The sequence below is a fragment of the Aliidiomarina indica genome (assembly GCF_015354615.1).
GTDB lineage: Bacteria > Pseudomonadota > Gammaproteobacteria > Enterobacterales > Alteromonadaceae > Aliidiomarina > Aliidiomarina indica.
Genome location: NZ_JACAVQ010000001.1, coordinates 230,686 through 288,356, shown reverse-complemented (window position 1 = coordinate 288,356; position 57,671 = coordinate 230,686). Strand labels below are relative to the sequence as shown.

The 57,671-nt window shown below is 49.4% G+C and carries 54 protein-coding genes (2 of these 54 only partly in view); 23 read left to right on the top strand and 31 right to left on the bottom strand.

Annotated elements, in window-relative coordinates; genetic code table 11:
• The 7 genes from HXZ99_RS01320 to HXZ99_RS01290 all read right to left on the bottom strand — a co-directional run.
• Window positions 1–811, bottom strand: partial view of a sensor domain-containing phosphodiesterase gene (locus HXZ99_RS01320; protein WP_194755471.1) — the 5' end (the start) only. The gene continues 1,445 nt to the left of window position 1, outside the view; 811 of the gene's 2,256 nt are visible here — the first part of the coding sequence; the start codon lies at window positions 809–811; its stop codon lies off the left edge, out of view.
• 98 nt (window positions 812–909) lie between these two features.
• A complete protein-coding gene (locus HXZ99_RS01315; RefSeq protein ID WP_194755470.1) occupies window positions 910–3,582 on the bottom strand; it encodes a cation-translocating P-type ATPase in 2,673 nt (890 codons plus the stop codon).
• An 8-nt stretch (window positions 3,583–3,590) separates the two neighbouring features.
• Window positions 3,591–4,946 carry an MBL fold metallo-hydrolase RNA specificity domain-containing protein gene (locus tag HXZ99_RS01310; RefSeq protein ID WP_194755469.1) on the bottom strand — a complete coding sequence of 452 codons (1,356 nt, stop codon included), beginning with the start codon at window positions 4,944–4,946 and terminating at the stop codon, window positions 3,591–3,593.
• 48 nt (window positions 4,947–4,994) lie between these two features.
• The gene (locus HXZ99_RS01305) at window positions 4,995–6,689 is read right to left on the bottom strand and encodes an amino acid ABC transporter ATP-binding/permease protein (protein WP_194755468.1); all 1,695 of its coding nucleotides are present in this window, start codon (window positions 6,687–6,689) and stop codon (window positions 4,995–4,997) included.
• Complete coding sequence (locus HXZ99_RS01300; protein ID WP_194755467.1) at window positions 6,686–8,383, bottom strand: ABC transporter ATP-binding protein/permease; 1,698 nt, start codon at window positions 8,381–8,383, stop codon at window positions 6,686–6,688. Before HXZ99_RS01300 ends, HXZ99_RS01305 begins: the two co-directional genes overlap by 4 nt.
• Window positions 8,384–8,394: 11 nt before the next feature.
• Entirely contained in the window at window positions 8,395–9,402 is a 1,008-nt protein-coding gene (gene cydB / locus HXZ99_RS01295; protein WP_194755466.1) for a cytochrome d ubiquinol oxidase subunit II, read from the bottom strand.
• On the bottom strand, window positions 9,399–10,802 hold the full coding sequence (locus HXZ99_RS01290) for a cytochrome ubiquinol oxidase subunit I (RefSeq protein WP_194755465.1): 1,404 nt from the start codon (window positions 10,800–10,802) through the stop codon (window positions 9,399–9,401). The genes cydB and HXZ99_RS01290 overlap by 4 nt, the downstream gene beginning before the upstream one ends.
• A gap of 236 nt (window positions 10,803–11,038) precedes the next feature.
• Between HXZ99_RS01290 and HXZ99_RS01285 the strand changes: the two genes are divergently transcribed.
• Together HXZ99_RS01285 and HXZ99_RS01280 are read left to right on the top strand one after the other, a co-directional pair.
• The gene (locus tag HXZ99_RS01285) at window positions 11,039–11,923 is read left to right on the top strand and encodes an MBL fold metallo-hydrolase (protein WP_194755464.1); all 885 of its coding nucleotides are present in this window, start codon (window positions 11,039–11,041) and stop codon (window positions 11,921–11,923) included.
• A gap of 99 nt (window positions 11,924–12,022) precedes the next feature.
• On the top strand, window positions 12,023–12,856 hold the full coding sequence (locus tag HXZ99_RS01280) for a TlpA disulfide reductase family protein (protein ID WP_194755463.1): 834 nt from the start codon (window positions 12,023–12,025) through the stop codon (window positions 12,854–12,856).
• 23 nt (window positions 12,857–12,879) lie between these two features.
• Here the strand turns inward: HXZ99_RS01280 and HXZ99_RS01275 are convergent, their stop codons facing one another.
• The 5 genes from HXZ99_RS01275 to HXZ99_RS01255 form a co-directional block, all read right to left on the bottom strand.
• Entirely contained in the window at window positions 12,880–14,046 is a 1,167-nt protein-coding gene (locus tag HXZ99_RS01275) for a vWA domain-containing protein (RefSeq protein ID WP_194755462.1), read from the bottom strand.
• Window positions 14,047–14,895 carry an AAA family ATPase gene (locus tag HXZ99_RS01270; protein WP_194755461.1) on the bottom strand — a complete coding sequence of 283 codons (849 nt, stop codon included), beginning with the start codon at window positions 14,893–14,895 and terminating at the stop codon, window positions 14,047–14,049. It lies immediately after the preceding gene.
• Between the two features lie 98 nt (window positions 14,896–14,993).
• Complete coding sequence (locus tag HXZ99_RS01265; RefSeq protein WP_194755460.1) at window positions 14,994–15,194, bottom strand: DUF3185 family protein; 201 nt, start codon at window positions 15,192–15,194, stop codon at window positions 14,994–14,996.
• 113 nt (window positions 15,195–15,307) lie between these two features.
• Window positions 15,308–16,375: a patatin-like phospholipase family protein gene (locus HXZ99_RS01260; protein WP_194755459.1), complete on the bottom strand. Its 1,068-nt coding sequence runs from the start codon at window positions 16,373–16,375 to the stop codon at window positions 15,308–15,310.
• A 19-nt stretch (window positions 16,376–16,394) separates the two neighbouring features.
• Window positions 16,395–16,721 (bottom strand): DUF3392 domain-containing protein, encoded by a 327-nt coding sequence (locus HXZ99_RS01255; RefSeq protein WP_194755458.1) that lies wholly within the window; start codon window positions 16,719–16,721, stop codon window positions 16,395–16,397.
• 162 nt (window positions 16,722–16,883) lie between these two features.
• Between HXZ99_RS01255 and xthA the strand changes: the two genes are divergently transcribed.
• The gene (gene xthA, locus HXZ99_RS01250) at window positions 16,884–17,696 is read left to right on the top strand and encodes an exodeoxyribonuclease III (protein WP_194755457.1); all 813 of its coding nucleotides are present in this window, start codon (window positions 16,884–16,886) and stop codon (window positions 17,694–17,696) included.
• 17 nt (window positions 17,697–17,713) lie between these two features.
• Here xthA and yfbV read toward each other — a convergent pair whose 3' ends face one another.
• A complete protein-coding gene (gene yfbV / locus HXZ99_RS01245) occupies window positions 17,714–18,139 on the bottom strand; it encodes a terminus macrodomain insulation protein YfbV (protein ID WP_194755456.1) in 426 nt (141 codons plus the stop codon).
• A 255-nt stretch (window positions 18,140–18,394) separates the two neighbouring features.
• Here yfbV and HXZ99_RS01240 point away from each other — a divergent pair, with 255 nt between their 5' ends.
• From HXZ99_RS01240 to HXZ99_RS01225, 4 genes are read left to right on the top strand one after another with little or no spacing between them, the layout of a single operon-like run.
• Window positions 18,395–18,745: a Spx/MgsR family RNA polymerase-binding regulatory protein gene (locus HXZ99_RS01240; protein ID WP_194755455.1), complete on the top strand. Its 351-nt coding sequence runs from the start codon at window positions 18,395–18,397 to the stop codon at window positions 18,743–18,745.
• Entirely contained in the window at window positions 18,738–19,898 is a 1,161-nt protein-coding gene (dapE, locus tag HXZ99_RS01235; protein ID WP_331458460.1) for a succinyl-diaminopimelate desuccinylase, read from the top strand. Before HXZ99_RS01240 ends, dapE begins: the two co-directional genes overlap by 8 nt.
• A 1-nt stretch (window position 19,899) precedes the next feature.
• Complete coding sequence (locus HXZ99_RS01230) at window positions 19,900–20,631, top strand: M15 family metallopeptidase (protein ID WP_194755453.1); 732 nt, start codon at window positions 19,900–19,902, stop codon at window positions 20,629–20,631.
• 1 nt (window position 20,632) lies between these two features.
• Window positions 20,633–20,836 carry a DUF2897 family protein gene (locus HXZ99_RS01225; protein ID WP_194755452.1) on the top strand — a complete coding sequence of 68 codons (204 nt, stop codon included), beginning with the start codon at window positions 20,633–20,635 and terminating at the stop codon, window positions 20,834–20,836.
• 51 nt (window positions 20,837–20,887) lie between these two features.
• On the opposite strand, the gene purC is transcribed toward HXZ99_RS01225, so the two are convergent.
• Genes purC through dapA form a run of 3 tightly spaced genes read right to left on the bottom strand, consistent with a single transcriptional unit; the run spans window position 20,888 to window position 23,634 of the window.
• Window positions 20,888–21,601: a phosphoribosylaminoimidazolesuccinocarboxamide synthase gene (purC, locus tag HXZ99_RS01220; RefSeq protein WP_194755451.1), complete on the bottom strand. Its 714-nt coding sequence runs from the start codon at window positions 21,599–21,601 to the stop codon at window positions 20,888–20,890.
• 34 nt (window positions 21,602–21,635) lie between these two features.
• The gene (bamC, locus tag HXZ99_RS01215; RefSeq protein WP_194755450.1) at window positions 21,636–22,745 is read right to left on the bottom strand and encodes an outer membrane protein assembly factor BamC; all 1,110 of its coding nucleotides are present in this window, start codon (window positions 22,743–22,745) and stop codon (window positions 21,636–21,638) included.
• Window positions 22,735–23,634 carry a 4-hydroxy-tetrahydrodipicolinate synthase gene (gene dapA, locus HXZ99_RS01210; RefSeq protein WP_194755449.1) on the bottom strand — a complete coding sequence of 300 codons (900 nt, stop codon included), beginning with the start codon at window positions 23,632–23,634 and terminating at the stop codon, window positions 22,735–22,737. Before dapA ends, bamC begins: the two co-directional genes overlap by 11 nt.
• Window positions 23,635–23,839: 205 nt before the next feature.
• Between dapA and bcp the strand changes: the two genes are divergently transcribed.
• The gene (bcp, locus tag HXZ99_RS01205) at window positions 23,840–24,316 is read left to right on the top strand and encodes a thioredoxin-dependent thiol peroxidase (protein WP_194755448.1); all 477 of its coding nucleotides are present in this window, start codon (window positions 23,840–23,842) and stop codon (window positions 24,314–24,316) included.
• A 70-nt stretch (window positions 24,317–24,386) separates the two neighbouring features.
• Here bcp and HXZ99_RS01200 read toward each other — a convergent pair whose 3' ends face one another.
• Window positions 24,387–25,460, bottom strand: a complete 1,074-nt coding sequence (locus HXZ99_RS01200; protein ID WP_194755447.1) for an AI-2E family transporter — start codon at window positions 25,458–25,460, stop codon at window positions 24,387–24,389.
• 267 nt (window positions 25,461–25,727) lie between these two features.
• Here HXZ99_RS01200 and bepA point away from each other — a divergent pair, with 267 nt between their 5' ends.
• The 3 genes from bepA to HXZ99_RS01185 all read left to right on the top strand — a co-directional run bounded on the left by bepA (window position 25,728) and on the right by HXZ99_RS01185 (window position 28,110).
• Window positions 25,728–27,212, top strand: a complete 1,485-nt coding sequence (gene bepA, locus HXZ99_RS01195; RefSeq protein WP_456237042.1) for a beta-barrel assembly-enhancing protease — start codon at window positions 25,728–25,730, stop codon at window positions 27,210–27,212.
• Window positions 27,213–27,286: 74 nt separating this feature from the next.
• Window positions 27,287–27,643 (top strand): arsenate reductase (glutaredoxin), encoded by a 357-nt coding sequence (arsC, locus tag HXZ99_RS01190; RefSeq protein ID WP_194755445.1) that lies wholly within the window; start codon window positions 27,287–27,289, stop codon window positions 27,641–27,643.
• On the top strand, window positions 27,640–28,110 hold the full coding sequence (locus HXZ99_RS01185; RefSeq protein WP_194755444.1) for a DUF2069 domain-containing protein: 471 nt from the start codon (window positions 27,640–27,642) through the stop codon (window positions 28,108–28,110). Before arsC ends, HXZ99_RS01185 begins: the two co-directional genes overlap by 4 nt.
• Here the strand turns inward: HXZ99_RS01185 and hda are convergent.
• Both hda and HXZ99_RS01175 read right to left on the bottom strand, forming a co-directional pair.
• Window positions 28,107–28,850: a DnaA regulatory inactivator Hda gene (gene hda / locus HXZ99_RS01180; protein ID WP_194755443.1), complete on the bottom strand. Its 744-nt coding sequence runs from the start codon at window positions 28,848–28,850 to the stop codon at window positions 28,107–28,109. The genes HXZ99_RS01185 and hda overlap by 4 nt on opposite strands.
• Window positions 28,838–29,953 carry a DUF2066 domain-containing protein gene (locus HXZ99_RS01175; RefSeq protein WP_194755442.1) on the bottom strand — a complete coding sequence of 372 codons (1,116 nt, stop codon included), beginning with the start codon at window positions 29,951–29,953 and terminating at the stop codon, window positions 28,838–28,840. Before HXZ99_RS01175 ends, hda begins: the two co-directional genes overlap by 13 nt.
• Window positions 29,954–30,241: 288 nt before the next feature.
• Between HXZ99_RS01175 and HXZ99_RS01170 the strand changes: the two genes are divergently transcribed.
• Window positions 30,242–31,537, top strand: a complete 1,296-nt coding sequence (locus HXZ99_RS01170; RefSeq protein ID WP_194755441.1) for an MFS transporter — start codon at window positions 30,242–30,244, stop codon at window positions 31,535–31,537.
• A 24-nt stretch (window positions 31,538–31,561) separates the two neighbouring features.
• On the opposite strand, the gene pgm is transcribed toward HXZ99_RS01170, so the two are convergent.
• Window positions 31,562–33,193, bottom strand: coding sequence for a phosphoglucomutase (alpha-D-glucose-1,6-bisphosphate-dependent) (gene pgm / locus HXZ99_RS01165; protein WP_194755440.1), 1,632 nt, complete (start codon window positions 33,191–33,193; stop codon window positions 31,562–31,564).
• Entirely contained in the window at window positions 33,190–33,720 is a 531-nt protein-coding gene (seqA, locus tag HXZ99_RS01160; RefSeq protein WP_194755439.1) for a replication initiation negative regulator SeqA, read from the bottom strand. Before seqA ends, pgm begins: the two co-directional genes overlap by 4 nt.
• 126 nt (window positions 33,721–33,846) lie before the next feature.
• On the opposite strand from seqA, the gene HXZ99_RS01155 reads away from it, so the two are divergent.
• From HXZ99_RS01155 to HXZ99_RS01130, 6 genes are all read left to right on the top strand, one after another.
• The gene (locus tag HXZ99_RS01155) at window positions 33,847–34,620 is read left to right on the top strand and encodes an alpha/beta fold hydrolase (protein ID WP_194755438.1); all 774 of its coding nucleotides are present in this window, start codon (window positions 33,847–33,849) and stop codon (window positions 34,618–34,620) included.
• Between the two features lie 91 nt (window positions 34,621–34,711).
• Entirely contained in the window at window positions 34,712–34,930 is a 219-nt protein-coding gene (locus HXZ99_RS01150; RefSeq protein ID WP_143234456.1) for a DUF2788 domain-containing protein, read from the top strand.
• A gap of 41 nt (window positions 34,931–34,971) precedes the next feature.
• Complete coding sequence (ybfE, locus tag HXZ99_RS01145) at window positions 34,972–35,247, top strand: LexA regulated protein (protein WP_194755437.1); 276 nt, start codon at window positions 34,972–34,974, stop codon at window positions 35,245–35,247.
• Between the two features lie 49 nt (window positions 35,248–35,296).
• Window positions 35,297–35,821: a flavodoxin FldA gene (gene fldA, locus HXZ99_RS01140; protein WP_194755436.1), complete on the top strand. Its 525-nt coding sequence runs from the start codon at window positions 35,297–35,299 to the stop codon at window positions 35,819–35,821.
• 157 nt (window positions 35,822–35,978) lie between these two features.
• Window positions 35,979–36,440, top strand: coding sequence for a ferric iron uptake transcriptional regulator (fur, locus tag HXZ99_RS01135; protein WP_194755435.1), 462 nt, complete (start codon window positions 35,979–35,981; stop codon window positions 36,438–36,440).
• Window position 36,441: 1 nt separating this feature from the next.
• Complete coding sequence (locus HXZ99_RS01130) at window positions 36,442–37,470, top strand: saccharopine dehydrogenase family protein (RefSeq protein ID WP_194755434.1); 1,029 nt, start codon at window positions 36,442–36,444, stop codon at window positions 37,468–37,470.
• Window positions 37,471–37,525: 55 nt separating this feature from the next.
• Here the strand turns inward: HXZ99_RS01130 and kdsB are convergent, their stop codons facing one another.
• From kdsB to HXZ99_RS01105, 5 genes are all read right to left on the bottom strand, one after another.
• Entirely contained in the window at window positions 37,526–38,275 is a 750-nt protein-coding gene (gene kdsB, locus HXZ99_RS01125) for a 3-deoxy-manno-octulosonate cytidylyltransferase (protein WP_194755433.1), read from the bottom strand.
• Window positions 38,272–38,469, bottom strand: coding sequence for a Trm112 family protein (locus HXZ99_RS01120; RefSeq protein WP_194755432.1), 198 nt, complete (start codon window positions 38,467–38,469; stop codon window positions 38,272–38,274). The genes kdsB and HXZ99_RS01120 overlap by 4 nt, the downstream gene beginning before the upstream one ends.
• On the bottom strand, window positions 38,466–39,533 hold the full coding sequence (gene lpxK, locus HXZ99_RS01115) for a tetraacyldisaccharide 4'-kinase (protein WP_194755431.1): 1,068 nt from the start codon (window positions 39,531–39,533) through the stop codon (window positions 38,466–38,468). The genes HXZ99_RS01120 and lpxK overlap by 4 nt, the downstream gene beginning before the upstream one ends.
• Before the next feature lie 32 nt (window positions 39,534–39,565).
• The gene (gene msbA, locus HXZ99_RS01110; protein ID WP_194755430.1) at window positions 39,566–41,317 is read right to left on the bottom strand and encodes a lipid A export permease/ATP-binding protein MsbA; all 1,752 of its coding nucleotides are present in this window, start codon (window positions 41,315–41,317) and stop codon (window positions 39,566–39,568) included.
• Between the two features lie 96 nt (window positions 41,318–41,413).
• The gene (locus tag HXZ99_RS01105) at window positions 41,414–43,903 is read right to left on the bottom strand and encodes a DNA internalization-related competence protein ComEC/Rec2 (protein ID WP_194755429.1); all 2,490 of its coding nucleotides are present in this window, start codon (window positions 43,901–43,903) and stop codon (window positions 41,414–41,416) included.
• A gap of 63 nt (window positions 43,904–43,966) precedes the next feature.
• On the opposite strand from HXZ99_RS01105, the gene HXZ99_RS01100 reads away from it, so the two are divergent.
• The gene (locus tag HXZ99_RS01100) at window positions 43,967–44,548 is read left to right on the top strand and encodes a DUF2062 domain-containing protein (RefSeq protein WP_194755428.1); all 582 of its coding nucleotides are present in this window, start codon (window positions 43,967–43,969) and stop codon (window positions 44,546–44,548) included.
• Here HXZ99_RS01100 and HXZ99_RS01095 read toward each other — a convergent pair.
• Genes HXZ99_RS01095 through HXZ99_RS01085 form a run of 3 tightly spaced genes read right to left on the bottom strand, consistent with a single transcriptional unit; the run spans window position 44,545 to window position 47,709 of the window.
• Window positions 44,545–45,783 carry a lipoprotein-releasing ABC transporter permease subunit gene (locus HXZ99_RS01095; protein ID WP_194755427.1) on the bottom strand — a complete coding sequence of 413 codons (1,239 nt, stop codon included), beginning with the start codon at window positions 45,781–45,783 and terminating at the stop codon, window positions 44,545–44,547. The genes HXZ99_RS01100 and HXZ99_RS01095 overlap by 4 nt on opposite strands.
• Window positions 45,780–46,463, bottom strand: coding sequence for a lipoprotein-releasing ABC transporter ATP-binding protein LolD (gene lolD, locus HXZ99_RS01090; protein ID WP_194755426.1), 684 nt, complete (start codon window positions 46,461–46,463; stop codon window positions 45,780–45,782). The genes HXZ99_RS01095 and lolD overlap by 4 nt, the downstream gene beginning before the upstream one ends.
• Entirely contained in the window at window positions 46,456–47,709 is a 1,254-nt protein-coding gene (locus HXZ99_RS01085) for a lipoprotein-releasing ABC transporter permease subunit (protein ID WP_331458458.1), read from the bottom strand. The genes lolD and HXZ99_RS01085 overlap by 8 nt, the downstream gene beginning before the upstream one ends.
• Before the next feature lie 133 nt (window positions 47,710–47,842).
• On the opposite strand from HXZ99_RS01085, the gene mfd reads away from it, so the two are divergent.
• Complete coding sequence (mfd, locus tag HXZ99_RS01080; protein WP_194755425.1) at window positions 47,843–51,334, top strand: transcription-repair coupling factor; 3,492 nt, start codon at window positions 47,843–47,845, stop codon at window positions 51,332–51,334.
• 52 nt (window positions 51,335–51,386) lie between these two features.
• On the top strand, window positions 51,387–52,619 hold the full coding sequence (locus tag HXZ99_RS01075) for a CsiV family protein (protein WP_194755424.1): 1,233 nt from the start codon (window positions 51,387–51,389) through the stop codon (window positions 52,617–52,619).
• Between the two features lie 76 nt (window positions 52,620–52,695).
• Here HXZ99_RS01075 and acnA read toward each other — a convergent pair whose 3' ends face one another.
• Complete coding sequence (acnA, locus tag HXZ99_RS01070) at window positions 52,696–55,410, bottom strand: aconitate hydratase AcnA (protein WP_194755423.1); 2,715 nt, start codon at window positions 55,408–55,410, stop codon at window positions 52,696–52,698.
• Window positions 55,411–55,641: 231 nt separating this feature from the next.
• Here acnA and tesB point away from each other — a divergent pair, with 231 nt between their 5' ends.
• Both tesB and HXZ99_RS01060 read left to right on the top strand, forming a co-directional pair.
• Window positions 55,642–56,502 carry an acyl-CoA thioesterase II gene (gene tesB, locus HXZ99_RS01065; RefSeq protein WP_194755422.1) on the top strand — a complete coding sequence of 287 codons (861 nt, stop codon included), beginning with the start codon at window positions 55,642–55,644 and terminating at the stop codon, window positions 56,500–56,502.
• A gap of 72 nt (window positions 56,503–56,574) precedes the next feature.
• A complete protein-coding gene (locus HXZ99_RS01060) occupies window positions 56,575–57,450 on the top strand; it encodes a DUF1028 domain-containing protein (protein WP_194755421.1) in 876 nt (291 codons plus the stop codon).
• Here HXZ99_RS01060 and HXZ99_RS01055 read toward each other — a convergent pair.
• Window positions 57,427–57,671: the 3' end of a hypothetical protein gene (locus tag HXZ99_RS01055; RefSeq protein WP_194755420.1), read on the bottom strand. 682 nt of this gene lie beyond the right edge of the window; 245 of the gene's 927 nt are visible here — the last part of the coding sequence; the start codon falls outside the window, past its right edge; it ends in the stop codon at window positions 57,427–57,429. The genes HXZ99_RS01060 and HXZ99_RS01055 overlap by 24 nt on opposite strands.

The following is a 57,671-nucleotide window of genomic DNA, read 5'->3' as shown; positions in this document are numbered from 1 at the left end:
CTTGCTGTAACGAGAGCCGTTCGCGAATATAGCGAACGCTTTGCATGCTGGAGTCCTTCCCTTGAAGAATAGCGCAGCTCTTGCCAAGCAGTTCGCTGCTTTGGTATCCCGTCATCTTCTCAAATGCAGGATTCACGTAGATTAATGGGCGCCACGGCTGGCTCGCGTCGGCCACAACAATGCCGTTTGAGCTCGCTTCCACACTACGCTTGAGCAGTTTAAGATCTGATTGCTCTTGCTCTCGGGCAAGCATTAAGGTTACGAGGTCGCGTGCCTGCTCGAGTAGGTATAATTCAGGCTTAGTTGGTTTCCGGCATCGCTTAAAGTAAAGGGCAAATGTGCCTAGCACCTCGTTACTCGGTGAAAAACAGGGGGACGACCAGCAGGCGCGTAATTTAAATCGCTCGATTAAGTCTAAATAAGCAGCAAAGCGCGCATCTTTGCGCATATCCGGCACGATAACGTCGCGACCTTTCACCACTGCGTCACCGCAAGCACCATTTCCCTCTGTGATGGGGAAGTTTTTTAACTCGGTGATAAATTCATTAGGAAGGGAACCTGCGACGGCAAGTTTCAAGTGCGTCTTTGCGTCATTAACGAGCATGACTGAACAATGAGCCCCGCTTATCTGGGCTTCGAGAATGCGACAAATCTCCCGCAACTTCTCTTTGAGAGGAGCATCTTTTAACATGAGCGTGAGCGCTTCATGCTCAGCTAACAGCAAGCGCTTGTATTGCAGTAGGCGTCTAGATCCGACGAAAACAGTAATTGCGATTGCCGCAGCAAATACGATGGCAAATGCAAGATACACGCTGACTCCCTCCATAGTTCGAGATCTGCGAACTCGAGTATATAGGGATTCCATGGATAAGTACGAAAAACATCCTTATAGCTCAAGCCACAATGAACTCAATATGATGATAGGCCTCTTCCTTTCTTTAACTGACGACGGCCCCACTTTTCTACTTCTAGAACTGCAAACAATAGCACCCCGACAAACACACAGGCAAATCCGTGGTAAATACTTAAACTCTCCGTGTTAAACCACGTTTGCATGGGCTTGCTGTAGGTGAAAACCAGCTGCAGCACAAACACGATGGCTACGGCAATGAGTACCGGTCGTGTGCCCTTAACCCCCTCTTTAAACAATGAGCCTCTTCGTAAGTAGCGAACACTAAATAGATACCAAACTTCCATGGCAACTAAGGTGTTTACAGCCATAGTACGAGCATACGCTTCCCCTAAACCTTGCGCCAACGCCCATTGGAACACCGCAAAAATACCCGTGGTAAATAGCAACGATACAAACAAGATACGCCAGAGCAAGAAACGCGACAGCAACGGTTCGGAAGACGAGCGCGGCGGCCGCTGCATAATGTCACTTTCACTGGCCTCAAAGGCCAAGGCTAAAGCCAATACAATGGAACTGACCATATTTACCCAAAGTATTTGCAACGGCAGAATCGGTAACGTGAGCGCGAAGATGAGTGCGAGCATAATGGCCAGCGACTCACCGCCATTCACGGGCAATAAGAAGCTGATCGCCTTTTTCAAATTGTCGTAAACAGTGCGCCCTTCTTTCACCGCCGCGACAATGGAGGCAAAATTATCATCGGTTAGCACCATTTCACTGGCTTCGCGCGCCGCATCGGTTCCGCCCTTACCCATTGCGATACCAATATCTGCCCGTTTTAATGCGGGGGCATCATTCACCCCGTCCCCTGTCATCGCAACAACTTTATGGTGGCTCTGTAGCGCTGTCACTAAACGTAGTTTATGTTCAGGGGTAGTGCGAGCGTAAATCGACACATCCTGCACACAGGCTGCTAGCTCCTCATCACTAAGTTGCTCAAGTTCTGTACCGGTAAGTACCTTCTCTGAGCCGATAATTCCAAGGGCTTTGCCAATAGCCGAAGCCGTTGCTGCGTGATCGCCGGTAATCATTTGCACTTGAATGCCCGCGCGTTGACAATCCGCAACTGCTCGAATTGCTTCTTCCCGGGGTGGGTCGATTAACCCCGTAATCCCTAAGAATTTAAGCCCGGTGCCGATGTTGTCGTGACCTAGTGGTTGGTCAGTATCTACACGCTTATAAGCGAATCCCAGAACCCGCTGCCCTCCGGCCGCAATATCATCGATTCGAGCTGTCCATGCGAATTCATCCTCGTCGCAGAGAGTTAGCAGGCGCTCAGGTGCCCCCTTAACGAGAACATAGCTGGTGCCATCGGGTCCACGATGGGTGGTCGCCATGTATTTGTGACGGGAGTCAAAAGGCAAGGCTTCTGTACGGACAAATTGCTTGGCTTCCTGCGACAAAGCAAAATCAGCTTTATCAACTAACACAAGCAGCGCCCCTTCCATAGGATCGCCGACAACCATGCGCTCGGTTTGCGTCGTCTTTATTTCCGAGTCGTTACACAAAGCAGCCACTTTTACTAACCAGGAAAACGCCTCATCATGGCCGCTCGAAGGCGCTATCTCTCCACCGCTGGCGTAACCCACGCCGCTTACTTGATAGGTTTGGATCGCCGTGCGTACCTGCGCCACCATCATTTCGTTACGCGTTAAGGTACCGGTTTTGTCGGAACATATCACCGATACCGCCCCTAAGGTTTCCACTGCTGGAAGTCGCCGAATGATGGCGTGGCGTGATGCCATGCGCATCACACCCATCGCAAGCGCAACCGTGAGAATGGTAGGAAGTCCCTCTGGAATCGCGGCGACCACCAAACTCACAACCGCCATAAACAAATACGTCAGTTCATAGCCTCGCCACCACCCCAATACAAACAGTATGGCGCCAAGGGTTAATATGACGTAGGTGAGGTAGCGAGCAAATATCGCCATTTGTCGCAGGAGTGGCGTCTCAATGGTCACCACCTGTTTGAGCATCTGATTAATGCGACCGAGTTCGGTCTCTGCCCCCGTTGCCGTTACCACGCCACGCCCCTGTCCGAGAGTGACGAGCGTGCCGGCATAAAGCATGCCGGTACGCTCCGCAAGTGGCGTGTCGGCAGGTACTGTCTTCGTCCCTTTCGACACTGGCACCGATTCGCCCGTCAGCGCTGCTTCTTGCGTTTGCAACGATGCATTCTCGAACAATCGAATGTCCGCCGGAACTTTTTGCCCAGCTTCCAGTAAAACGATGTCACCGGGAACAAGGTCCACTGCCATAATCGTCTGGCGTTTACCGTGACGAATGACCCTTGCTTCCGGACTCAGCATGCCTTGAATGGCTTGCAGCGCTCGCTCCGCTTTCCCTTCTTGGACAAAGCCGATCACCGCATTCACAATGACCACGGCAAGAATGACCGCCATATCTAGCCACTCAGCGAGCATTGCCGCAAGGGCTGCAGCAACCAGCAATACATAAATCAAAACATTGTGAAATTGACGCAGTAGTCGTTGCCACCAGGGTGAAATGTGCTTTTCAGGTAGACTGTTCGGACCGAATTGTGTGCGTCTTTTCTCCACTTCAGCGTCACTCAGCCCTTGCTGCATATCCACGGAAAAAGCAGCGAGTACTGTCGATGCATCCTCTGCATGACGCGGTGATACCTGTTTTGGCGTGGGCGTATCCATACTCACCTCTACAAACGCAAGATACTCATATAGTCCGGAATATCCACTTCATAAGGAGAGAACTCCGATAAATAATCGCGAAATTTCTCTAAGGCCTCAGGCTCACCATGCACAAGCTGAATTTTAGTACTCGCAGGCATTTTCGATGCCTCCAACCACTCTTTTAATTCCACATAGTCTGCGTGCCCAGACATACCTTCGAGATTGCGAATCTGTGCGCGAATAGGCACCCATTCCCCATGCAACTTAATATGCTCGACGCCCTGTAGCATTTTGGCACCGCGCGTACCCCCGGCTTGATAGCCTGCAAATAAAACCGTACAGCGATGATCCCCGAGCCAGTTTTTGAAGTGGTGCAGAATTCGGCCACCGGTTGCCATGCCGCTACCAGCGATAATAATGTGCGGCCCCTGCTGATTTGCTATGGCTTTCGATTCATCCACCGAATGAGTGTACTTCACCGCCTGCTCAATCCGTTGACACTGTGTCTCATTTAAACGGTGATGTTCATGATGAGTTCGATAAATTCCCGATACCGAAATCGCCATAGGGCTATCTAAATAAACCGGCATGCGTGGAACGCGCTGTTCATCCATTAATGCCACGATCATGTGTTGTAGTAATTGTGCACGGCCGACAGCAAAGCTTGGAATGAGTAACACCCCTCCCGCCTTGGCGGTGTCATTAATTACTTTTGCTAATTCTGCTTCAAGGTCCGTTTCTTCATGACGACGATCACCGTAGGTAGATTCGAGCATGAGCACGTCGACATGAGGCATGGGTTTCGGTGGTTTCATCAGCAAATCGTTGGTGCGCCCGACATCGCCCGAAAAACCCACACGTTTGCCGTCGGCTTCAACTACCACACTCGCGGCACCGAGAATATGTCCAACCGGAGATAAGGTCACGGTTATATCGCCAATGGAAAAACGCTGCTGAAACTCAACCGGATGCAGCAGCTTGCAGGCATTAACCGCCATATTAGCGGTATACAGGGGTTCTGGCTTTTCATGTTTACTGAGATTATGGCGCTCGAGGTACTTGGCGTCTTCTTCTTGGATTTTGCCGCTATCGGGCCAAAGAATACGACAGAGTTCAGCTGTGGCACTGTGGGTATAAACAGGCTTGCGATAGCCATGTTTATACAACACTGGAACATAGCCTGAATGATCGAGATGAGCGTGGGTTAAAACAATGCCATCTACCTCATCGATTGCCAGAGGGAGCGGTTGCCAGTTGCGCTTGCGGAGCCACTTGTAGCCCTGAAATAAGCCACAATCTACCAAAATACGGGTGGTTTCCGTTTCAACCAAATATTTCGAACCCGTGACTGTTTCCGTTCCACCTAAAAAAACCACTCGCATTCGCTTCACTCCTATGACATCGAATATTGGCTTCAGTGATGTATCACATCAGGTTTTTAATCGTTCTGCTTTGCCCTTGATCAAAGTGTAGTAAGCTTCCGCCGGAGGTAAAGCATCGGCGCTATGTGCCACCATAAAGCATGTTTTACTTGCCAACCAAGTTTCCAGGCGCTGCTTAAGCGTGTTTTGGGTAGCGCGATCAAGGCCGGTAAAGGGTTCGTCTAATATGACACACTCTGGATCCTGCAAGTACAAACGGGCCAGCTGCAATCGACGGGCTTGTCCTCCCGACAGGCGAAATCCACCAGCGCCTGCCAAGGTTTGCAGTTGATCTGGCATGTTTTTTACGGTTTCTGCTAGCTCGGCAAATTCAAGCGCGTCCCATAATTGTGAATCCGTTGCGTGTGGCTTCACGATGCGCAAGTTTTCAGCCAGGCTGCCGGCCAGTACACGAGAGTCTTGTTCAATCACCCCGAGCTTGGTTTTCCAGTGAGCGGACTCATAGCCTAAGCACACCAGCCCTCGATCGGGATAATGTAAGCCGAGCAGCAAACTTATTAATAGACTTTTCCCGACACCGGAGGGTGCCAAAAGGGCGAGGTGTTCACCCCGTTGCACCTGCATGCTTAAATTGGAAAAAATAACCTTGCCACGAAGCTGCACATCAATATGCTCCCACGCCATCGCGGAAACCAGCTCTGCATTGTGAACAACCTCAGGTTCATCGCGCTCGCGGGTAGTCACAGTATTGAGTTGTTCGCTTGCTTGCAGCACTGCTCCCCAATGGCCATTTTGTTCAGGTAAGGACTGAATGAGTTCCCCGTATGCGAGCGCCGCGAAGACCAACAACGCCACTTGCGGACCACTGACTTGCCCTTGCTCAACCAAACTTGCGCCTACCCCAAGCAATAAAATTACCACCACGCCGGACCAGAGAGACACCCAGGAACTCAGCATGCGCTGTTGCTTTAAACGATTTGCCTGGGCCTGAGTGAGCGCGTCACCCACCTGTATCACGTCTTGTTGCGTTGCTGCTGCCGCTTGCGCTGCATCCAGTTCAGCAAGTCCTTCCACATAGTTCTGACCGTGCTCGCGTACCCGTTGGTAATAATACTGCTCTCTGCGCCCGGGCTTTTTAGAGAGGTAACGGGCGCCCCAAATTCCTCCCAACAGGGCGGCGCCATAACAAACCAAGGATAGGATCAAAATGTAAGTGCTTTGATAAACCCAATAGACGGCAACCAACACAGCAATAAGCATGATGATAGCGACCACACTAGGGGCTTTAATGCGCAGATAGAGTGCGTCCAGGGTAGATAAATCGTGGGTTAAACGTTGGCTCAAATCCGCACTTCTTAACTGGCTCACAAATCGTGATGGCTGCCTTACTATTTGCGTAAAAACCTGAACCCGCCACTGCTGTTGCAATCGCAACACCGCATCGTGGTTTATCACTCGTTCGCCATAACGGCCCACAGTACGCAACAATGCGAGCACACGAATCGCCGCTCCGGCGATATAGATATCAAAGTACACCCATGCGCCAGCCGCTAACAAAGCCCCGGTAATACCCGCCCCGACTATAAACCAGCCGGAGATGGCAAGCAGTGCAATGCCAGCAATGGCGGTAAGTAGCATGAGCAACATTCCCGGCAGCGTAAAGCGGCGATGCTTTTGAAGCTCAGCAAGCCATGGGGCCATAATGTCGCGCTCAGAGCGCTTGGTAAAGGAATGCAGATTCATCGTGCAGCGCTAGCCTCCCCTACCTCTAAGTATGTGGTGGCCAGTGCCCGCAAGCGTGCATGAGAGTGCTCGTGCGCTGCAATCACTATGGTTTGGCCTTGCTCATGCTGCCAGCGCAGCCGTTCAATCACACGAGCCGTTGTGGTGTCATCAAGTCCGGCGAATGGCTCATCAAGTACGAGCACAAATTCGGTGATGGGTGCCAGCAAACAACGCGCTAAGGCAATACGCTTTGCTTCGCCTCCAGATATATTTCGTCCTTGCTCGACGATGCTAACATCGGCAAAGCCTGTTAAACCGACATCAGAAAGCACCTGTTCAACCTCAGCGCGACTCACTGTGGCATTGTACAGTTTCAGGTTATCCATCACCGAGCCGGCAAATAGCCAAGGATTCTGCCGCTGCAACGCTATTTTATTGGGGATTTTCAAAAAAGGCTGATTTTCATCGAAGCTGGCAGCATCACTGCCATGGCTAAGTAGCCGTAATAAGGTCGATTTCCCTCCCCCGGAAGGTCCGAAAATCACCATGCATGCGCCTTTCTTTAAGGTGAACGCTGGTATAAAAATAGCGGCTTCCTGGGGTTGATAGCGGTATAGGCCCCCCTGCCAGTGCAGCAATGTTACTTGCTCTGACGCTGGCTTTTTCCGACGCAGAAATAGTTTCGGCAAGGAACCTGGGCTTTTAGACGTCGAAGGCTCCACAGTACCCTCCACCATTAGCTGAGTCGCCGCTCCTAGTGCCGCCGCGCGATCGTGGTAATACTGAGCAAAGTTTCGCAGGGGTTGGAAAAATTCAGGCGCAAGCATCAGAATAAGCAACCCAGAGAAGAGGCTTAGATTTTGGGACGGCCCCCAATCAATATATCCTAACAGCGAAAAACCGATATAAATGGCTAGCGCAGCAATGGCCACTGCAGCAAAAAATTCAAGCACTGCCGAGGAAAGAAACGCAACGCGCAGCGTCTTCATGTTTATCCGCCGATAGTGATCCGCAGCGCGAGACACATGGGCGGTCGCAGCCGCCTCGCGGCCACTGATGTAAAGCAAACTAAGATTACGTAAGCGGTCAATAAATAACGCTGACAGCCGTTGCAGCGTATCCATGTGCTGTTGATTGAGGCGCGCCGCGCCCATGCCCACCAACGTCATAAAGAGTGGGATTAAGGGAGCCGAGATCAGTAAAAATACGCCGGCCACCCAATTTAGGCTAAATACAATCACAAGAATTACCGCCGGAACCAGTACCGCTTGCGTCCGTTGTGGTAGGTAACGGGCAATATAGCCAAATAATGACTCTACGGGTTCTAGCAGCAAGCCTGCCTGCTCCGGTGATTGCTTTCCCGCCCGTTGCACGAGTTGCGTGCGCCAATGTTCGGTGAGTTGCAGGCGCGCCTGTTGGCAGGCGCGTTGGCCTGCTATAGCCGCATAGTGGTCTGCTAGGTTCTGAAATAACACACGACACAATAACGCTGCCGCGGCGGTAGCTAAGGCTTTCGTTAGCGACAGTGCCTGCACATACTCAAAGGTAGGGGCATGATCGAATATTGCACTGAGCGCGAAAGCCAACGCCAGCAACTGCGCTATAAGGCTCAGACTCGCCATCAAGGCAAAGAATTGCACAGCATATAACGAGCGGCCGGTCGCCGCTCGTATCTGTGTCAGGTAGGTGTATTCACGCCTAAATTCACTCACTTAAACACCTATCAATGATACCCCACGCCCGCTTTCACTTTGCCTCGGAACACCCAATAGGTCCATGCGGTATACACCAAGACAATCGGGATCACGAAGAGCAAGCCTAATAGTAAAAACAGCTGAGATTCATGGGCTGAAGAGGCATCCCACAAGGTGTAATCAGGTGGCACCACATAAGGGAACTTACTCGCAATAAGCCCTAAATAGGTAAAAATAAACATGCCCATAGTAGCCACAAACGGGGAACCATCGCGGCGTTGATGCACAGAGCGCATGAGCCAAAAGGCACACAACAAGGCAAGTAGCGGGAGGAGCCAAATATAGCTAATGCCGGAGAACCAACGATCAGCGACAAAGGGGTCTATAAAAGGGGTCCACACGCTCACTATCGCGAAAACCACCAAGACTGCAATTAATAACCAAGGGGTAATGCGATAGGCCCAGTCTTGAATGTCGCCTTCCGATTTCATAATCAGCCAGGTTGAGCCCAGCAATGCGTACCCTGCAACTAAACCTAGTCCGGTAAGCACGGTAAAGGGCGTTAGCCAATCGAACGCGCCTCCGATATAGACAAAGTCAGCTACTGCAAACCCTTGAATATAGGCACCCACCACGGCACCTTGGGCAAAAGCGGCGACCGTTGAGCCAATCGCAAACGACCAGTTCCATACGTAGCGAGAACTTCTTGCTTTGAATCGAAACTCAAAAGCGACACCGCGGAAAATCAAGCCGGCAAGGAGCAAGAACACTCCGATATACAATGCCGGTAAAAACACCGCATACACCAACGGAAATGCAGCGAGTAAACCAGCGCCACCTAAAATGAGCCACGTTTCGTTGCCATCCCATACCGGCGCTACCGAATTCATCATCACATCACGGGCATCCTCAGACGGCGCAAAAGGAAACAAGATCCCCTGGCCCAAGTCGAAGCCGTCCATCAGCACATACATGATAATGCCAAAGGCGATAATCACCGCCCAAATAATGGTTAAATCAAACACCGGATCGCTCATGATGTATGCTCCTCTTCCCAATCAGCATCCGCTGCAGATAGCGGACGCTTTGGCCGTTGATGCGACTGACTTTTACGAATTTCGTTTTCCGACAGAACGCCACTGGCTATCACGCGCAATAGATAATAAACCCCAGCAGCAAACACCATGGCGTACACCATGATGTAGCCGATGAGTGTAAATAACGCCATACCGCCTGTGAGCGAAGGCGTTATCCCCTCACTATGGGTCATCACTTCATAAATAAGCCAAGGGGCGCGCCCTACTTCGGTAACAAACCAACCGGCAAGCACGGCTATAAATGGCGAAAGTGACATCCATTTGAGTCCATTGAGAAACCAAGGGGTTCGCAGGTATGCGTCCTTTCTGCGTAACACTAACCCGGCAATAGCAAAGAACAGCATTATCAGACCAATGCCTACCATAATGCGGAACGCGAAGAATACAATAGCCACCGGTGGCTGCATCTCCCGTGGAATTTCCTTGAGTCCCGGCACCTCACCATCAATGTCATGAGTTAATACCAAACTCGCTAAACCGGGTACCGATACTTCCCAGCGATTGCGCTGATTTTCTTGGTCTGGAATGGCAAACAGAACTAATGGTGCATTCGTTTTTGTTTCCCACGCGCCTTCCATAGCCGCCACTTTCATAGGTTGGTGCTCAAAGGAATTAATACCGTGTGCGTGACCCACGTAAATTTGCGCCGGCACCGCTATTAAAATGAGCCACAACGACATCGATAACGCTTTTTTGTGCACATCAGTGTCTTTCTGACGCAGGATATACCAAGCGCTCACACCACATACCACGAAGGCACCGGTAAGAAATGAAGCGATTCCCATATGGAAGAAGCGCGGCCACAAACTCGGATTAAAAATGGCTTCCGACCAGCTGGTCACATAGATCAGGCCATTCACCATCTCTACGCCAGCGGGCGTGTGCATCCAACTATTCGCCGAGAGAATCCAGAACGATGAAATAAAGGTGCCTAACGCCACCATGATTGCGGAAAGAAAGTGAATTCCTTGCGGGACTTTATCTCTACCAAAGAGTAACACCCCTAAAAATGCCGCTTCCAAGAAAAAGGCTGTAATCACCTCATAACTCAAAACCGGCCCGAGGAAGTTCGCTGAGGTGTAGGAAAACACGCTCCAATTCGTTCCAAACTGGAAGGCCATGACGATGCCTGACACCACCCCCATACCAAACACTACCGCAAACACTTGCACCCAGAACCGCGACAAGCGTTCCCACACGGGATTTTGTGTTTTAAATGAGAGCCCTTCTAAGAGTGCGATGTAAGATGCTAGACCGATAGTGAAAACAGGGAAGATGGCGTGAAACGAGACCACGAACGCAAACTGAATTCGTGATAGCAAGATTGGATCGAGTTCCATTTACAACGCTCCTCTGCGGAAATGAATAGGTAAACCATGCATTATAGTCAGTGATTGTCGTCTGCTTTTAGCATACCCCTTTTGTGGTACTTAATCTTGCGATAGATCAATTAAGGCTAGACCCGCGGACAGAAAAAACAGAAGATAAATCATTAACCTTGAGCGCTAGCTTTGTTATATTAGCATTTCATAATGCAAAGTGCAGCCGAGTCATCCGAAAACGCGAGGAGCAGTATATGGCACCCATCGAGTTCGATACTTTTATCGTGCAGCCATTCTTAGATAAAGACAGCGAAACCTTTTCCTATGTGGTGTTTGAGCGCCAAGGCAAGACTGCTGTCGTGATCGACTCTGTACTCGAGTTTGATGCCGCTTCCGGGCACACCAATACACAGGGTGCCGATCGTATTTTAGCGTTTATCGCTGGACGAAACCTCAAGGTTGCCCACATCTTAGAAACCCATGCCCATGCGGATCATCTTTCTGCAGCGCCCTATCTGCAGCAACACACCGGAGCCCCTATTGGTATTGGACGTCATATTCAAGACGTGCAACGTATATTTAAGGACGTTTTTGATTTTGAAAAAGAGTTTCTTGCCAACGGCGTGCAATTCGACGCACTGTTTAATGACGGCGATTCTATCACCTTTGGATCGCTCCAATTTGACGTCGTTCATTGCCCAGGCCATACCCCGGCCGACTGTGCTTACTTAGTAAATGGCATGGCTTTATTTGTCGGTGATACCTTATTTATGCCGGACGTTGGCACGGCTCGTTGCGACTTCCCCGGAGGTTCGAGTAAAACACTCTATCATTCCATCCGTAAGCTCCTTGCCTACCCCGATGAAACCGCTATATTTGTGTGCCATGATTATCCCCCAGAAAACCGCTCTCATGCCTGCCGAACTTCTGTAGCGGCGCAGCGCGCGGAGAATATTCACATGGCCGATGGCGCGACTGAAACTGAGTTTGTTGCCATGCGTGATAAACGAGATGCCACCTTGGCGATGCCCCGTTTAATCATTCCGTCGGTTCAGGTCAATATTCGCGCTGGTCACTTCCCGCCTGCCGCCGATAATGGTGTCACCTATTTAAAAATACCTATCAACCATTTGCGCTAAAACCATGACCTTTACGTATAGATTCGGCATACTAACAACGCCGTTGACCACGTTTGTCATCTTTATTTATTGCTATTCGTCTGGGAGTTTAACCTTCATATGATGTCCGTCACTCTGGGGCCCTTTGCCTTTGCGACCGTCCACCTTATCTTTTTTCTTGCACTCATGTTGGCCTTCGGCCTTGCCTGGTTGCTTGGTCGCAAGTATCACGTAAACGCGACTGACAGTGTATTTCGAATTCTTGCGGTGGGTCTTTTAGTGGCACGAATGAGCTTTGTCATTCGTTACTTCAGTGATTACGCCAGTAGTCCATGGCAAATTTTGAATGTGCGTGATGGTGGTTTTGACCTCTGGGCCGGTGTGATCGCCGGGGTAGCTTTGGCGGTGTTTGAGATTTTCAAACGGCGTGATTTGCTCAAGCCAGTTGCTATTTCATGTCTTGTTGGGGCTATCGCTTGGACCAGCATGCACGGCATCTATAATCACAAGTATGGCCATGAGCTATTTATTCCTGATGTTCGTGTGAGCACTCTCGACGATCGCCCTGTATTTCTCCATCGTGCATTTCGTGGTCAGCCTGTAGTGATGAATTTATGGGCGACTTGGTGTCCTCCATGTGTTCGTGAAATGCCACTCTTAGAAGAAGCTCAGTCACGTTATCCGGACGTTGCTATTGTAACTGTGAATCAGGGAGAAGATGCCCAGCTAGTGCGAGAGTTTATGGTTCAGCAAGGCCTTTTTATCGAACATACCTTGCTCGATCCAAATAGCGAACTTGGGGTTCGCATCCAATCCTTTGCCCTGCCAACCACATTGTTTTTTGATGCCAACGGCATGTTAATTGACACCCATGTGGGTGAGTTTTCTGCCGCACGTTTAAGCCAAGCTATTCGCAGTATTCGTGCCAGCACGGCACACTCTGACGATGACTAACAGACGCAATGAGCAAGGCTGACTTAGAGCTGCTCAATCGCATCGGTAATTCCATGCACGGTTAACGGAAACATACGGCCGTGCATAATTTGGCGAATCATATCAATGGAGTGATAGTACCGCCAGTGCGCCTGCGGTTGTGGATTGAGCCAGATGGCCTTTGGATATTGGTCTAACAACCGTTCGAGCCACACCTGCCCCGGTTCTTCGTTCCAATGTTCTACACTGCCGCCCGGATAGGCAATTTCGTAGGGCCCCATGGTGGCATCACCCACCAAAATTAATTTATAGTCTGAGCCGTAGGTATGCAGTAAATCGAACACAGAAAATTGCTCTTGCTGGCGCCGTTGATTGGTTTTCCACACACCTTCATAGATGCAGTTGTGAAAGTAGAAAAACTCTAAATGCTTAAATTCTGAGCGGACCGCGGCAAAGAGCTGCTGACACTCATAAATGTAATCATCCATCGAACCGCCCACATCGAACAGAATTAACACTTTCACTGCGTTATGTCGTTCTGGCTGATAACGTAAATCAAGCAAGCCACCCTGACGGCTCGTGGCGCGAATCGTTTCTGATAAATCTAACTCAGTTGCAGCCCCTGTGCGGGCAAATCGACGTAACTTGCGGAGTGCGAGCTTGATGGTCCGATTATTCAGCTCTTCATCACTATCCAAATCTTTAAATTCGCGCTTATCCCATACTTTTACCGCGCGTCGCGCATTACTTCCCTCTTGCCCAATACGAATACCCTCGGGATGGAAACCATAAGCGCCAAACGGCGATGTGCCTCCAGTACCAATCCACTTGTTGCCACCGGCATGACGCTTTTGTTGTTCAGCGAGACGCTCGCGAAACTGGTCGAGTAAGGCTTCTAAGCCCCCTAAACTCTGCAGTTTCGCCTTTTCTTCTTCGCTCAGTTGGCGCTGTAAACTTCGCTCAAGCCATTCCGCTGGAATACTCTGTGCGATATCAACTTCATTGACGCCTTCAAAATAGTCAGCAAAGGCCCGATCAAAACGATCGTAGTAAGTTTCATCCTTCACCAGAGTAAGACGCGCCAAACTATAAAAGGCTTCGATATCGGCAAATACAATCTGCGATTCCAGTGCGCCTAATAGATCAAGCAATTCGGTAATGCTAGCAGGCACACCGTAATCACGTACTTTGAGAAAAAACTGAATGAGCATTTAGCGCCCCTGGCGACGGGTCATAAAGGCCAGCTTTTCCACCAGCTCAACATCTTGCTCGTTCTTCAGTAGTGCACCAAACATGGGCATCAAGCCACCATTGCTTTGCTTTTCTTTTAAATCCGCCGGAGAAATAGATTCCGCGAGCAATAGCTTTAACCAGTCCAGCAACTCTGAGGTGGATGGCTTCTTTTTCAAGTTCGGCACGTCGCGCAATTCAAAGAAAACCTCTAAGGCCTGGCTTAATAGATCTTTGCGAATCGTTGGAAAGTGAACCCGAACAATATCAGCCAAAGTGGATTCATCGGGAAACCGAATATAATGAAAGAAACAGCGGCGCAAAAACGCATCCGGCAGTTCTTTTTCATTGTTTGAGGTGATAATCACAATGGGTCGCTGCTGGGCCACCACTTGTTCCCCTGTTTCATAAACATGAAACTCCATTTGGTCGAGTTCATGCAGAAGATCATTGGGGAACTCAATATCGGCTTTATCGATTTCGTCGATTAACAATACAGGGCGCTTTACCGCAGAAAACGCGTCCCACAACTTCCCTGGCTTTATGTAATTGCCAATATCGTGAACTTTGTCACTACCCAACTGGCTATCGCGCAATCGGGATACCGCATCATACTCATACAGACCTTGCTGCGCCTTGGTGGTGGACTTAATGTGCCAGCGCAATAGATTAGTGCCTAAGCTTGCTGCCAACTCTTCTGCTAATCGGGTTTTACCGGTACCCGGCTCCCCTTTAATTAACAATGGCTTTTCTAGCGTTACCGCAGCATTCACCGCAAGCGCTAATTCTGATGAAACAATATAGCGCTCGGTGCTGGTAAAACGGGTCATGACCACTCCTTAAGGCAAGCAATAAAAAACAAAGGCCATGATAACAAAATCATGGCCTTTGCCGTAAGGTTAACCCTGAAATGAATGGGCGAAGCGCGCTATTTCTTCCCTAAAAACACACCACCAATGCCTACAACAACAAGAATGGCACCAATAATGAGAAACCACATCGCGTTATCAGTAGGTTGACCCGTAAAGGCCTCAGTGACTTCAGATGCAACTGATTGCTTTTCTTGCCAACCGAAATACAACACGATAAGGCCCGCCACCAAAATGGCCAATGACACAATCTTGTTCATTATCGCTATCTCCTTGTAAGTGTCAGAATGACACCACTAAGACTAGACAAGGATGCGTAAATGTCCAATGAACAGCCCCTGCTTCACATGATTTTTTCAAACATGACAACAACCTAGTTGTCCCAATCCGATACCGAATCCCGAATTTTTCCGGTGCTGATCAGCTCTGCAAGCTCATCCGCCATGCGATATCCTGCATCTACCGCTTGCTGCCAGAATTTCTGGCGTGTAGGCACATCCATGTTGGCAAAATCGTGGCGATCAGGGATCTTCTGATAGGGTAAGGCATCAATAAATTTCTGCGTTGGCATCAGAGCTAACGCATTAGGCCAGTCTGCGCCCGATACCCGGCGTTTTAAGTTTTTATCAAACCAGCCTGGAATCACTTCCCGCTGAAAATGAGGATAAAGCACAAGACCTGATTGATCATGAAATGGCAGGTTAAAGTGATAATCAGTTACCCCACCATCACGGTAGACCCCAGGCGGCGCACCGGGAATATCACGCACACCCGCAAGGACCATGGGAATGGAGCCCGTTGCTAACAGCGCATGGCGAAAATTTTCTTGGGTAAGCGCAATATGACGCGTTGGTAAATCGAGCCAGTCTGAACCAAGGGGTGGTTTCGCTTTTGGATGATGAAACACGACCCGTTCAAAGCTATGACGCAAGGTTTTTCGGGAAACCGCATTCAGTGCAGCAGCGCCGAGTAACGAGAGCCCTTGCAGTACACGATTATCAGACGCACCAATACCGCGGCTGCGAACCACAATCATGTGGTGTAAAAAGCGATCCTGCGCAAGGATCTCAGCGATGGCGTCGTCGGTAACGTACTCATTTAACAACTCAATCGCTTTATCGGTGATTTCGCGCACATCCGGTTTTTCGCTATACACAGTGGCACGATAAAGTCGGCAGAATAGCGCACTTGCCTCTGCCGCATCTTCGCGTCCTAAACTGGCGAAACGCCAAGCACCGGCGGAGGTACCAAGCAACTGCATGGGCTGTTGACGTTTGGCAAAAAAATCTCCAAATAGATAGTTATCCAAGCCTTGCAATATAAACCACTTGGGGCCACCTGAAGCGCCCAGCATTAAGCTGATATCATCGGCCTGTAATCCATGCTCTTGAATATGCTCGCGAGCTTTTTTACCGGCGCGCAGATCGATCCATTGCGTCATTCTTTACTTCCTATATGCGTTAACAACCGCGCTTTCGTTCTGCAATCATGCCCAAGACAACCATAATGCCAATCACCAACACGCCAAGATAGCGGGTGGATACTTGCGATAATTGCAGGTGGATAAACGGTGCCATCCAATTCAATAACAAACCGTACCCGAAAGCACACAACAGAACAAATGCCGTGGTGCGAATAATAAAGTGATACTGGATCACTTGATTACGGACAATACGGTTAATGTCGCTACCCCAAATCACCAGCACAGTGGCCGAAATCATCATCGAAATATAAGGTAAGTGGCCACGCATCCAGCTACCCAAAGTGATTAGTACGTCGTTAAGCATGGTTTTTTATTCTCATTCTTCGTAACCCAAAAGGTGGCCTGCAGTATACAAATTAAGGCGTGGAAGTACAGTATCGAAGGAAGCAAACCACGCATTCGTACTGCATCATTCGCGCGGCAATGGTATGCTTTTACTTTATCGACCAAACTAAAGACTAACACCATGAAATTTATTAGTTTTAATATCAATGGCATTCGCGCGCGTTTACACCAGTTGCAAGCCTTGATCGATAAGCATCAACCCGATGTGATTGGCCTGCAAGAGACCAAAGTTCATGATGACGTTTTTCCATTAGCGGATGTAGAAGCAATGGGATATCAGGTTCTCTACTTTGGCCAGAAAGGTCACTATGGCGTCGCCATGCTCTCAAAACTTCCGGTAGAAGATGTAACCTATGGCTGGCCGGGAGACGATTCAGAAGCACAGCGGCGGATGATTATGGCCACTGTGACCGCCTCTTCAGGTGAGAAAATTCGTGTAATGAATGGCTATTTCCCACAAGGGGAATCCCGTGATCACCCGGTCAAATTCCCTGCAAAGGAGAAATTCTACCAAGATCTGATGCAGTACTTAAACGATGAGTTATCACCTGACCAACCGGTGATTTTGATGGGCGATATGAACATTTCGAGCACTGATCTGGATATTGGCATTGGCGAAGAAAACCGCAAACGCTGGTTACGCACAGGGAAATGTAGTTTTCTTCCGGAAGAGCGAGAGTGGTTGCAACGACTGTTGGCGTGGGGATTTACCGACACTTATCGCGAATTGAACCCAGAAACAAATGACCAATTTAGCTGGTTTGATTACCGTTCACGTGGCTTCGATGATAATCGCGGACTGCGTATCGACCTGATCCTTGCCACAGATACGTTAGCTGAACGCTGCGAAGAATCCGGCATCGACTATGAACTACGTGGCATCGATAAGCCGTCTGATCACGCCCCTGTATGGAGCGTGTTTCGGAGCAAATAATAAAAACGAATCAGCACTTATCGTTCTTCCGGTGGAAGTACGGTAAGTGCGGTTCTTAATACCCGCGCTAAATCAATGTAACAGGGGCCTGGTCGGTGACTAGGTAGACGAATATCTTCACCTGAGTCATTGAGCTTTTGTTTCAGCTCGAAGTACCAATGTTTCAGTGGCGGAGGTAACTCGCGATATGCGCGTTGCCCTAGCCAGTAATATCCTTGCAGGGGTAACAACAGAATAAATAGACTTGCGCCAATAATTTGCGGCAAATAATCCATGCCTAAATATTGGAACTGCACAAAGAAGTTTGCCACCGCCGCTATCGGCAAAACACGCGCGCCTAACCGAGTTGCTGGGATGACCTTAGCTTCCGTCATATTGCCAACAACTGCATGATTTGGCCAAACTTTCATGTACTTTATGCCACGCCGAACAGACTTCCACATAAAATATCACCTCACTTTATGCCTTTATGATCGCACAATGCACCCATAAAGATCAAAAAAACAGCATGTGTGCAATTCTCGAACAACGATGCTTTTATATAAAAAACAATAATATAGAGAGTTGAAATCAGCTAATTAACAAGGTTATCCACAGAAAAAGTGGATACCTTTGAATAACTATCCACTCTTTCGTTTTTAGCCTATTTGTGGCACTGTTTTCCCACGTTACCATTGATTGAATAAAGGAACGCATCCATGAGTACTGTTGTGTTCGGCATCACCAACTGCGACACCGTTCGCAAGGCACGGAAATGGCTCAAAGAGCACCAGATTGATTACGAGTTTTCCAACTTAAAAAGCGCCCCTCTCCCTGCGGCTACTATTGAACACTGGATCAATGCCTTAGGTGCGGAGCAGTTGATTAATAAACGCGGAACCACATGGCGTAATCTACCTGACGACGATAAGGGGGAATTAACCCTACCCCGAACTATCCATTTAATACAGCGCCACCCAACCTTGCTGAAGCGTCCCTTAGTTGTACGTGAAGGTGAACTTTTGGTGGGTTTTGATGAAGCTACATGGCAGGGATTCTTTCGTGTCTGATAACCACCCTACACTGCAACTAGCCCGTGAACTTATTAGTCGACCATCCATTACACCTGAAGATGCAGGTTGTCAGACGCTTATGGCAGAGCGCTTAGCCGCCTTAGGCTTTGATATTGAGTCTATGGTGTTTGAAGACACCACCAATATGTGGGCACGACGCAATCAATCTGGCCCGGTATTCTGTTTCGCTGGCCACACCGATGTGGTGCCCCCGGGTGATCGCTCCGATTGGAATACCGACCCCTTCACCCCGACCGATATCGATGGTGTGCTTTTTGGTCGTGGCGCTGCCGACATGAAAGGTTCTCTCGCTGCGATGATTGTTGCGACCGAACGATTTGTGAAGAAACACCCTGATCATGACGGCAGTATTGCTTTTTTAATCACCAGCGACGAAGAAGGCCCTTTCATTAACGGCACCGTCCGTGTGGTCGAAACCCTTGAAGCGCGCTCGGAGAAAATCAACTGGTGCGTGGTTGGCGAGCCCTCATCGACAGAATATGCCGGTGACGTGGTTAAATATGGACGCCGTGGCAGCATGACCGGCTACTTGACCATTGAGGGTGTGCAGGGCCATGTAGCCTATCCTCACCTAGCCCGCAATCCGGTGCACCTAGCGGCACCGGCCATTGCCGAGCTGGCCAGCGAATATTGGGATGATGGCAATGCGGCGTTTCCGCCAACCAGTTTTCAGATCGTTGATATGCGTGCTGGCACCGGCGCCACAAATGTTGTGCCGGGCCGTATGAAAGTAACCTTTAACTTACGTTTTAGCACTGAATCCACCGCTCAGGGACTACAAAAGCGGATTTTAGCCATTCTTGATAAACATGAACTCGTCTATTCCATGGATTGGATTCTCAATGGTGAACCCTTCTTAACTGACCAAGGTCCCTTGGTGGATGCCACAAAAGCCGCGGTAGCCGATGTGATTGGCTCACCACCGGTATTATCAACAGCCGGCGGTACCTCAGACGGGCGCTTTATTGCGCCTACGGGTGCTCAGGTAATTGAACTTGGTCCTGTGAATGCCAGTATTCATAAGGTGAACGAGCACGTTTCTCATCGCGACTTGATTACACTTACCGATATGTATGAGCGTATTTTGGAACGTATATTGGTTCGCTCCAACGGGAATGAGAACAACTAGTATGTCTTCTCCGATGCCGACAGATGCCCAAAGCAATCTCACGACAGCGCAACTTTGTGGTGTCGATAGTGGCCATGTGCAGTCGGTGCCAGGCGAAGCATCACCGCTAATTCGATTGCAACCGGCGGTCGTGCAGGCCTATCAGCGCATGCAAGCGGCCGCAGCTGACGCTGGCATTACGTTGCGCATTGCCAGTGGCTTTCGTAGTTTTGAACGACAGGCGGCTATTTGGGCAAGCAAGTTCGATCAACTGCGTCCACCAATTACCGCCGATGAACTCCATAAAGTGCTGCGCTGGTCTGCCCTTCCTGGGCTTTCCAGACATCACTGGGGCACCGAGTTCGATTGTTATGATCCGGTTGCCCTTAGGGGAGAATCGTTGCAGCTCGAACCATGGGAATACGCCTCTTCCGGGCCGATGGCCGAGTTATTTAACTGGTTGTCGACCCACGCTCATAGTTTTGGGTTCTATCGCCCTTACCTGAGCGACGATGGCCCTGGCGTTGCTGCTGAGCCTTGGCATTGGTCATTCGCGCCACTGGCTTCGTTGTATCAACACCATTACGATAAGCCTCAGGCAATTTTGGATGCGCTTGAGGTGCATTATCGTGACTTCGATGTGGCTGGCCGAGAGCACCTCAACCATCAGTTAGAAAGTTTAGTTGAGCGTTATATGGGCTCAGTTGCAACAATTCCTGAAGCTGCATTGGGCGCCGCGAGCAGAGGAACCTAGCATGTCGATATGGGGAATTATCATTATCGTGCTGGCCATTGGCATTATTTTAAGCAACATTATGTTGGTTAAGAAAACCGCCAATATGAAGATGCCCGAGAGTGTGCTGAAAAAAGCAGAACAGCAGAAGCTACTTGAACAGCAAGAGAAAGATAAAGAAAAGAGCGCGCGTGAAAACCGCTCATCCAATCAGGATGAGCCATAAAAAAACGAGGGCCAAAGCCCTCGTTTCAATCATAATTTACAATGGTATCGCTTAGCTTAACGGAACACCTAAACGCTTGGCCACTTCTTCATAAGCTTCTACCACACCGCCTAAACCTTGACGGAAACGGTCTTTATCAAGTTTTGTGCGTGTGTCTTTATCCCATAGGCGGCAACCATCAGGGCTAAACTCGTCGCCAAGCACAATGCCGCCATCAAATACACCAAACTCAAGCTTATAATCAACGAGCAGCATGCCTGCATTCTCAAACAATGGTTTCAACACATCATTCACAGCGAAGGTTAAGCGTTTCATTTCGGTTAACTGGGCTTGGCTCGCCCAGCCAAAAGCGATCGCATGAGACTCATTCACCATAGGATCGTGCAGCGCATCGTTTTTCAAAAACAATTCAAACGTAGGAGGATTAAGCTCCAACCCTTCTGCTACACCAAGACGGCGCACGAGCGAACCTGCGGCAATGTTGCGCACCACACACTCCACTGGAATCATGTCGAGCTTTTTCACCACACACTCGGTGTTGGATAGCAGGCGTTCCATTTGCGTCGGAATCCCTGCGGCGCTCAACTGCTCCATAATGAAGTGATTGAACTTATTGTTCACCATGCCTTTACGGGCTAGCTGTTCAACTTTTTCACCATCAAACGCAGAGGTGTCATCCCGAAACTCTAAAATAAGATAATCGGGATTATCCGTGGTGAATACTGTTTTTGCCTTACCGCGATACAACTCGTCACGTTTTTCCATTGCCGTTTCTCAGTGATCCTAGGAAATGTTCAGGTTAGTTATTTAAGTTTCTAAAAGCTTCTTCTAGCGCTGGTACCCAAGCGTCTAGCATAGAACGGTCAATCGGATTTCCGTCGATCATCGGCACAACAAATACCAGACCATTCTCCTCATCAACAGAGAAGTTTACTTCGGTACCGCGCGCTAAATCGAGAGGACCACGTTCACCACGACGGAACATGCGTGAGAACCATCCGCGTTTACCGCCTGGCTGGTATTCGCCGTAATACATGCCATCGGTTTGATTCAAATCTTCTACAACAAAGCCTAAATCAGCCATAACCCCAGGCCAGATAATCCAACCCGTGTTGAAATCACCGAAAAAGCGAACTGCTGGGTAGCCGTCTGCGGTTTCAGAAATATCAAATTCCAAGCCTGTTTGAACCGCAGCCACTCGGCCTGCTGTATAACTTTGATTCAAGTTACTGCTCAACGTGTTTAAGAAATCCGCTTCAATATTGCGTTGCAGCATTGCTGGCAAACGATCTTCACGTACCGCACGACCGTCTTCGAGCCAGTTTATCTGATCCGCATTCACGGTAACCGACACAGTGCGACGATGGGAGGGCGCTGTCATAGCAACAGTCAACGTCTGCTCTGATTCTACCGCCACTCGCTGACCACGAATTCGGTTGAAAAATCCGGTGCGAGGAATGGTGTGCTGTTGCATACGAAAGCGATCCGTCACAATAAGACGCTCATCTTCATATTCAGCAAAGTTCGCTCCTGAATCACGCAGGATGCGTTCAACTTCCGACCATACCCAAGCGGGCAAGTCTGATACGCCGTCAACGGCATCAAAAGACAAGGTAGAGGTACGGGAACTCTCTTCCACACGACTTCCTGGCGCAAGCGCAAGGATCTGTCGAGGGGAGCGAATACTTACCGCAGCGCCTTTAGGTGCATTCTGCATCTCTGGCGTTTTTGCAGGTACTTCAAATTGCGTTTGGCTGGGGCGTTCTTCCAAATTTTCTGGAATCACCAATGGGGGGCGTTCCTCCACATCCAGATATCCAAAACCGCCATCCGCAAGGTCACGACTTGACGTACAACCACTCACCATGGCAACACCCATGGCCAGTAAGACTACGTATTTAAACTTCATCCGAACTCCGCTCTTTTAATTGTCCTGAGTTGATTAGTGCCTGTTCGATAACTTTTTCGCTCGCAAGTTCCGGCTCAGTAAGCGGAAGTCGGTAATTTGCTTGAATCCAACCTAGGCGCGCCATTGCCCACTTTACCGGAATGGGGTTGGCTTCGATAAATAATGCTTCGTGTAGAGGTGCTAATTTTCTATCCAGTTCATTGGCCAAATCCACGTCGCCACGGGTTGCCGCATCAACCATACGCTTCATCGTTTGCGGCATTAAATTGGCAGTCACACTAATAACACCATGACCACCGGCTAACATAAATTCCCGCGATGTTGGATCATCACCACTGAGCAGAATGAAATCGTGTCCACAAATGCGTTGTAATTCCGCCACACGTGAAACGTCACCTGTAGCTTCCTTAATGCCTACGATATTTGGCAATTGGGCAAGTTCACCGACCAAGTCAGGCAATAAATCACAGCACGTACGGCCCGGCACATTATATAAGAACTGCGGCAAGTCGCTAGCCTCACCAACGTGCCTATAGTGCTCAATAATGCCGCGTCGACTCGGCTTATTGTAATAAGGCGTGACATTCAAAAAGCCATCTACGCCCAATACCGCAATGCGCTCGGTAAGCTGCACTGCTTCATGAGTGGAGTTTGAGCCATTACCTGCAATCACTTTAATGCGCCCTGCTGCCACCTCTACCGTAGCTCGCACAACGTCTACGTGCTCATCATGGCTCAGGGTTGGAGATTCGCCGGTAGTTCCGACCGAAACAATCGCGTCGGATCCATATTGAATATGAAACTCAACAAGTTCTGTAAGGAGTTTATAATCCACATTACCGTTGCTTGTGAACGGAGTGACAAGCGCCACCATACTGCCGGTCAGCATAGATTCTCCCTCAAAAAATTAGGGCTCAATCTTACTCGCGGAGCACTTCAATGACAAGTCTAGTGCAGCCTTTCCTTACGAGAAATAAACAAATAATTAAAACAGTGCGCAAGCCGATTCCCTTTTGTTCTGTATGAGGACAAGGTATCCTCAGCAATCCTCACTTTGTTACCATTCACGTGTTACATACGACAGGAGCATGTTCATGAAAACATTACAGGTTGGCGATAAAGCCCCCATGTTTACACTGCCGGATCAACAAGGAGAGGCCGTCAGTCTTGAGACGCTTCTCAAACAGAACCGGGTACTCGTTTACTTTTATCCTAAGGCCATGACTCCAGGTTGCACTGTGCAAGCGCAAAACCTTCGGGACACCCGCGACCAACTCGCGAAAAAAGGCGTGGTTGTTGTAGGTATTAGTCCAGATGCGCCGAAACGATTAGCAAAGTTTACCGAGCGTGACTCGCTTAATTTCACATTACTGGGTGATGAAGATCACAAGGTTGCAGATGCTTTTGGTGTCTGGGGCCCGAAAAAGTTTATGGGCCGCGAATACGATGGCATTCACCGAATTAGCTTTTTAGTAGATAAAAACGGAAAAATCGCCCACGTATTTGATAAGTTCAAAACCAAAGATCACCACGAAGTGGTTCTTGAGGCACTTGAGAGCCTCGACAAGTAGCCGAAGCCCCATGCAAAAAGGCCCGCACTCGTCTGAGTCCGGGCCTTTTTCTTATTCTATTCTAGCTTACCTATTCAGTCAGAATTTCCTGCTCATCCCTTCGCGTCGATAACGCAGTAATTACCGCCTTCACCAAGCTTGCGAGTGGAATCGCAAAGAACACGCCCCAGAATCCCCAAATGGCACCAAAGATTAATACGGCGGCAATAATATACACCGGGTGCAAGCTCACTGCTTCTGAGAACAAGATCGGCACTAACACGTTGCCATCGAGCGCCTGAATAATTAGGTAGGCAACAATCAACCAAAGTAAGGTGGCGCTAATTCCAAACTGGAATAACCCGACCAGCGCTACTGGAATGGTTACCACAGCCGCCCCGATATAAGGGACTAACACGGAGAAACCGACCAGAGTTGCCAACAACGCCGCATAGCGTAAATCAAACATCGAAAACACAATATATGTGACCACACCGACAATAACGATTTCCACGGCCTTGCCACGAATATAATTCATGATCTGTAGGTTCATTTCTGAACCCACTTGGCTAATCAAGCGGCGCTGCTCTGGCAGTACCCGATTAAAATGTTCAAGCAACAACACTTTATCTTTAAGCATAAAGAACACAAGTAATGGCACGATAATGAGGTAAACCAACACCACAGCCAACAATACTAACGTATTCAGTGAGCGCTCAAGCAGGCCCTGACCGAACTGCAATAATCGGTCGTTCACTTTATCTGTAAACAACTGCAATTGGCTTGCATCAATAAAGGCCGGGGCAATCTCTTCCACGCCTTCCATCATTTCACGCCAGGCCTGCGCAATTAACGGCAGTTCCGACAGCAAATTAACGCTTTGTTGCCATATCACCGGCATCAGGAACATCACCGACATGAGGGCAAAACTTATAAACAACATAAATACCAATAACACGGCATAAATGCGTTTAAAGCCGATACGCTCAAGCCGACTCACGGGCCATTCAAGCAGGTACGCCAAGGCAATGGCCACTAAAATGGGAGCAAGCACAGTGCCAAACAACACAATCAGGCCAAAACCGATAACTAACAATAACGTTAGTGTGATCGCGTTAGGATCTGAGAATTTGCGAGAAAACCAATCGCGAATATAACCCAACATAAATAGTGCTGCTCCTCTCTGAGCCGAAGATCGCAATCAAGGTTGCGCAGTACTTATTGTATCAAGGGCTGCAACCTTACACCATACGTCCAAAGGTCGACAACCTGCGTACAACCTTTTAGACTCATAAACTAAACCTATGAACGCATTGAACCCAAGTAGTTCTTTAAGGTCTCAAGGATAACCGTGAGTTGCCGTCAGGCCCTTACCCCTAGTCACCTCCGGCTAGATGTAGTTTTGGGTCGATAACTATGGAGTCCATTGGACATGCAAATCAGTTTCCGTGCCCCCGTTGTCAGTATGATATGCACGGCTTTTCTTATTTTTTTCATTGCTTCAAGTCACCAGGCTGCAGCGCACTCACGCACCGACGTGCCGACTATAGGCACGGCCGGCGGTGCCTTTATGTCGATCGAACGGGAACGCCTTTTAGGTGAACACTTTGCCCGTGAAGTTCGCGGCGCGGCTCCAGTGATTGAAGATCCTGTGTTACGAGAATATCTCGAAGGCGTCGGCAACAACTTGGTGCGGCACACAGATAACGTGCGCTACCCATTCAGCTTCTTTTGGATTCGCGACGACAGTATCAATGCGTTCGCCTTTCTCGGTGGCCAAATTGGTATGCATACCGGCCTGCTGATGGAAGCTCAAGATGAATCGGAATTGGCCTCAGTGCTAAGCCATGAGATCGCTCATGTTACACAACGCCACATTGCCCGCAATATGGAGCGTATGACAGCGGCCATGCCGATGACCGTGGCTCAAATCATTGGTGGCATGATCATTGGTGTCATCAACCCTACGTTAGGGATGGCGGTACTCACATCCAATATTGCTGGTTTGCAGCAACGGCAAATTAATTTTACCCGACAGTTCGAGCTCGAGGCGGACCGCATTGGCATGCAGGCGCTCTATCGCGCTGGTTACGATCCAGAAGGTGCCCCTCGCTTCTTTGGTCGCTTGCAAGATCGCTATCGTTATAGCTCAACCTTGCCGCAATTTCTGGTCACCCATCCTTTGCCAGAGTCGCGAATCGCCGACACCCAGTCACGCGCACGCGCGCTCGGCCCGCGCAGCCTGCCACCGAGCCTCGATTTCCAGCTGGCCAAGGCACGGGTGCAGGTCCGTTTTAGCAACCGCCCAGCGCGTGATGTGTTAGCGTCTGTTGAACAGGAATTACGGCGGGAAAGTAATACGACAAAGCAGCATGGACTATTGTACGCGAAAGCACTTGCCCTGCATGAGTTAGAGCGTTACGAAGAAGCCGATCAGATTATTCGCGATCTGCGGAATGCCCATCCCCTCAATTTATTTTTTATCGATACGCAAACAGATATCTGGATTGCGCAAAAACGCTTCGATGAGGTGTTAGAGATGCTGACTACCGAATATTCCCGCCGTCCGAATAATCAGGTGGTTACATTGAACTTTGTCTACGCGGCCAATCATGCAGGTCAATACGCCGTCGCCCGTCGCGTGGTCCAAGATTACTTAATTGAAAACCGGCGCGATGTTTTGGCTTGGCAACTTCTCCATGAAAGCCAGCAAAAATCGGGAAATATTGTGGGTCAACATGAAGCAATGGCAGAAGTGTTAGTGTTGCGCGCAAACTTCAACAGTGCCATTGATGAATTGCATTCTGCCTTTGCCAAATCTGATGAGTCGGATGTTATGAACCGGCAACGGATACAAGCACGTATTCAACAAATCCAAAACTTACAAATTGAGCGCGAACGGGTTTTTGACTTTTAACGAAAACTGAGTACAGTTGCGGGTCACAAATATCGGTTAACTTAAGTTTCAACGATTGCCAACGGGAACTCAGCATGAGCGAAATCACTATTTATCACAATCCGCGCTGCTCCAAGAGCCGCGAAACCCTGAAGTTACTGCAAGACAATGGCATTGAACCTCGGATTGTGGAATATCTAAAACATCCCTTGCTGCCCACAGAATTACTCGATATCGCTGACCAAGTTGGTGTGGCGTTAAGAGATCTGTTACGCACCAAAGAAGAAGCCTATAAAGCACATGATTTTGAGGATGTGCTCGATTCGCCCGAAGAGTTAGCCAAGAAATTAAGCGAGCACATCAAAGTGCTCGAGCGTCCGATTGTCATCAACACCGAAAGTAAACAAGGTCGGGTTGGGCGTCCTCCTCAAAATGTTATGGAGATACTGTGAACACGCCCTTTTATAAAACGGCTAAATTCCATCGCCAACTTACCCTCGTTTGCTACCCCGGCCTACTCGCCTTTGTAGTGCTTTGGCATGGCGTCTTGGCCCCTAATGAGTTTCTGCCGATTTGGCTCACCCTCGTTATTTGGGGTGTTCCTTTGTTGTTTCCGTTAAAAGGCATTCTTCAGGGCAACCCCTACACCCATGCTTGGGCAAACTTCATCCTGATTTTCTATTTTATGCATGGTTTTACCACGCTATATACGCATCCGCAGGAATTAGCCTACGCCCTTATTGAAATTGTGCTTACAACGGGCGCTTTTATTGGGGCGACGTTTTACGCCCGCTATCGCGGACGCGAGTTGGGATTGAGGTTAAAACGAAAGAAAGAAGAAGATGCTGAGTACGACAAAGAAATGCAGGCGTATGTGAGTAATGCGGGCAAACTTCCTCGCAACAAATCGACTGACTAAATCGCCAGCACTTGTTTCACAAAAGGTAAGGTAAGACGGCGCTGACGAGCCATTGATGCTTGATCAAGCTGCTCTAAAGCGCCCATAAGCTCATGTAAATCACGACTGAGCCGTTGTACGATAAATTCCCCCACGCCTTCTGTGAGTTCAAGCCCGCGTTCTTGCGCGTGCTGCTGCAACACCATTACCTTATCTGCATCTGGCAAAGGCCGCAGTTGGTATGGACTCGCCCATTGCATACGTGAGCGTAAATCCGGCAACACAATGGGTAACCGCGCAATTGAATGGTCTGCGGCCAACACCATAAAACCATTCCCAGCATCCTGAACGCGATTAAACAGCGCAAACAGCGCATCGCACCAAATCCCTTGATCACATACCGCCTGAACATCGTCGAGGGCAATCACATCATAGCGTTCCAATCCCTGCAAAATAGAGACGTCATTAACCCCGTGAAATTCACGCAACGATAAATAGATGCTAGTACGGCCCTGCTCTGCACACTGCTCGCACAGAGCACACAGCAGATGGGTTTTCCCGCGTCCTGAGCTGCCAAATAAATAGGTGTATTGGTGTTCAGGGCGCCACGCGGCGCTCGCAATGCGTTGCAGGTGTGCGACGAGTAATGCATGGGCCTCACCCACCTCACCGCTACCCACGACAAAGTTATCAAAGCGTGCATGATCAGGAAGCTGCACCGGAAGTGCTAGCTGGTGATCCGAGTTCATTAACGAACCCATCGAAGCTCCAATGCGATTTCCTGAGCGGCTATATCCGCATCATTATTCAGGGACTCGCGCCGAATGCGCCGATCGAATTCGAGTGCTTGTGCGAGCCAACTAGCGCCCCCGTTAAGCTGCACCGCAAACTCTGCAGTGCCTTGATGATAACGACGAAGTTGGACCCTATACACTTGCCCCTGTTGCTGCAATAGATGTTCAACTTGCAACACATTTGCAAGTTCATTAACGCCAACCACACGCACTAAAATCTCACCGGTGCCTTCCGTGGTGTCACCGATAAATAACGCAGCCACGCGATCAGCAACACGATTCACAAAATCGGTGGCCAAGGCACCTTCATCGGCGGCCTCAATGATTTCAACAAAGCGCATATCACCGACGCTAACGCGCGCTTCCAAGATATAATGATAGGTACGCCCTTCTTCCATTTCCTCAGGCAAGTAATTGGCCGCAGATTCGTCCTCAGGGCCAAGCAAAACACTACTCGAATCATCCGCTAACTGGCGAAACACACGGGCACTCACTACACCTGCGGTAGGATAACGTGCCGATGCATCTAGAATCTCGCGTTCAAAACGGCCCCAAACATCGCGCGGTGTAATCGCCATTTGGTCTTGCAAGTCCATAAGCGGCATCATCATTGGCAAGCCGCGCCGCCGTGAGGCTTCTCTTAACTGTTCGATTAAGGGTCTTGATTCAGCTCTTCCGACCAAACGAACCCCTTGTTCAGGATGGTTTTCTGCAATCCATAAAAGTAGCTCTGGTCGGCGTCCTGTCCATAACGAGAAGCCTGCGCGCTGCAACAACTGACGAATCCGAGTTTCATCAAAGCTCGCCGATAAAAACAATCCTTCCTCATCGCTACGGTATCCAAACTGCAGGAGGTAATCGTTTACATTCCGCAACTCAGCCCGCACTTGGCTATTGTTTAATACTTCTTCTGTGCCGGAAACACGCACAAGCACGTCTGATAGAATCGACGGCAATACTTGCTGACGCTCATTACGAGTTTGCGACTCGACCTTTCGCTCACCCTGCAAAAGTCGCTGAAAATCAGTATTTGCCGCCACGGGAAACGTCATTACCATGGCTAGTGCCATCAGCAATAATGCTCCCCATCCGCTTGCTTTCGCCGGCAACACCCGGGGGCATCGTTTCGTGATGGATTTCGTCGTCAAATATATTCGTTGCACAACAACCGCCTGAATAATAAGTGTGATCGGATAATAAACACGCAAACCGCTCACGGCAAGTGACAACCTGTGGATAAGGCTGGGGGAATTCTGGCGAAAACTATGCCTGAGTGATAAAGTATTGAAAAAATAAACTATGTCACTCACCCTGTGAACACTATCCCAGTGTGTCAGCAATCCTAGGACGCAAACGCCATGCTCAGACAACAAGTTCGCGCTGTCAGTTCGTTATTATCAACCATGACATTGATCGGCTTGTGTGTAGGCATGACCAGTACCTTATTGAGCTTACGCGGCACCATCGAAGGTTTCTCAACCTTTACGATTGGTTTAATAATGTCTGCGTACTTTATCGGCTTCTTATTTGGTACCACGCGGGCTCCCAAAGATATCCGTCGGGTCGGTTACATTCGCGCGTTCGGTGGACTCGCTGCCTTAGGTACGGTTGCCGTATTAGTGCAATCGATTTGGATTGATCCTGTGGTGTGGTTCGTCATGCGCTTTGTCAGTGGTTTTGCCCTTTCCGCTATGTTTGTTATTGCAGAAAGCTGGCTCAACACCATGGCCGATAATCGCAATCGAGGCGCACTGCTGTCGGTATATTTGGTGTTGATTTATGGTGGCCTCATCATTGGACAGCTGTTATTAGGCTTAGTTGATCCTGCAAGCTTTGTTCCCTTCGCCATTATTGCATTGCTTATTAACGTGGCTTTAATTCCAATTCTCGCGAGTGTCACGGTTGAACCGACCACCCATTCGCCGAAGAAAGTGCCGATGAAGTTGCTCATAGAGCAAGCCCCTTTAGGCTTGCTGGCGGCTTTCTTAGCGCAAGGGTGCTACGCCATGTTTTATGGAGTTGGCCCCGTCTATGCCACTATGGTTGGGCTTTCTGTGGGTCAAGTGTCCATTTTTATGGCGGCTTTTATCTTTGGCGGACTGCTTGCCCAAACCCCGGTTGGCTTTCTCTCTGATAAATACGATCGCCGTCTTGTGCTGGCCGCGGTCACCGGTGCCGGCGCCATCGTCGCTCTCGTGTTGTCACAAGTCACCATTACCAACCCGCTCTGGATATATATTGGCATGGGTGTGCTTGGCGGCTGCTTGCTGCCTATCTATTCACTAGCTATGGCGCACACCAATGATTACTTAGAAAAAGATCAAATGATTGGCGCGACTGGCGCCATTATTAAGGTAGGTGGTGTGGGTGCCATTGTAGGCGCACCGCTAGGCGCTGCCTTAATGCAGTATGCCAACGTTAATATGTTTTTCGTATTAATGGCGGTGCTGGCCATGATGATCTCCGGCTATTCCTTATACCGCGTAACACAACGGGCAAAAGCCCCAGATCAAGTACACTCTTCATTGACCAATTTGGCGCCAGCTCAGCCTTCTGAAGAACTGCTAGCGAGCTTAATTGAAGAAGCTAACGAAGATTTTGAAGAACCTGACGGTAAGATACCAGTTAAACCGGGCACTTCGGGCCCGGTTTAAGCCCTAACCTAGATAAACCACAGGCTATAGCCAGGCACTTAGTAAGGCCTGTGCTTCTGTTTGAATTTGCGCTAGGTGCTCGGCACTTTTCAAACTTTCGGCGTAGATTTTATAAACCGGCTCAGTTCCCGATGGACGCACCGCGAACCATCCATTTTCGGTGGTTACTTTGATGCCACCAAATCCGGCTTGGTTCCCAGGTGCTTTCGTCAAAACGGCGGTCACTGCCTCTCCAGCCAAGGTTTCTAGGTACGGAGGCGTCTCCACTAAATGCGCGAAAGCGGCCATCTGGGCAGGCGTCGCCTGACAATCAATGCGGGCATAACTCGCCTGACCGTACTTGGCTTCAAGCTCCTGATAGTAAACGCTCGGCGACTTTCCAGTGACGGCCTGAATTTCCATCGCAAGTAGGCCCAAAAGAATGCCATCTTTATCGGTAGACCAAGGTTGTCCGGCACGATCAATAAAACTCGCGCCGGCACTTTCTTCACCCGCAAAGGCAATGGTTCCGTCGTTCAAACCTTGCGCAAACCACTTAAAGCCGACAGGTACTTCTAGTAACGTACGCCCTACGCCAGCCACAACGCGGTCAATCATGGCGCTCGATACAAGCGTTTTTCCGATGGCGACATCCGCGCTCCAATCACGATGCTGGGCTAAATAGTCTATCGCAACCGCCAAATAATGATTTGGGTTCATTAAGCCCGCAGGAGTAACGATGCCGTGACGATCATAGTCCGGATCATTACCCACCCCGAGATCATAATCGTCTTTAAGGTTTAATAAGTTCGCCATGGCTGCAGGTGAGGAACAATCCATGCGAATGGCACCGTCTTTATCCAGTGTCATAAAGGCGAAAGACGGATCTACATGACCATTTAAAATGGTAAAATCGAGCTTATAGGTATCACGAATGGCGCGCCAATAAGCCACACCAGCGCCACCCATGGCATCAATACCCACTTTTAATCCAGCGTGTTGAATCGCTTCGATATCAATAACATCGGATAAGCTATCGACATAACTGTTAATCCAATCCATTTTCTTAAGTCGGCGCGATTTTTTCGCTTGCGCAAACGACACGACATTTACACCAATGAGCTCACTTGCAAGAATGGCGTTGGCATATTTTTCGATGGTTTTTGTGGTGTCGCCATCTGCCGGCCCGCCATGGGGAGGATTGTATTTAAAGCCTCCATCTTGCGGAGGATTGTGCGAAGGGGTAATCACAACACCATCGGCAAATCCTTCTTTACGGCCGCGATTGTAGCGGATGATTGCATGGCTAATCACGGGTGTTGGCGTGTAGCCCAAATCCGACTGAATATGGACCTCAATACCGTTGCCAATAAAGACTTCAAGGGCCGTAATAAACGCCGCTTCTGATAGCGCGTGGGTGTCTTTTCCCAGCATCAAAGGGCCTGTAATATTCTGCTCTTCACGGTAGGCCACAATCGCTTGGCTAATGGCCAAAATATGAGCTTCATTAAAGGACAAGCGAAGCGCACTACCCCGATGACCTGAAGTTCCAAAACTAACCTGTTGGTTCGCTTTACCAGGATGAGGCTCATTCACATAATAGGCGCTAACAAGGGCCGGAATATTGACTAAATCGCTCGGTTCCGCTGGCTGACCAGCGCGCGGATGCTGACTCATGTTAATAAATCCCTGATTTGTTCTGCTTCGTCTGCAGTATAGCCAAGTTCCCTTGCTACCTGAGTGAGAATCGATTTTTTCTTCGTGGTGTTATTGTTCGTCACCACCCAATACGGCGTATCTGGAATTTGTTTAGGATTGGTACTGGTGCCCGTACTCGTAAGCTCAGTTTCTGACGCTGAGAAATACAAGCGATTACGCCCACGAATATCCAATACCCTGACAAACTGCTCCGGATGGCAGCGATGCAAGGTTGCTAGAATAAATAAAAATCGTCCCACCACACCTTTTTGCGCCGTGAGGTCTTGCCTTGCAACCCGATCAAAAAAGCGGGACGACTCGCCGCTAGTTGCGGCTACGTTGGCTGAGAGCGTGGGTTTTGGTGTAGCACTAAACGCACTTTCTGCCAAAGAATTCGCAGATAGGCCAAGTAAGCGTCGTAGAATAGACGATGCTGATTCGCCGATATGTTGCGTGTGAGAGGCGATGTACGTGTAGAGTTCGTCATCGATTTCTATCTTTTTCATATACTTACTGCTCTGAAATCGGGTGTTACGGAAAGTGGCCGTTAGTATAACTGAGCCCGCTACAGTTTGCACAAAAAGCACTTCCAAGCGACACTATAAACAGACTTTCGCAGTAAGAGATAAAACATGATTCTAAATTATGAGACCTCAGGCAAGAGCAGCCAGCCTGCCATTATTTTAGTGCACGGCCTGTTTGGCGATCTCGACAACTTAAAGAGTATTTCCCGTGCCCTTCAAGATGACTACTATGTCGTAAATATTGAATTGCGCAACCATGGTAACTCGCCATGGACCGACTCGATGGCCCTTGCGGAAATGGCCGAAGACATTCGTGAAGTTATGCAAGAACTTGATATCGAATCCGCCTACTTACTCGGCCATTCCTTGGGCGGCAAAGTTGTAATGGAATTTGCCTTAAAACACCCTGAGCAAACTCGCGCGCTCATCGTCGCCGACATCGCTCCTGTTGCCTACGATGCCCGCCACACAAGTATTCTAGATGCCCTAGAAGCCCTTAACCTCGATACCATTAATAGCCGTCAAGACGCGGATAAACAGCTAGCGGAGCATATCGACGAGCGCGGCGTACGTTCATTCCTGTTGAAAAACTTGCGCAAAGAAGACGACCAATGGCAATGGCGGATGAACCTCGAGGGTTTACGATCATGTTACCCCGATTTAATTGGCGCACCCCAAAACGAAGGAACCTATAAAGGTCCGGTCTTGTTTATTCGTGGCGGGCGCTCCGATTATGTTACCGAAAAGCATCGTCCAGATATTCAAGCGCGCTTTCCCGCTGCCGAATCAAAAACCATTGCTGAGACAGGCCATTGGCTGCACGCAGAAAAGCCACAAGTATTTAATGGCATTGTGCAGCGCTTTCTTGAAGACATTAGATAACGCCTTTGGGAGTTCCACCAATAATGGGTTTTATGGTATCCTCCGCGCGCAGAGGCTGCATTAAGCGCCGATTTCCATCGAGGAGTTCATTATGCTGTCTGAACACTTTGAGCTCATAGAGAGCCTGATGACCAATTTCGCGATTGCGGCTTTGTTTCTGCTGATAGGCTTGGCGATTCAGGATGTGCTTAAAAAAGGTGATGTTCCGAAAATTGGACGTTTCTTTGTATGGCTCGTTTTGTTTCTGGGAATGGCTGGATTTATTGCAAAAGGGATCATTCAGTTCTTTGTTGAGCGTAGCTTGGGTTAACCGCATAATGCACCCGCGCCGCTAGCACCTGAATTCTAACTATGGCGAAAGAAGCAGCAGATAAAATTACTCCCGATTTATTTCAGGCTGAGAAGCGTCCTGGGCGTCCCCGCACGAACCCACTGCCACGCGAGCAACAGCTTCGGTTAAATAAACGCCGACAGCTCCAACGCGATAAAGCAAAAGGGTTGCGTCGGGTGGAATTAAAGCTCGCCGATGAACTCTACAATGCGCTGACTGAGCAAGCAGAAGCACAAGGTATCAGTCGCAGCACCCTGATTGAAAATCTAATTATGAAAGGGATGCGTACCAAGTAACGCTTCTTAACACACTGGTTTAACACGACGTATTGGGAACCACGTAACTATGGCAACCGTTGGATTATTTTTTGGTAGTGATACGGGCAACACAGAAGCCGTCGCACAAATGATTCAGAAAGAACTTGGCAAGCATCTTATCGATGTCAAAGATATCGCCAAGTCGACCAAAGAGGAGATCGCCGAATATGATCTACTGATCTTTGGTATCCCTACTTGGTATTACGGCGAAGCTCAGTGCGATTGGGATGATTTTTTCCCAGAACTTGAGGAAGTCGACTTCGAGGGCAAAGTGGTTGCGATCTTTGGTTGCGGTGACCAAGAGGATTATGCGGAATACTTCCTCGATGCAATGGGCATGATTCGCGATATCGTTGAAGCCCGTGGCGGCATCATTATTGGCCACTGGCCTACGGAAAGCTATCACTTTGAAGCGTCCAAAGGCATGGCCGATGACGACCATTTTGTTGGATTAGGCATTGATGAAGATCGTCAACCTGAACTCACAAAAGATCGGGTAAAAGCATGGTGCGCTCAATTGATGGAAGAAATGGGCTTAGACCAACTCGCATAACCTGAGTAATATTGTGCAAAAAAGCCCCACAGAGTTCATCCCTTGGGGCTTTTTTTGATCCTTTTTGGTGCGATTTGGCTATCGGATAGTCAATGCTGTTTTCATCGCTGCTCGGATGTGTCTATAATCGAAATCAGTTGAACAATCGGAGATCTTGATGACAACGCCAGATGCTCAATTAAAACAAGCCGGGCTAAAGGTAACCTCGCCTCGGATCAAAATTCTTGAAGTCATGAAGAATCCCGCGCACCAACATGTGAGTGCGGAAGAAGTGTATAAGATTCTTCTGGAACAAGGCGAAGAAGTGGGCTTAGCCACCGTTTATCGGGTGCTCAACCAATTTGATGACGCGGGTATTGTTACGCGGCACCACTTCGAAGGCGGTCGTTCCGTGTTTGAGCTGAGCGCAAAATCTCATCATGATCACCTCGTTTGCCTCACCTGCGGTCGCGTTATCGAATTTGAAGACGACACCATTGAACGCCGACAAATACAAGTGGCCACCGAACATGGCTTAAAACTCACGAATCATAGTCTTTACCTATACGGTGAGTGCAAGTACGCAGCCACCTGCGAACATAATCGCGAAGACGCCGATCATCATAGAATCGAGATTTAATATGGAATGGATGATTTACGGAGCAAACGGCTACACCGGAGAGCTGATTGCCCGCCACGCAGTTGAACAAGGCCACCGCCCTATCCTTGCTGGCCGCAATGAAAAAGCCGTTACCGAATTAGCAGAAACGTTAGGATTACCTAGCCGCATATTTGCCTTAGACAGAGCCCCTCAGGTTGCCGAACAGCTCAGTGATATCGATTTAGTTGTGCACTGTGCAGGCCCATTTGAACTTACTGCTGAAGTAATGATGCGTGCCTGTATCGAAAGTAAAACCCATTATTTAGATATCACTGGCGAGTTAGATATTTTTGAACTCGGTGCCAGTTTTAACGCTGCGGCCCAAAGCGCCGGTATTGTGATCTGTCCCGGTGTCGGCTTCGATGTTATTCCCACCGACTGTGTCGCCGCGCAGCTAAAAGCACAACTTCCCGATGCAACCCACTTACGCCTTGGCTTTGACTCTCGCTCACGGATGAGTCGAGGTACCGCAAAAACCAGTGTGCGTCGCATTGGCCAAGGTGGCGCCATTCGCCGCGATGGCAAGATTGTTAGTGTCCCTTTAGCCTATAAAGCGGAGAACATCGATTTTGGCGGTGGCGAAAAAATGGCGATGACCATACCTTGGGGCGATGTATCGACGGCCTATTACAGTACCGGCATCGAAAATATTGAAGTGTATATTCCTGCGTCTCCAAAACTGGTGAAACGCATGCGCAATATGAACTGGGTACGTTGGTTATTCCGCGCCGAATTTATGAAACGCTGGCTTATGCAGAAAATTGACCAGCAACCCGCTGGCCCCGAAGAAAAAGAACGTAAAGCCCATTACACGTGGGTATGGGGAGAGGCCCGCAATGCGCAGGGTGAGGTGGTAACCATCCGTGAGAAGGTGATGAATGGATATACACTCACTGCGCAAGGCGCAGTGACGATGGCGATGCATGTATTAAACCACCCGACCCCCGGGGGCTTTAACACTCCGTCAAAATTATATGGCCCACACCTTATCGAGAAGTTTCGCGTTTAACCATACACCGTCGCTTCGACATAAAAAAGCTAGCATCCGCTAGCTTTTTTTTGGTCTATTTTCGCGCTCTCTCGAGATCTTCGGGGGTATCAATTCCAGCCGGCGGTTCGATTATCGCTTCCGCCACATGAATTTTCTCACCGTGCCAGAGTACCCGCAGTTGCTCAAGTGATTCCAACTGTTCTAACGGACTTGGCTCCCACTCGGCATAGCGCTCAACAAAGCCTGCGCGGTACGCATAAATACCCACATGGCGCCGATACATTCCTAGCATTAACTCAGCGTGATCGCGATTGGCGGTAAAGCGCTCGCGATCCCACGGAATAGCGGCGCGACTGAAATACAGTGCGTAGTTTGAGCCATCCGCCACTACTTTAACGACATTTGGATTAAACAATTCATCGGAGTTGGTTAACGGCACTGACAGAGTTGCCATGGGTGCAGTACGCTGACTTGATAAGTTCTCCGCGACCTGACAAATGATTTCAGGTGGAATAAAGGGTTCATCCCCTTGCACATTGACGACGACTTGATCATCGGCCAAGGCCAATAAATCCACCACTTCCGCCAAACGCTCCGTGCCTGACTGATGATCGCTTGAGGTAAGCATGGCTCTGCCACCGAATCCACTTACAACATCCACTATACGTTGGTCATCTGTGGCAATAATTACTTCTGAAGCCCCACTTTGCACGGCACGTTCATACACATGCTGAATCATGGGTTTGCCATGAATATCTGCAAGAGGCTTGCCCGGTAAACGGGTGGATTGATAGCGCGCTGGAATGACTACCGTGAAACTCATTTTTTTATTTGCTCCAATTCAGCGACCGATAATTCGCGTGCAGCACTTGCGAGTAATGCAGGAATACCTTCCGTTACTGGGTATGCCAATTGCTCGCCACGACATACAAGTTCGCTTTTATCTTGATTCCATACCAACTTACCCTTGCACGAAGGGCAAGCCAAAATAGATAACATATTTGTAGGAATACTCATGCGTTTACTCCCTGCTGTTGAGTCGCAGAAATCTTTTCTGACGCTTGTTGTACGGCACGTAGAAACTGTTCTTCAAAGGTATCTGGAAATTGCGCCGACACCTGCAAATAGTACCAATGAGGACGCGCAAATGAACGGCACTTTATCGCGTCTTTTTCGGTCATGAGAATGGGTACTTCATTGCTGACATCATAAAAATCTTGCGCCGAATAGGCGTGATGATCAGAAAACACTCGGGTTTCTTGGATATCAATGCCATGTTCCATAACAAAATTAAAAAACCGTTCTGGATTCCCAATACCGGCAATGGCCAACACACTCTCGCCATCAGGAACATCAATCTCTGCGCCATCACTGACTCGACGCCATCCTATGGCCGCCAGGGTCATCGGAACTGCTTGCTCAGCACGCTTGAGCTTTAACCCTTCAATGGTAGCCGTTTGCCCGCCATTCACAATCACCCAATTTGTTGTGCGTAGGCGTCTGCGACTTTCCCGTAACGGTCCTACGGGCAAGCGCCAACCATTTCCTAAACCACGTTCACCATCCACCACCGCAATCTCTATATCGCGATCTAAGGCGTAATGCTGTAATCCGTCATCGGCTAAAATAATATCGACCTCACCCGTGGATTCTAGCAGTTGGGCGGCAGTGACTCGCTTTGGTGCCACCACCACCGGAACACCGGTGAGCTCTGCAAGTAACTTAGGCTCATCGCCTACCTGCAAGGGCGAGCTGTTATGATCAACACGCTGAGGGAATGGACCTTCGCCTCCATAACCGCGGCTGACAATGCCGGGGCGATACCCAGCCGCTTGCAGTAATCGCACCAGACCCATCACTGTTGGGGTTTTTCCAGTTCCACCCACGGTGACATTACCGACCACTACCACGGGTATTGCCACTTTCGTGCGACGTTTTAAACGAATTTTATATAAACCACGTCTGAATGCAGCGATGCAGGTAAACAGGCCGCTCAACGGCGCGAGAGGCCATAATGGCAACGCTAGCTTGGGTTGATACCACCAGCGCACGATCTGCTTTTCTTGTTTGCGTTGCTGCATTTGCGGCAACACCTTCCTCTTCGATTTTAATTTCACACTGAATCACTACCAAACTGCATTTGATACAACTGAGCATAAGCCCCATTTTGCTCGATTAGAGTGTCATGGGTACCACGCTCAACCACTTTACCTTGGTCCATCACCAGAATTTCATCGGCAGCCTCAATGGTTGATAACCGATGGGCAATCACTAATGATGTACGATTCTGCTGCAAATTCTCTAACGCTTGTTGAATATGACGTTCAGATTCAGTATCCAATGCCGATGTCGCCTCATCAAGGATGAGTATAGGTGCATCCCGCAATAGCGCACGTGCAATCGCAATCCGCTGGCGTTGACCGCCTGATAACATCACGCCATTTTCACCCACAATGGTATCTAGCCCTTCTGGTAACTTATTTACAAATTCATCAGCGTACGCAAGCTTCAATGCCCGATCGATGTCCGCTTGGCTCACCGAGCGGTTTGCGCCATAGGCAATATTGTTGGCAATGGTATCGTTGAACAAACTGACGCTTTGCGAGACCACAGCAAACTGACGTCGCAACGAGCGCAAATCGTATTCACGAATATCGACGCCATCAAGCTTGATCACACCGGTTTCATAATCATAAAAACGCGTTAATAAACTCGAAATAGTTGATTTACCACTGCCCGAACGCCCCACTAGCGCCAGTGTTTTCCCCGCGGGAATGGTAAAGCTCACGGAATCGAGTGCCGCAGCCTTTTTGCCTGGATAACGAAAGGTGACATTCTCTACTGCGAGATCGCCATTCACTCGGTCCCGCTGCATACGCCCTGTATCTTTTTCTGCTTCCTCATCAAGTACCGTGAAAATACTGGCAGAAGCCGCCAGACCGCGCTGAAAATCAGCATTCACATTGGTTAACTGCTTTAACGGCCGTAATAGCATAATCATACAGGTGAGCAATGTAGTGAAAGCGCCCGGCGTTAACTGATCGAGCATGCTTGGGAAACTCGCAATAAAGAGCACTGCAGCAAGGCTTAACGAGGCGATAAATTGAATGACCGAGGTACTAATAGTGCGAATGTTCACCAACTTCATATTCTGTTGGCGGGTGGAGTTATTCACGTTCGCAAAACGCTCCGACTCTTGTTGTTGGCCTTCAAACATCACCACCACTTGATGACCGTTAATCATCTGCTCGGAGGATGTGGTTACATTCCCCATAGCGGTTTGGATTTTTGAACTGACTTCCCGGAATTTGCGTGAAACCACGGCGACGATTTTGCCAATCGCCGGACCAATGAGCAAAAACACCAACGACAATTGCCAACTGTGATACATCATCAAGCCAAGAAGACCGATTACAAATGCGCCTTCCCGAATCAGGGTAAGAATGGCTCTACTGTTTGCTTCGGCAAGCTGTTGCGTATCGTAGGTTATTTTGGAAATCAGATCCCCAGTAGAAATACGATCATGATAGGACACGGGCAAGCGCATTAAGTGTTCAAATAACTCTTGGCGCATTTTGGTGACAATATGAAACCCCACGTAACTGAGAAAGTACGTCGATATAAAATTAAAAAAGCCCCTGAGGATAAAAATAAGAGGCACAAAAATTGCCCCATAAATGAGAATGGTCGGGTTTCCGGCACCGAGCCCATCATCAATCAAGGTTTCAATGTGGTAGAAAAAGAATGTATCGACGCCAGCGTAACCGAGCATACCAATCACTGCGATAACGAAGGCTAGACGGTATGGCTTTAAGTATTTTAATAACCGTCGGAAATTAGATTTTCGTTTAGGTTGAGAATCCATTGGAATCCATTTTGTTGTGAAATCCATGTCATTGTAACCGTAACCCGAATCTCTTGACCAGTCAGCATTGATGAGCAAGGTGTCAGCAGCAGCATTTTAGTCGGTCTGAATCGGTTGCTGTAAAAACCAAAGCGGCTGAATTGCTTGACGAAATGGCCGCACCTTCCAACTAAAACCGGTATCGGTATTACCAGTGAGTATGACCGATATTTGACCAGAATAGCCAGTATTGAACAGCGGAATATGCCGTTTTTGATAACGTTTTTGTACATCTTTATGAGGCATACCCCATTGATTTAAGAAGCCAGTTCCCACCAAAGCGACTTTCGGAGCAACTCGATCGATAAACTCAAGCTGGCTCGACGTTTGTGAACCGTGATGAGGTACTTGCAACACGTCGGCTTGAAAGCTTCCACTGTAGCGCCCCACCATTCGTAGCTCTGTCAGCCGTTGAATATCCCCAGTGAGCAGCACTCGCTGCCCTGAAAAATCGAGTAATAGGACACAGCTATCGTTATTGGGACCAAATGACGGCCCTGGCATAGGTGCCAACGCCCGAATGAGCACCCCCTGCCAGCGCCAAACCTGGCCCCATTCACAGGGCCAGCGCAAGGTCTGCGCCTGGGCTTCAAGGTCTGAACCCACGTAAACCTCCGGTTGCAGACGCGTTTCTAAAATCTGCACGCTTGGATATGCCCGCTGCACGCTTTCGGCACCGCCCACATGATCTTGATGCGGATGCGATAGAACTAACCACTCGGGTGTTAATCGGTGGTAGCGCAAGAATGGAATCACCACACTCCTTCCTGTATCGAAACCACCTGCAAAGCGCGGGCCTGCGTCGTACACAAGGGCTTTACGGCCCCGTTGAATAACCACCGCATTGCCCTGACCAACGTCGAGCATGTGCACTGCGAATTCATGAGGGGCTGCAGGTTGCAGCCAAAGCAGCAAGGCTACGCTGGTAGCAGTAGCCATTTGCACCCGTTGAGTACGCGTTGCCGGCCAATAGCGCCACACAAACCAAAATGCAGGTATCACACTCCAGCGTTGATCTGCGACCGCATGCCAGTGCATCGGCACATGAGAACTAAGCACAAGTCCGTGCATAACGATATGTAGTGCAATATCCGCTGGATAAAGTATGAAATAGGCCGCCTGCTCGATCGCGTGCCCCGTTCCCCATGTAATCGCCAATACCAATGCCGCTAGCAAGCACAGCGGTAAGATCAACAAGGTGAATATGGGAATCACCCATAGGTTGGTGACAGGAGCTATCCACGGAATACCCGCGAAGTAACGAATCGTGAGGGGAATTAAGGCAAGCGTGAGCAATACTTCCAGTCGCCATAAACTTATTATTTTTTGAACTAGGGGCGCTCCTTGCAAGGCGTCTGATGGCGCCCGCCATTGCCAAAGAAATATGGCAAGAACCGCGCCTACAGACAACCAAAAACCTGGATCTAACCAGGCAAAGGGGTCGACCAGTAAAAGCAAGGCAACACAGCGCAATAAAATACGCAGGGGCGCTATTCTTAACCCGTGGAGGCGCACAACCACAAAAAAACTGACTAGAATCAGCGCCCTTACCGTACTTACCGCAAAGTCAGCGAGGGCGGCATAGCAAAAGGCAACAAGCCACGCGCTGAGCAATGCGTAATGCTCATAGGAGGGTTGCTGTGCCTTGCACTGTATGGCGCTGCCTAGACAACAGCGATAGCTCGCTGCTAGCGAGATCCACAGCACACGGCCAAGCCACCAGGCAAAGCCAAACACCAACGTAAGATGTAATCCGGAAATCGCCATAATATGGGCAACGCCAGTCTGCTGAAATAGATGCCATTGGGCAGACTGAATATCTTGGCGATTGCCCGTCATCAGTGCTAATAGGAATCCGGTGTAATCCAATCCTGTGGGGTTATCGACGCTTCGTTGCCATGGCCGAACTTGCTCGGCGATATAGCTACGCAGTGATGTCGCCGCGGCGGGCTGTATCTTTTCGCCGGATTGAATGTGCACGCTCGCTCTTATGCGGTCGCGCAGCCAACGTAACTGAGCGGGACGGCTGCCCTCATTGGCAAGCCCCGTTGCCGGGCGCGCGCGAACTTGGAACTGCCATATTTCACCAGATTTAGGCGGTGTAACTTCGGTCGGAAAATACCAGTGTAAACGTACTTTCGGGGCCCCCCAACGCCCTACTGCAAAAGGAAGTTGCCAACGCGCTGGCGCGTCAACCAGGCGGCCATCAAACTGCCAACGTTCAGTACTGGCAATGCTTACCGATTCCACCTGTATGCTTATTTCAGCCGGTTGACGCCATTCCGTTGAGGGAAGTTGCCATAAATTCAGCATCTTCACATTGAATAATGACCAACAAATGCCGCACAATAGGGCACTTAGCAATACAGCGGCTAGCGTTGCTGTGGTCTGACTATTGTGACAATACCGATATATACTTATCGCCAGTAGCACAGCAACAAAAAGCGCCAAAAGGCTTAGTGACCACGCGGGGTGCAACCATGGCATTGTCAGCACGCCAGCAATAAAAGCAGCGCACAGGCGATCGAGTGGAAGTGGTATATTCACAAGTAGCATCCATGCAATAAGTGAATAACGTTACTCATCATCCTTTGGAATTGACGAGCACACATGCCAAGAAAATTTCTAAAACGGTTTATGCCCGACATCCACAAGCTAAATGCCTATGGGGTTTTAAAGCCCTTTGGCAAGCTCGCGCATGACCCAAATCTATGGCACCTCAACCGTCGCAGTGCGGCCGGGGCATTTGCTGTAGGGATTTTTCTCGCCTTTATGCCGATGCCGTTTCAAATGGTCGCAGCGGCAGCTGTGGCTATTCTATTGCGGGTAAATTTACCCCTGTCGGTGGCATTAGTGTGGATCAGCAACCCCATTACCATGCCACCCATGCTTTACGGTTCGTACCGCGTCGGTACTTTTTTACTGAATCAACCCTCTGAACCATTCCTATTTGAGCTTTCGTGGGCCTGGTTCCAAGCGAGCGTGTCGTCAATAGTGCCTGCCCTGTTACTCGGCTCTATCGTGGTTGGTGCGATATTTTCCAGTCTTAGTTACCTGGCGGTTCGTAAAATTTGGCGGCAAGCTGTGCAAAGCGCTTGGGACGAACGCATGCGTTTGCGTCGTGAGCGGTTACGCGCCCTTAAAGAAGAATTCAAACAACGCCGGCAAAGTCTGCGTGACGAGGCGGATTAGCGGCCCCGTAACCCATCAACCGGCGCCATGTTTGCGGCCCGCCATGCAGGATAAAGTGTTGCTAGAACGCTCGTCAGCATTGCCACGCCTATCACCACTACAACATCACGCAGCAAGAGTTCCGACGGAATTTGACTGACAAAATATAGTTCATTTGGCAACAGCGAAAAGGCAAACTGACGCTCTAGCAGTGCGAGCATGGCCGGCAAGTAAAGTGCAACTAAGCTGCCAATAACTCCCCCAAGAAGTGCGCCAATAACGCCGTTTAAACTTCCCTGCCAAACAAAGGTATGCAAAATCAGGCGATGATCCGCACCCATAGTCTTCAAGATGGCGATACTGGCTTTTTTCTCCTGCACCACCATCACTAAAGTCGATACAATATTAAAGGATGCTACCGCGAGTACGAGCACCAACACCAGATACATTATTGTACGCACAAGCTGAATGTCGCGGTACAAGTGCCCCTCGGTGCGGGTCCAATCGTGAATATAGGCATATTCATTAATTTGTCGTGCGACCTCATGCGCCACGTGCGGGGCATCGTATACATTATGCAGGGCGAGGCGCACCGCGCTGGCGTCACCATCTAATCGCGCCGCTTCGCGTCCTGTTTGCAAGTGAATATAACCTTGTTGGAAATCCAATTCGCCACCCATGGCAAATATACCCGCCACTTGCGTTGATAGCCTGCGTGGCGCTCGCAAACCGCCGCTATTCTGTAATTGCGGAATCATCACCACCAGATCATCGCCGATACCCACATTGAGCAAGTCTGCCATGCCCTGTCCAAGTAAAATGCCATTCGGCGTTTCTTTAAAATGATTCCAATCGGTATCACTGACGTAGCGGCGCAGACCGGAAACCCTTGCTTCGTAGTCGGGTTCTATCGCACGCAGCTCAAGCCCACGAAATCGCCCCGGTTGCTGGATCATTGCGCTGAGCACGATCACGGGGGCGGCGGCGCGTACCCCTGAATGCTGTTCCGCCACCGCGACCACTTCTTGCCAATCGCGCAAACTTCCGCGCACCGCGCGGTACTCAACGTGGGGAACCAGTGATAGAAAATCTTCTTCAAGCGCTTTTTGAAAGCCATTCATGACCGATAACAGCACAATCAAAATGGCGCAGCCTAAACCAATACCTATGGTTGAGGACGCGGATATAAAACTTAGATAGCGTGTTTTTTCACGACTGCGTCGAAAGCGTTGCGCTAACAACAACGGCAAATTCATGCCACACCCTCCACAAAAACACCGTGATCAAGATGCAATTGCCGAGGCAGCTTTTTCGCCAAGGCGGTATCGTGGGTTACCACAATAAACGCTGTATTAAATTCTTTATTTAACTCCAGCATCAAGTCGTAAATGACCGCAGCGGTGTCTTCATCAAGGTTACCCGTTGGCTCGTCAGCCAGCACTAATGCGGGGTTATTGACTAACGCTCGCGCAATCGCCACCCGTTGCCGCTCACCACCGGACAGCTTCGCCGGCGCATGATGCAAGCGATGGCCCAAACCCACACGCTCAAGCAACGCTTTGGCTTGCTCATGCGCAATCTTGGTTGATTTTCCGGCAATAAGCAGCGGCATCGCCACATTCTCAAGGGCACTAAATTCACCGAGCAAGTGATGAAATTGATAAATAAAGCCAAGGGAACGATTCCGCCATTTCGCTAACGCATTTGCGCTCATCTCAGAGGGCCGCGCTGCCACCACCTCTAAGATGCCCGCGTCAGGGCTATCTAAGCCCCCAAGAATATGCAAGAAAGTACTCTTACCCGAACCCGATGCACCGACGATAGCCAACATTTCACCGGCTTCAAGTTGAAAGTCGAGGTGTTCAAGAACACATACGCGCTGCTCGCCATCTTGATAACTTTTCGATAGTCCTTGAACCTGAATTAACTTATTCATAGCGTAAAATCTCTGCCGGTTGGATACGTGCCGCTCGCCACGCTGGGTATAGTGTCGCGATCATGGTTAAGACAAGCGCTGCCAGCACAATGTCTGCAATTTGGCGCCAGCGCACTTCAAAAGGCATAGCTTGACCATGCATAAAGATATCAATGCCGGCCGTCATTAAAATTGGATTGAGGCTGTAGGTTAATAACACACCTAAAAAGGTTCCCAACAAAATACCGACCACACCGCTATACATGCCCTGAATAATCAAGGTTTGATACAAGCGCGTCCGCGACAGACCTAAGGTTTGTAGCACCGCAATATCGCTGCGTTTATCTTGAATGAGCATCACTAAGGCCGATACCGCATTGAACGCGGCGACAGCAACAATCAGCCCTAGCATCACCATCATCATGCCCTTTTCCATGCGTACCGCCGCGAATAACTGACCAAAGCGTTCTTGCCAATCACGCACATGTAACTGATCCGTCAGCTGCAGTTGCTCGATTTGTCGATTCAGTTGGTTCGCCACATCCCGCGCTTGGAATGCATCATTCAGCCATAACCGAATACCACTCACATTTCCCTCCGGAAAACGAAATAAGCGAGCTGCATCTTGTCCGTGCATCAACACCAACTGCTGATCAATATCGGCCCCTACTTCAAAGATACCGGCCACCGTAAACTGACGTTGTGCGGGCATCACGCCAAGCGGTGTGTGCTGTTGCCCTGCAGCAGCGGTAATACGAATGCGATCACCCACATGGGCTTCCAATTGCATCGCCAAAGGGCGGCCAATAAATACGCGGTATTCTCCGGCCTGCAGATCCGTTAACCGGCCCATTAACAGATGCGCCGCTAAGACGCTATTAGCGGGCTCATGTTCCGGATAAATACCTTGCAGCATCACCGCTTGCAGCTGTCCTTCACCTTGAACTAAGCCTTCCGACTGGACAAACGGACTAACATGCTGAACCTGTTGCGGCCACTGCAATTGTGCGGCTCGCTGGTGCCAATCGGACAGCGAACCTTGTGCCGCATCGATAACGGTCACCTGAGGCACAATGCCTAGTATTCGGGTTTTTAACTCCCGTTCAAAACCATTCATCACTGACATCACAATAATCAATGCCATAACACCTAGCATGATCCCTGCCATGACAAATCGACTAATAAAACGAGTGAAGGACGATCGTTCCCGCGAACGACTGTAACGAAGCGCCAAAAATACGGGGATCGGCAATGAGAATTTCAACACGAATGAATTCCGAATCCAAAAGATGAATAGCAAGGATAATCACAACCGCGTGTCGGTACAACCTGCCCGAAGCAGTTGCTTTGCTGTATAATCGCAAACTTGCCCTGTGCGATGGACAACCATTGAGTATTTCATGAGTCAGATTTCTTTATTAAAGCCCCCTTTTCCAGAGTCGAAACCTGCTGCGAGCGGCAAGGAAATGACATGGCGTCATTTGGCCGGAAGCAGCTTGTCGCTTGCCATAAGCCAATTGCTGCAACAACGCCAAGGCATGCTTTTACTTGTGACTGCCGATGCGCCAAGTGCTTATCGACTTGAAGAAGAATTGCGTTTCTTTGCGCCTCAGTTTGCCAACGACATCCAAGTACTGCCTGATTGGGAAACCTTGCCATACGACAATTTTTCACCCCATCAAGATATTATTTCCGACCGCATTCGGGTTTTAGCGCAATTACCCGGTGCTGAAAACGGAATTCTTATTGTTGCCGCCAATACCTTAATGCACAGATTCGCGCCGCCTTCATATATTGCCGGCCATCGATTTTTACTTGAAAAAGGCCAAGCACAGCCTCTTGAAGGCCTTCGCCATCAACTCGACACCGCCGGTTATCGTCATGTAAATCAAGTGATGGAGCATGGCGAATACTCGTTACGCGGCTCCATTCTCGACGTCTTCCCCATGGGTACAGAAGCGCCGTTACGCATTGACTTCTTCGATGATGAAATTGATAGCATCCGAACCTTTGATACCGACACGCAACTGTCGGACGCTCCGATTGACCGCATTTCATTGTTGCCTGCGCGAGAGTTTCCAACCACCCCCGATGGAATAGAGTTATTTCGCCGCCAATTTCGAGAACAATTTGAGGCGCTCACCTCCCGCGAGTCGGTGTATCAGCAAGTGACTCAGGGCATCATGCCTGCTGGCATCGAATACTATTTCCCGCTGTTCTTTCAAGACACAGCCACTTTATTCGATTATTTACCAAAGGACACCCTGGTACTAACCTACGGGGATCTCACCAAACAAGTACAAAAACTGTGGCATGACTTACAGTTTCGCTATGAAGATCGCCGCTATGATCGGCAAAAGCCGATTTTACCGCCTCAGCAACTGTTTTTGGCAGAGAATGAGTTATTTGAACAGCTAAAACAGTACCCGCGCATTCGTCTTGGCGTGATTGAAGGACAGCGCTCACCAGGGCCCGTTGACTTTAAAACGCGCCCAGTTCCAGACATTAATGTCGATGCCCGGCACAAAGATCCCCTGCATAAAATTCGTGAGCATGTGTCGAGTGCCCGTAACAAGCATCAACGTATTCTATTTTGTGTGGAATCAGCGGGTCGACGTGAGAGTTTGTTAGAACTACTCGGTAAAGCGGCTATCCATCCGGTTGAGCTACACCATTTCGCCGATGCGCTTACCCACGAAAGCCCCGTGGCCATCATGGTAAGTCCGCTCGAGCACTCTTTTTATGCCGATCTGGGCGAGTTACCCGGACTCTGGGTGATTACCGAAACTGATCTGCTCGGTCACCGCGCCCCACAGCGGCGTAAAGTCGATAAGAAAAATGCCCAACAAGCCGATGCACTTATTCGCAACTTGGCAGAGCTTAGCTTAGGCCAGCTCGTTGTTCACGTTGATCATGGTATCGGGCGCTACCAAGGCCTCACCACCTTAGATGCTGGCGGTATCGCCACCGAATTTCTAACCCTTGATTACCACGGCAACACCAAACTTTTTGTCCCGGTATCGTCGCTCCACCTGATCAGCCGCTACAGCGGAGGCGATCAAGATAAGGTACACCTAAGTAAACTTGGCAACGACAGTTGGGAAAAAGCGCGCCGCAAGGCCGCTGAGAAGGTGCGCGATGTCGCCGCTGAACTGCTCGAAGTCTATGCACAACGAGAAGCTAAACCCGGCTATGCATTCCAAGTGAACGACGACGATCACATCCGCTTTGCCGCAGGCTTCCCATTTACAGAAACCGATGACCAACAAGAAGCCATTACTGCCGTGTTACAGGATATGCAAACCCCGCGCGCCATGGATCGTTTGGTCTGTGGTGATGTTGGCTTTGGCAAAACGGAAGTTGCCATGCGTGCTGCGTTTACCGCGGTCAATGATGGAAAGCAGGTTGCGGTATTAGTACCAACCACCCTGTTGGCCCAGCAGCATTTTGATAATTTTCAAAACCGATTTGCCGATTGGCCCGTGCGTATCGAGTTGCTATCGCGCTTTCGCACCGGCAAGCAGACCACCACTACCTTGGCGGCGCTTGAAGAAGGCAAAGTTGATATCGTTATTGGCACTCACAAACTACTCCAGAACGATATTAAATTTAAAGACTTAGGCCTGCTCATTGTCGATGAAGAACATCGTTTTGGCGTGCGACAAAAAGAGCAAATTAAAAAGCTGCGCGCCGATGTGGATATTCTCACCTTAACCGCCACGCCGATTCCGCGAACGCTGAATATGGCCATGAACAATATTCGTGATTTATCCATTATTGCCACCCCACCAGCGCGTCGTCTTGCGGTAAAAACCTTTGTTCGCGAATACGATAAAGCAACTGTGCGTGAGGCAGTACTCCGGGAAATTCTGCGTGGTGGGCAGGTGTATTTTCTTCACAACAATGTGGAAACCATCGAAAAAACCGCGCGCGAACTGTCTGAGCTTGTGCCCGAGGCACAAGTACAAACCGCCCACGGGCAAATGGGCGAGCGCGAGCTTGAGAAAATCATGGCGGATTTTTATCACCAGCGTTTTAATGTTCTGGTGTGTACGACTATCATTGAAACCGGTATCGATGTGCCCACCGCCAATACCATCATCATGGACCGTGCTGACAATTTAGGCTTAGCTCAATTACACCAGCTGCGCGGTCGTGTTGGACGCTCTCATCATCAGGCATACGCCTATCTGCTCACTCCTCATCCGCGCCGGATAACTAAAGATGCCGTAAAGCGCCTTGAAGCTATCTCGCAACTGGAGGATCTTGGTGCCGGCTTTGTGCTGGCAACCCATGATTTGGAAATTCGCGGGGCGGGTGAATTACTTGGTGATGAACAAAGCGGACAAATTGAAACCATTGGTTTTAGCTTGTATATGGATATGTTGGAAAAAGCCGTACAAGCACTGCGAGATGGCAAAGAGCCCTCGCTTGATCAACTTTTAAGCCATCGTACTGAAGTGGATTTACGCATCTCTGCCCTACTTCCAGACGATTATATTCGCGACATTAACATTCGTTTGTCGATGTACAAACGCATTGCCGGTGCCGAATCCACCGAAGCGCTTGACCAGTTACAAGTGGAACTCATTGATCGCTTTGGACTCTTACCAGAACCGGCGAAAAACCTTATTCGGGTAAGTGAAATTCGTTTACAAGCAGATCCCTTGGGCATCAGAAAAATTGAGCTCGGACCTAAAGGAGGTCATGTCGATTTTGCTGAACGCACGCCGGTGGAGCCAGCCACCATTATTCGCATGATTCAACAAGAACCGACGGTGTATGGTATGGAAGGAGCGCAACGGTTAAAGATTCGTCAGGAGACCAACGATACACAGGAACGTATAAAGCTGATACAGTCTTTATTACGCACGCTCACGGCAGAGCAATGATGGTTACACAGACGCACGATCACGCCCCGTTTAATTGTGGAGAACGACATTCATGATAGCTGGCAGACCCATTCGCAAAGGTGCCGCGGTTCTATCAATAGGATTAGCACTGTTGTTTGGCGCGAATGCATTCGCGCAGACAAGCACTGAGGACATTCCAGATCGGGGCCATCGCTGGTTTGAAGTTGAGGTATTGGTATTTCGATATACTGAGCCAACAGCAGTCGATTCTGAGCAATTTGCACTGACGGTCAGTCCAATATCCGTTGAGGGTAGCCGCGATCTCTTCACTCATCGGCTTACACCTGATATTTCACCAATTTATTATGCCCTTCCACAGTGTGAAGATACCCGTGCATACGTGCGACCCATTCGTGAAAAAATTCTCTCGGTTGAGACATTACGTAGCGAAATTGAATTACCCCCTGAGCAATTACTCGGCTGTCGTCGTTTACCCGAAATTCCTTTGGTACCCCACTTTTACTCGGACATTGATGAAAAGCAGCCGGTGTTACCACGTCAACTACCGGTCATTATCAGTGGCAATAAACGCGGCACTCGCGAAGAGATGCTGATCGCTGAAACACCTTTTCTGGTGGTTGAAGATCAGTTTGAGCTTACACCGCTACGCCAGCAAATCCATCGCCGGCGAGACGCGGAGCCCATTTTACATACGGCGTGGCGACAGCCTGTTTTCAGCCGTACCGTCGGTCGCAAACATCGATTAATTGGCGGCCGAAACTTCACCGATGATTTTGAGTATTTTGGCTTCCCCACGACCTCACGATCCGCAGAAATCGTAGCGTCGTTGCAGGATAGTTTGCAATATCACGAGCAAGCAGTAGACACCAGTACCGGTGCTTCCACTGCGGTAGCGAATGTACAACACTTACTTTCGGCAATTGAACGTAATGAATTTACCTTCGCCGCAGACAGCACTCTAGAAGCGCAAGTACCTCAACGCCCCCAACAAGTACCTCGCGGGCTTCCTGAGCACGTATGGGAATTTGATGGCTTGTTACATATCTACTTGGTGGGCAACTATTTGCATATTGATACAGACTTTAATCTGCGTGAAGTTATCCAGCTAGACCCTGCGGCTCTCTCAGTGGCCGAGCAAGTCAGCGACTTTTTAGAGCCCAATGCTCATAACTTGGAGTTCTTGCGCGCCTACCCATTTAAACAGCTGCGTCGGGTGATCTCTCATCAAACCCATTACTTTGATCATCCAAATTACGGCATCGTTGTACAAATTCGACGCACTGAGCTTTCCAATCGTCGTTAATTCTGCGCAGATAATTTAATAAAAAAGCCGGCGTGTCTTCGACACACCGGCTTTACTTTCTTTACACCCCTACTGTTTACGCAATCAACTGTCGTAATACGTGGTGTAAAATACCGCCACTTAAGAAATAGCGCACTTCATTTGCAGTATCGATACGGCATGTCACCACAAATTCAACGTTATCCCCATCGTCTTTTTCGGCGGTTACTTTAATCTGCTGTCCTGGCTTAATGTCATTGCTCAGTCCCTCCAGCTTAAAGCGTTCTGTACCATCTAGCCCTAGGTTTTGGGCACTATCGCCCTCATCGAATTGCAATGGCAATACGCCCATTCCAACTAAGTTCGACCGATGGATACGTTCAAAGCTTTCAGCAATGACAGCTTTTACTCCAAGTAAGCGCGTGCCTTTTGCCGCCCAGTCACGACTTGAACCGGTACCATATTCTTTTCCGGCAATAACCACTAGCGGTGTGTCGTCTTCCTGGTACCGCATAGCGGCATCGTAAATCGACATCGACTCACCAGACGGTACATGTATCGTGTAACCGCCTTCCCGACCTTCGGCCATTAAGTTTTTAATGCGAATATTGGCAAAGGTGCCCCGCATCATCACTTCATGGTTACCGCGACGGGAGCCATAAGAATTAAAATCACGAATGTCTACGCCTTGCTCTTGCAGATATTTGCCTGCGGGAGAGTCTGGCTTTATCGCACCGGCTGGAGAAATGTGATCCGTGGTAATGGTGTCGCCGAAGATCGCAAGAACACGTGCATCTTCAATGTCTTCAAGATCTTCTGGCTCCTCATCAATGCCAAGGAAAAACGGAGGATTTGCCACATAGGTAGATTCATCATTCCATTCGTAGGTCTGACTATCAGGGATTTCCAGCGCTTGCCAATGCTCATCACCATCAAACACATTCGCGTATTGATGACGGAACATGTCGCTGACCACTTTCTTCACCTCTGTTTTAATTTCGTCAGTGCTCGGCCAGATATCTTTTAGATACACCGGATTACCGTCTTTATCTTCTCCCAGAGGCTCTTTGCTTAAATCAATCCGAGTTGTGCCTGCAAGCGCGAAGGCAACCACTAACGGCGGTGACGCCAGCCAGTTTGCTTTCACTTGGGGATGAATACGTCCCTCAAAGTTACGATTACCCGAGAGCACCGAAGACACCACAAGATCACCCTTATCGACGGCAGTAGATACATCATCCGGCAAAGGACCTGAGTTGCCGATACAGGTGGTACATCCGTATCCGACCAAATCAAAGCCGAGCTTGTCCAAGTAGGTGTTGAGGCCCGCCGCGTTCAAGTAATCAGTCACTACTTTCGAGCCCGGCGCCAGCGACGACTTCACCCAGGGTTTTCGCTGCAATCCTTTCTCGAGCGCCTTTTTCGCCACTAAACCCGCCGCCAACATCACACTCGGGTTCGAGGTGTTGGTACAGGAGGTAATGGCTGCGATAACGACATCGCCGTGGCGTAAGCGATGATCCGTTCCTTCCAGAGGAACCAAGGTATCTTCGGTTACTTCTGCACGGCTAAATGACTCCGGTGCGCCCATTTCTGGATCTTCTGCAACGCCGATGGAATCGAGCAACAGATCAAAGCTTTTCGGTAATTGACTGAGGCTTACCCGATCTTGCGGTCGTTTCGGCCCTGCTAACGACGGTACCACCGTGTTCATATTAAGCTCGAGGGTATCCGTGAACACCGGTTCACTATCGTCATCACGCCACATACCTTGAGCTTTTGAGTAGGCTTCAACCAAGGCAATGGTTTCAGCGTCACGGCCCGATAATTCTAGGTAAGTCAGTGTCTCTTGGTCGACTGGGAAAAAGCCACAGGTAGCCCCATATTCCGGGGCCATGTTGGCAATGGTGGCCCGATCCGCAAGGGGTAAGTTGGCCAATCCGGGACCATAAAACTCAACGAATTTGCCGACCACGCCCTTCTTGCGCAGCATTTGTGTCACTGTAAGTACCAAATCTGTTGCGGTAACACCCTCAGGTAAAGCGCCGTCGAGACGAAAGCCGACAACTTCTGGGATCAGCATGGAAATGGGCTGTCCGAGCATCGCAGCCTCCGCTTCGATTCCACCTACGCCCCAACCTAACACGCCCAAACCATTGATCATCGTCGTGTGGGAATCGGTACCCACAAGGGTATCTGGGTAGGCATAGGTTTTTCCGTCTTCTTCACTGCTCCACACCACTTTTGCCAAATACTCTAAGTTAACCTGATGGCAAATGCCGGTGCCCGGAGGAACCACACGGAAATTATCGAACGCTTTTTGCCCCCAGCGTAGAAACTCGTAACGTTCCTTGTTGCGCTCCATTTCGATTTTGACATTCTGTTCGAACGCCTCAGGGCTAGCGAACTTATCCACCATGACCGAATGGTCGATCACTAAATCCACTGCTGATAATGGATTAATTTTATCTGCGGGTAAGCCCGCTTTGGCGACCGCGTCGCGCATTGCTGCTAAATCAACAACGGCTGGCACGCCGGTAAAATCTTGCATCAGTACGCGAGCGGGACGATATTCTATTTCCTTATCCGATTTTCGCTCGTCTAACCAATCGACAATGGCGTTGAAATCTTCTTTCTTTACGGTGCTGCCATCTTCATGACGTAACAAGTTTTCCAATAGAACTTTCATGGAAACCGGCAAGCGGTCAATATCACCGAGTGCTTCTGCAGCCTTAGGGAGACTGTAATAATGGTAGGTTGAACCATTTACCTCGAGTGAGGAATGGGTTTTCAAACTATCTTGGCTAGCCATAGTGTGCTCCTTTCGGAAAAACAAAGCCCACTGTCATCAAGACAGTGAGATTTCATAATATGATGTATCTAAGCTTGGGCTGTATTTGTAAAAATTCAAGCTATAACCGATATATAGCAAACGAATATCACATGGCACTGGGGGAATATTTTCACTAAGTTTCCTCAAAAACTCGCAATTTCACGGTATACTGAGGCCGTTGTTGCAAACGTCGAGAGTGAAATAAAAACTATGAGTCAGGTACTAAACGATTTACTGGAACTACTGCATCTTGAGTCCATCGAGCAAGGCATTTATCGTGGACAGAGCCAAGATTTAGGCTTTCGCGCCGTATTTGGCGGGCAAGTTATGGGGCAAGCACTCTCGGCAGCAAAAGACACCATTCCTGAAGATCGCGCGGTGCACTCGTTTCACAGTTATTTCCTACGGCCCGGCGATGCTAGCAAGCCGATTATTTATGATGTTGAAAATGTACGCGACGGTAAAAGTTTCTCTACCCGCCGGGTCAAAGCGATTCAGTTTGGAAAGCCTATTTTCTACATGACGGCGAGTTACCAAACCCCAGAAAGCGGTGCTGAGCACCAAGACACCATGCCTGAAGTTCCTGGCCCAGAAGGTCTACCCTCAGATCTAGATATCTATCGCGAGCATGCAGAGCTAATCCCAGAGAGTATTCGCAATAAATTTATCAGCGATAAACCTATTCTGATGCGCTTTGTTACCGAATATAACCCGTTTCGTCCGAAGGCCTGTGAACCTAAGCGCTATGTATGGCTAAAATCCAATGGCGCGCTTCCTGATGATCAACGCGTACATCAATATCTACTCGCCTATGCTTCCGATTTTAATTTTTTACCGACATCCTTGCAGCCCCACGGTAAAACCTTCGCGGATCCAAAAATACAAATGGCGACTATTGACCATGCGATGTGGTTCCACCGCCCATTTCGGATGGATGATTGGTTGCTGTACGCCATCGATAGTCCATCGGCGCAGGGTGCTCGCGGGCTTGTTCGGGGACAAATATTTAGCCGTGACGGCACCTTAGTAGCGTCCACGATTCAAGAAGGGTTAATTCGCGAGCGCGACTAAATCGTGGGCACTACTTGCAAAGCCCCTGCAGGCTGTTAGGGTTAATACATGATGCCATGAGGAGTTCATCCGATGATCGCCACCTTTACCTTAGCAGCTCGTGATCCTGCGACCGATACTTATGCCGTGATCACGGCCTCTAACTTTCTGGCCGTGGGTTCATTGGTACCTTGGGTGGACGCCCGCGGCGGCATTGTTGTCTCGCAATCCTTTGCCCATCCCGAATCGGCCAGGTTGGCACTTGATAACCTGCGCCATGAAACACCGCTCGCACGGGTGCTCGAATCTTATTTAGAAGACGACCCTATTGCCTCCAAACGTCAACTTGGCCTGATGAACCGCCATGGCGAATGCTTACTCTATGACGGTCCGGAATGCACTCCAGCGGTGGAGTCGATTCAAGGGGATAATTTCTTTGCCTGCGGCAATATGTTGGTTCAAGGTACTATCGATGTGGTGGCAAGCACCTTTACCGATGCCTTGCGCCATGGTTTAGAACTGGGCGACGCCATGCTCCGAGCTATGCTCGCAGGACAGCAGCATGGCGGTGATTATCGGGGCAAGCTGGCCGCCGCCCTGCTGATAAAACGTCCCGGTGCGGGATACTTGGGAAGCTCCGATACCTTAGTGGATTTGCGCGTAGATGCGTCGGCACACCCCCTTGCCGAATTGCGAGATTTATATAGCTTATTTAAGCTCTATAACCCTCAACACTTTGCCCACAACATGATTCCAGAAGCGCAACTTAGCCCTGCCGATAATAAGTTGCTAGCGTCCATTCTGGCCCTATTAAAACAGTCATCTGAAAGCGTTCCCCATGAGCCGGAACAAGTTTTGACGCTGCTTGCCACACATAACCTAGCGAGTAATTACGATATGAAAAAGAATCGCTTTAGCTCGTTGCTGTTTAGTGAGGGGCACGCATTACTTCGCTTGCTTCGTGTATAGGCGCTTGCGCATTTTAGCGCGCCAGGATTTCAACCACCCTCGGCGTTTTTTCTCGGGTTCAAAATCTTGCCAGTTATCTACTTCAAAGCGGTTCTTATCGCGAATAAAACGCGTACACATCTGCGGCAAAGGTTCATGGGATATGTCTTCTGGTAAGCGATAGCGCTTCACTTCGTTAAAGCGTGCTTGCAACTCGGGTACTTGTCCTCGGGCGATAATGT

Bases quoted from the DNA above. Each gene is read 5' to 3' on its own strand.
- HXZ99_RS01315 (WP_194755470.1), bottom strand. From the start codon at position 3,582: ATGGATACGCCCACGCCAAAACAGGTATCACCGCGTCATGCAGAGGAT.
- HXZ99_RS01310 (WP_194755469.1), bottom strand. From the start codon at position 4,946: ATGCGAGTGGTTTTTTTAGGTGGAACGGAAACAGTCACGGGTTCGAAA.
- HXZ99_RS01305 (WP_194755468.1), bottom strand. From the start codon at position 6,689: ATGAATCTGCATTCCTTTACCAAGCGCTCTGAGCGCGACATTATGGCC.
- cydB (WP_194755466.1), bottom strand. From the start codon at position 9,402: ATGAGCGATCCGGTGTTTGATTTAACCATTATTTGGGCGGTGATTATC.
- HXZ99_RS01290 (WP_194755465.1), bottom strand. From the start codon at position 10,802: ATGGAACTCGATCCAATCTTGCTATCACGAATTCAGTTTGCGTTCGTG.
- HXZ99_RS01285 (WP_194755464.1), top strand. From the start codon at position 11,039: ATGGCACCCATCGAGTTCGATACTTTTATCGTGCAGCCATTCTTAGAT.
- HXZ99_RS01280 (WP_194755463.1), top strand. From the start codon at position 12,023: ATGATGTCCGTCACTCTGGGGCCCTTTGCCTTTGCGACCGTCCACCTT.
- HXZ99_RS01275 (WP_194755462.1), bottom strand. From the start codon at position 14,046: ATGCTCATTCAGTTTTTTCTCAAAGTACGTGATTACGGTGTGCCTGCT.
- HXZ99_RS01270 (WP_194755461.1), bottom strand. From the start codon at position 14,895: ATGACCCGTTTTACCAGCACCGAGCGCTATATTGTTTCATCAGAATTA.
- HXZ99_RS01265 (WP_194755460.1), bottom strand. From the start codon at position 15,194: ATGAACAAGATTGTGTCATTGGCCATTTTGGTGGCGGGCCTTATCGTG.
- HXZ99_RS01260 (WP_194755459.1), bottom strand. From the start codon at position 16,375: ATGACGCAATGGATCGATCTGCGCGCCGGTAAAAAAGCTCGCGAGCAT.
- HXZ99_RS01255 (WP_194755458.1), bottom strand. From the start codon at position 16,721: ATGCTTAACGACGTACTAATCACTTTGGGTAGCTGGATGCGTGGCCAC.
- xthA (WP_194755457.1), top strand. From the start codon at position 16,884: ATGAAATTTATTAGTTTTAATATCAATGGCATTCGCGCGCGTTTACAC.
- yfbV (WP_194755456.1), bottom strand. From the start codon at position 18,139: ATGTGGAAGTCTGTTCGGCGTGGCATAAAGTACATGAAAGTTTGGCCA.
- HXZ99_RS01240 (WP_194755455.1), top strand. From the start codon at position 18,395: ATGAGTACTGTTGTGTTCGGCATCACCAACTGCGACACCGTTCGCAAG.
- HXZ99_RS01230 (WP_194755453.1), top strand. From the start codon at position 19,900: ATGTCTTCTCCGATGCCGACAGATGCCCAAAGCAATCTCACGACAGCG.
- HXZ99_RS01225 (WP_194755452.1), top strand. From the start codon at position 20,633: ATGTCGATATGGGGAATTATCATTATCGTGCTGGCCATTGGCATTATT.
- purC (WP_194755451.1), bottom strand. From the start codon at position 21,601: ATGGAAAAACGTGACGAGTTGTATCGCGGTAAGGCAAAAACAGTATTC.
- bamC (WP_194755450.1), bottom strand. From the start codon at position 22,745: ATGAAGTTTAAATACGTAGTCTTACTGGCCATGGGTGTTGCCATGGTG.
- dapA (WP_194755449.1), bottom strand. From the start codon at position 23,634: ATGCTGACCGGCAGTATGGTGGCGCTTGTCACTCCGTTCACAAGCAAC.
- bcp (WP_194755448.1), top strand. From the start codon at position 23,840: ATGAAAACATTACAGGTTGGCGATAAAGCCCCCATGTTTACACTGCCG.
- HXZ99_RS01200 (WP_194755447.1), bottom strand. From the start codon at position 25,460: ATGTTGGGTTATATTCGCGATTGGTTTTCTCGCAAATTCTCAGATCCT.
- bepA (WP_456237042.1), top strand. From the start codon at position 25,728: ATGCAAATCAGTTTCCGTGCCCCCGTTGTCAGTATGATATGCACGGCT.
- arsC (WP_194755445.1), top strand. From the start codon at position 27,287: ATGAGCGAAATCACTATTTATCACAATCCGCGCTGCTCCAAGAGCCGC.
- hda (WP_194755443.1), bottom strand. From the start codon at position 28,850: ATGGGTTCGTTAATGAACTCGGATCACCAGCTAGCACTTCCGGTGCAG.
- HXZ99_RS01175 (WP_194755442.1), bottom strand. From the start codon at position 29,953: ATGGCACTAGCCATGGTAATGACGTTTCCCGTGGCGGCAAATACTGAT.
- HXZ99_RS01170 (WP_194755441.1), top strand. From the start codon at position 30,242: ATGCTCAGACAACAAGTTCGCGCTGTCAGTTCGTTATTATCAACCATG.
- pgm (WP_194755440.1), bottom strand. From the start codon at position 33,193: ATGAGTCAGCATCCGCGCGCTGGTCAGCCAGCGGAACCGAGCGATTTA.
- seqA (WP_194755439.1), bottom strand. From the start codon at position 33,720: ATGAAAAAGATAGAAATCGATGACGAACTCTACACGTACATCGCCTCT.
- HXZ99_RS01155 (WP_194755438.1), top strand. From the start codon at position 33,847: ATGATTCTAAATTATGAGACCTCAGGCAAGAGCAGCCAGCCTGCCATT.
- HXZ99_RS01150 (WP_143234456.1), top strand. From the start codon at position 34,712: ATGCTGTCTGAACACTTTGAGCTCATAGAGAGCCTGATGACCAATTTC.
- ybfE (WP_194755437.1), top strand. From the start codon at position 34,972: ATGGCGAAAGAAGCAGCAGATAAAATTACTCCCGATTTATTTCAGGCT.
- fldA (WP_194755436.1), top strand. From the start codon at position 35,297: ATGGCAACCGTTGGATTATTTTTTGGTAGTGATACGGGCAACACAGAA.
- fur (WP_194755435.1), top strand. From the start codon at position 35,979: ATGACAACGCCAGATGCTCAATTAAAACAAGCCGGGCTAAAGGTAACC.
- HXZ99_RS01130 (WP_194755434.1), top strand. From the start codon at position 36,442: ATGGAATGGATGATTTACGGAGCAAACGGCTACACCGGAGAGCTGATT.
- kdsB (WP_194755433.1), bottom strand. From the start codon at position 38,275: ATGAGTTTCACGGTAGTCATTCCAGCGCGCTATCAATCCACCCGTTTA.
- HXZ99_RS01120 (WP_194755432.1), bottom strand. From the start codon at position 38,469: ATGAGTATTCCTACAAATATGTTATCTATTTTGGCTTGCCCTTCGTGC.
- lpxK (WP_194755431.1), bottom strand. From the start codon at position 39,533: ATGCAGCAACGCAAACAAGAAAAGCAGATCGTGCGCTGGTGGTATCAA.
- msbA (WP_194755430.1), bottom strand. From the start codon at position 41,317: ATGGATTCTCAACCTAAACGAAAATCTAATTTCCGACGGTTATTAAAA.
- HXZ99_RS01100 (WP_194755428.1), top strand. From the start codon at position 43,967: ATGCCAAGAAAATTTCTAAAACGGTTTATGCCCGACATCCACAAGCTA.
- HXZ99_RS01095 (WP_194755427.1), bottom strand. From the start codon at position 45,783: ATGAATTTGCCGTTGTTGTTAGCGCAACGCTTTCGACGCAGTCGTGAA.
- lolD (WP_194755426.1), bottom strand. From the start codon at position 46,463: ATGAATAAGTTAATTCAGGTTCAAGGACTATCGAAAAGTTATCAAGAT.
- mfd (WP_194755425.1), top strand. From the start codon at position 47,843: ATGAGTCAGATTTCTTTATTAAAGCCCCCTTTTCCAGAGTCGAAACCT.
- HXZ99_RS01075 (WP_194755424.1), top strand. From the start codon at position 51,387: ATGATAGCTGGCAGACCCATTCGCAAAGGTGCCGCGGTTCTATCAATA.
- acnA (WP_194755423.1), bottom strand. From the start codon at position 55,410: ATGGCTAGCCAAGATAGTTTGAAAACCCATTCCTCACTCGAGGTAAAT.
- tesB (WP_194755422.1), top strand. From the start codon at position 55,642: ATGAGTCAGGTACTAAACGATTTACTGGAACTACTGCATCTTGAGTCC.
- HXZ99_RS01060 (WP_194755421.1), top strand. From the start codon at position 56,575: ATGATCGCCACCTTTACCTTAGCAGCTCGTGATCCTGCGACCGATACT.